Source organism: Azospirillum sp. A29, from assembly GCF_042604625.1.
Classification (GTDB): domain Bacteria; phylum Pseudomonadota; class Alphaproteobacteria; order Azospirillales; family Azospirillaceae; genus Azospirillum; species Azospirillum palustre.
Genome location: NZ_CP170466.1, coordinates 395665 through 453335, shown reverse-complemented (window position 1 = coordinate 453335; position 57671 = coordinate 395665). Strand labels below are relative to the sequence as shown.

Below are 57671 nucleotides of genomic sequence, written 5' to 3'. Positions count from 1 at the left end.
GCGGAAGGCGTCGTGCAGGTAGGGCGACAGCGACTGGCGCATGTTGCGCAGCCATTCGTGGATGATGATCAGCGAACGGGAGGCGACCGGCGGGGTCATGCCCAGCTTCACCAGATCCTCGCGGGTCATCGTCGCCACCTGATCCAGCCGGTGGCCGGTCAGGCGCGCCCAGGCCGGGGCGGTGCAGGGCTGCATGGAGATGACCTGCAGGCCCTCGCGCTCCACCATCTCCGCCTTGCGGCGGGCATACTGGCTGTCCTCCAGTTGGGAGAACGGGCCGGAAAAGCCGTTTTCCACCAGGACGCGCTTGGCCTTCGGGGCGATGGTCGCCACCCGCTCCAGCGTCGTCATGCCGGTGGACAGCGAGGCGAGATCGACGGTCACCGGCACCATGAAGGTCAGCCGTTCGCCTTCGCCGACGTAATAGTCGAAGCCCGACACTTCGGCCCAGTTGAAGAACCACTGCGAGATGTTGCCGCCGAAGTCATACAGACGGCCGCCGCGCTGCAATTCCGGCCCGATCAGGTCCCAGAACTCGTAGAAGCCGTCACCGGACCCCATCATGTTCATGAAGTCCTGGGTGATGCGGCGGTGTTCGACCACGTCCGGGCCGAACAGGCGGGCGAGACGCTCGTTCACCTCGTACTCGACGACCTTCAGCTGCAGGCCTTCCAGCATGGCGGTCGCCATCAGGTGATGGGACAGCAGCGTCTTGCCGACGCCGCCGCGGTCATTGAGGACGAAGATCGTGCCCAGCATGCGATCGCCTTTCCAGTATGCGTTTGTTGAGTCGTCTTGGGTCATCGTGGCAGGCATCGGTGGGAATACAGGAGAGCCGGTGCCCCGCGCAACCGCCGTGGACGTCCGATGGGAAGCCGGCTGCGGTTCCGGCCTGGTCATTGCGGGTTCGGGAGGCGTTTCATCCTCCCCGGTTCCGGTCTCATCCTCTGCCGGCCGATCTTCGGCAACGGCGGTCGCCGGTGCGAGCAGGTCCAGGGCAGGGGAGGCGGGTTGTGAAGATTCCTCGACGGCTTTCGGGGCTGGTTCGCCCTCTTCTGGCGCGGGCTCTTGCGTCAGCGGCTCTTCCGCGACGGCGTTCGCCTGGGCAGCCTCGCCATCAAGCTCGCCATCAAGCCCGGCCGTCTCGGTCAGCAGTTCCACATCGGAGTCGGCAGCCTCCGTCACGGGCTCAACACCGGTGTCGCCCCCGCCGTCCTTCTCGGGGCCGCCCTCATCCGCATCTTCGGCCTCTTCCTTCAAGCCGGCGGACAGGGCGGCTTTATGGACGGCTGCCAGGGTCTCGGCAGGAAGGGCTGCGGCGCCATGGTCGCCGGCGGCCTCGCCACGCCCTTCGTTTCCGACGAGGAAGAAGGCGGAGCGCAGGGTAACGGGCGAGATCGGCTGGTTGTCGCGGGCAGCCACCCCCAGTTTGGCCAGCAGATCGGAGATCTCGGCCCAGGACAGGCCGCGCTCGCGCATCAGCCCGATATCGGCATAGCTTTCGCGCACCGCCTGCATGGCGCTGCGGTTGCCAGCCGGGCGATCGGCAAGGAGCCGTTCAAGTTCCGAGCGGTCGATCGACACCGTATGGGATTCCGGCAAGATGAAATGGCGACGGGGAAGCGCCTGGATGTTGGATCGCAAGGAATCCATTCCCCTGGGGCCGAAAAAATAGTACAAGCGGCCATCACGCGCAAACGGTTTCCAAACGACATCAACGGCGCTAAACAGTCTTGCCCGATCCGGAACCCATCCGTGACGCCGGGCAACTTCGCCGACGCTCCGGCAAATGGCGCCATGACGTTGGCTTTTGGAACCGCCTGTCGGTTGCGCGGGTTGCCATAAGGGTGGACACGGCCGTTTCCGACGGGTCGGACGTCTTCATCGAGCTGGGCTTGGAACCGGGGTAAGGCCAGGATGCCTCACGATTTTGGTTCGTCACGCGACCGGCGATCCGCACCCGTGCCGGGGGCGGGCATCGGCTTTCACGAGTTGCGGCAGGCGTGTGAAATCTCCGCATTGCGCGAGGATCTGGAGCGTCTGGCCCACGAGGCCGGCGCCCTGCGTGATGGCGTGGAGCAGGCCGTGGAGACGGTGCGCGACCGTTTTGCCGCACTGACCGCCGAGGAAATGGCCGACCCGATGGTGCTGGCGCCGTTGCTGCAATTGGCGGTCACCACCCTGCTGGAAATTCGCGAGCAGGCCCGGCAGTTAAACACCCAGACCGGCCCGCTGTCGGATGACGAGCGTCCGTCCTGGCTGGGAGCCGCCGACGCTCCCCGCCTGCGACAGCCTGCCGCAATGGCCTGGGGAGTGCCGAACGACGACGGCATATCCGACGGCTGGGGCGACGATGCGTCAGAGCGGAGCGACGAGCCGCTTCAGGCCGACGGCGCGCCGCCACGTCCGGCCGATTTGCGGGCCCGACCTTCCCGGCCGGCGCTGGCGCCGCCGACTTCGCAAGCTTCTTCCTCTCCCGGTCCCCTGGCACCGGCCCTGCCGCAGGTTGCGGCGGTAAATCCATCCAGCCCAGCCTCTCCGCCATCGGTTCCGGCACCTGCCCGAACCGCCGAAGGGCAGGCGTCCTGGCTTGCCAGCGAACCGGTGCCACCACCGCCGCCATCCCGTGCGGCGACGGTTCGGGGCACCGCCAGCGCTGGCCAAAGGCCCAAGGGTGGGATCGACTGGCTGGGTCGGGCCGGACGCTGACATCGGCAACAACAGGATTTGGACAGGCGTCGGAAGCGCTGCGACTCGCGGCGCCCGCACCCCTCTTGCGCCCGACGCAAACGGTCAGATCCTGAACGATTGAGCTTGCAAATTCGGGGAGGTTCTAGTACAAACGGCGTATCGGTAAATGAAATTTTACCAAGATTTGCCGCATACCGCGCAACAGTTGCAACGTCCGAGGTCGGTCGCATGCTCCGGATCGACGCCATCGCCAAGCAGCATCTGCCCCATCGCACCCGTACGCCAGGGCAGCCGTTGCGCGTCATTCTGGTGGAGCATGACCCCGGCATCGCCGACGCCCTGTCGGTGGTGATGGCGGATCTGGGGCATACCGTCTGCGGCAATGCCCGGACAGAGTGTGAGGCGATCGATCTGGCGCTGCGTGAACGTCCGGATCTGGCAATGACCGATGCGCATCTCGGCGGCGGAGACGGCATCGCGGTGGCGCGCCGGCTGAACCTGGACCACGGACTGCGGTCCATCTTCCTGTCAGGCAACAGCGACCATGGCACCATGGCGCGCATCACTGAAACCTATCCGCTGGGTGTGGTGCACAGGCCCTTCTCGCATGCACAGCTGAAGATCGCCCTGGATCTGGCGGCGCGTCGCCTGCGCTGATCCCAGCGCCGATTGACGGGTTTCCTGCGCTAAGCCGAAGGATTCGGTTTTCCCGCGCCTGTTCCTCTGCTATATTTGTTCATGGAGTGTTCTGGTTCGGAGCGGCAGGGCGAGTGCGCCGGTCCGAACATCACCGGAGCATTTCCGACGGCGGTTGACCGGCGTCGGTCCCTCGTGCTTCGTTGCGCGGGACCGGGGGGATGGTCGCCATTGAACAGCCGGCCCTGCGAATGGGAACCCTCGGCATCTGGGTGCCTCCGCCGGGCATCCTGACGGGTCGGCATGGATGCTGGGACACTCGCGCTTAGGAGCAACGAGCGATGAATGTTTGGACGTTTACGGGACGCCTGGGCGCGGACGGCGAATTGCGCACGACCCAGAGCGGCGAGAAGGTGCTGGGTTTCCGCGTCGCCAACGATGTCGGTTTTGGTGAGCGCAAGACGACTCAATGGGTCGATTGCTCGATCTGGGGCCGCCGCGCCGAGTCGCTCGCTCAGCACCTGACCAAGGGCAAGAGCGTCGTCGTTTCGGGCGAAGTGACCCTGCGCGAGTATGAGAAGCGTGACGGCACCCGCGGCGCCGGCCTGTCGGTGCGCGTGGCCGAAATCGACTTCACCGGCGGCGCCCGTGAAGAGGGTGGCGGCGGCAGCTTCGGCGGCGGTGGCGGCTACGAATCGCGTGGCGGTGGAAGCGGCGGCGGCTATGGCGGCGGCAGCGGTGGTGGTGGCAACTACGGTGGCGGCTCTTCAGGCGGCAACCGTGGCGGCGGTGGCGCTCCGCCCCGTCACGAGGATCTCGACGACGAGATCCCATTCTGACGCAATCTGCCGAAGCGGTGCGTTCCATCGGCCGGATGCCAGTCATCCGGCCGATTTCTTTTTCGGCGTCCGGTAAATCAGCCCGCCAGCATCGCGCGCAGGCGCGGGGCCATATGGTCCAGAAAGGCCCGGACACGGCGTGGCGCACGGTCGCGGCCGGTATAGACGGCGTGGATTTCCTCGGTATCGACCAGCGTATCGTCCAGCACCGCGACCAGCCGCCCCTCACGCAAATCGTTGCGCACGTGGTATTCGGCCAACCGCGCCAGCCCCAGCCCCAGCAGCGCCATATGGCGAACTGTCTCGCCATTGTTGGCCAGGATGCGGGTCGGCACCTCGCGGTCCACCAGCCGTCCGCCGGACTTCAGCGGCCAGACCGCGGCAGCACGGCGGAAATTGAAGCCCAGACAGTCATGGGCCTCCAGATCCGCGGCGGTCATCGGTACGCCTTTGCGGTCCAGATAAGCCGGGGAGGCGACGATCCTCCGCCGGACGACGCCCAACCGTTGGGCCAGCAGCGCCGAATCGCTCAGGGGCCCGGCGCGGAAGGCGACATCGACACGGGCGGCATAGAGGTCCACCACCTCGTCGGTCATCGTCACATCCATCGTGATGCCGGGATGGTCACGCAGGAACTCAGGCAGCAGCGGCAGCAGGCAATGCTGGCCGAACGGCACCGAGGCGTTGGCGCGGATCAGGCCGGTCGGTGCGCGGGCGCCGCCGGCAATCTCCGCATCCAGCGCGTCGAGTTCGCCCAGCAGCGCCTGTGCCCGTTCCCGATACAGCTCTCCCTCGGCGGTCAGGCGCAGCTTCCTGGTGGAGCGTTCGACCAGCCGCACACCCAGCCGTTCCTCCAGCCGACCGACCAGCTTCGCCGTGGATGACGGCGTCATGCCGACATCGCGCCCGGCGGCGCTGAAGCTGCCCTGGACGGCAACCCGCAGGAAAACCCGCATTTCCCAGGCGCGCGGATCGCTCATTCCGGCATCTCCATCCTTACCTTGTCCTTGAATGACAAAATCATGCGAACTGGGCCGGTATTCCCGTTCTTGACCTTATGGCGCACATCGTCTCCGCAGCACAGTACTTCTTGGAATGGAGACTTTGGAAATGCCACTTGCACTGCTGGCGCTGGCGATCAGCGCCTATGCGATCGGGACGACGGAGTTCGTAATCGTCGGCCTGCTCCCCACCGTGGCGAGCGATCTGGACGTCAGCCTGCCGCTGGCCGGCATGGTGGTCAGCGTTTATGCGCTGGGCGTCACGTTCGGCGCGCCGATTCTGACCGCGCTGACCGGCCGGGTGCCGCGCAAGCCGCTGCTGCTCGGACTGATGGGCGTGTTCGTCGCCGGCAACCTGCTGGCCGGCATCAGCCCCAATTACGAGACGCTGCTGGTCGCTCGGGTGCTGAGCGCCTTCGCCCATGGCGTCTTCTTCTCAGTCGGTTCGACCATCGCCGCCGATCTGGTGCCGAAGGACCGGCGCGCCTCCGCCATCGCCATGATGTTCTCCGGCCTGACCATCGCCATCGTCACCGGTGTGCCGCTGGGGACCTGGATCGGCCAGACCTTCGGCTGGCGCGCCACCTTCCTGGCGGTGTCGGCGCTTGGCGTCGTCGGCGGGCTGGGTGTCGCGGCGCTGGTACCGGCACGGCTCAGCCAGCCGCCGGCCGCCGGGCTGGGCACGCAGCTGGGCGTCCTGGCGAAGCCGCGGCTTCTGCTGGCCTTCGCCATCACCGCGCTCGGCTATGGCGGCACCTTCGTCGCCTTCACCTTCCTGGCGCCGATCCTTGAGACGATCACCGGCTTCTCGAACTCGACCGTCAGCCTCGTGCTGGTTCTGTACGGTGCCGCAATCGCGGTCGGCAATGTCGTCGGCGGCCGGCTCGCCAACCGCCGGCCGGTTCGGGCGCTGGCCTGGCTGTTCGCCTTGCAGGCTCTGGTTCTGGTCGTCTTCACCTTCACCGCGGACGCCAAGGTACCGGCATTGGTCACGCTGGCCGGCATGGGGGCGCTGGCCTTCGCCAATGTCCCGGGCCTTCAGCTTTATGTCGTCCAGCTGGCGCAGCGTCACGCGCCGGATGCGGTCGATGTGGCGTCGGCGCTGAACATCGCCGCCTTCAACCTGGGCATCGCGGCGGGCGCCTTCTTCGGTGGGCAGGTTGTTTCCTCCCCGCTCGGTCTCGGCGCCACGCCGTGGGTCGGTGGCCTGTTCGTTCTGGGCGGTCTCGTCCTGACGCTGGCGAGCGGTGCGCTCGACAGGCGGGAGACCGACCGCCGGACGACTGTTCCGGCGGCCTGCTGAACCGGCCTGTCAAACCGGGTCCGCCTCCAGCGTCAGCGTGTCGAGCAGGAAGCTGCCGTCTTCGGTGATGTCGAAATGGGTGCGGACCTCCGCCGCCGCACTGCGCTGAAGCGAGCGGATGGCCTGGACGTGGAGGTCCGGGGTGCGGGTGCGGGCGGTCCACACCGGGAACTCCATGCGCAAACGACGCGGCGTCAGGGACTGGACAGCGAAGCCCGCCCGTGCCAATGCGGCCATCCATTCAGCCGCCGTATAGTTGCGGACATGCGACGGGTCGCGCAGCACCTCGACCACCTGCAGGTGGGTGTCCAGCACGGCGGCGGCCGGTGCGATGCAGTCGATGAAGACCGCAATCCCGCCCGGTGCCAGCACCCGCCGCGCTTCCCGCAGTCCGGCCTCGAAATCGCGCCAATGATGGGCGGTGAAGCGGCAGAGCACGACGTCGAACCGGCCATCCTCGAAGGGCAGCCGTTCGGCGGGCGCCTGCCGGGTGGCGATGTTGGACAAGCCACGTTCCGCGGCGGTGCGGGCGACCACCTCCAGCATCTCCGGCGTCAGGTCGACGGCCACGACCTCCGCCACATGGGGAGCGGCGCGGTAGCTGACGTGGCCGCCGCCGCAGCCCAGATCCAGAACCCGTGCGTTCGACCGGCCACGCAGGATCAGCTCGATCTGGTCCAGGTCGGCACCGCCGGCATGGACGGCACTGGACACATAGGCATCAGCCCGCGGGCCGTAATTCTCGGCGACGACGCCATGGTGAGTCCGGGTCATAGGGGGCTTCCTTGCAGTTGGCTGGCTGATGTGGCGAGCGTCGTGCCATTCGTAACCGGGTACAAGGCAGGTGTTTATCCTGGTATAAGCACTGCCACCATGATCCGCACACCCGCCTCCACCGGTCAGGCCCCCGTCGATCCAACGGCCGACCGACGCCGCTTGCTTGCCTCCTTCCTGCGGCGCCACCGCGAACGGATCGCTCCGGCAGAGGCCGGTGTTCGAACCGGTTCCGCCCGCCGGAGAACGCCCGGGTTGAGGCGGGAGGAACTGGCGCAGCTCTGCGGCATCAGTCCGACCTGGTACACATGGCTGGAGCAGGGCCGCGACGTTTCGGTCTCTCCCGCAGCATTGGCGCGCCTGTCGAATGCGCTGCACCTGACCCCGGCTGAGCGGGCCTATCTGTTCGAACTGACCCGCAAGCGCGACCCGGACATGCCAGCAGCGGGGCAGGCGGACGGCCCCCCGCCATCGCTGCTTGCGGCGCTGGCGGCGATGACCGCGCCAGCCTATCTCCTCGACCGGTGCTGGAGCGCCGTCGGCTGGAATCCCCGGGCGGAGCGGCTTTTTTCCGGTTGGCTTGGCGGCACCGAAACCAATCTGCTGCGCTATGTCTTCCTCGACCCGTCGGCCCGCGATTTCATTCAGGATTGGGAGAATCGTGGCCGCCGGCTGCTGGCGGAGTTTCGTGCCGAAACGGCCCGGCACCCGGACGACCCGACGCTTCGGCAACTGGTCGACGAACTGCGGCAGGCCAGCCCGCTGTTCGCCCGGATGTGGGAGGACCAGGGTGTTCTGGAGCGTGAAGGCGGCCTGCGCCGATTCAATCATCCGCTGGATGGCGCCCTGACGTTGGAGCAGGTAACCCTGCGTCCGGGTGACCGGTCCGCTTTCATCTTGATTATGCTGGTCGAGCCTTCTGCGAACGAGGTCGCAGAGATTCAGGAGTAAGGCTGGCGATCCGGCTGCCCTTCGCCGTTTGGCACCTGATCACTGGCAGTCCGGTAGCGCGGTTCGCAATTTTCTGCCGCAAGCCGTTGCGGAAAAATGCAATTGCGTGCTTTTCGTACCCTGAGGTTGTGCTACTCTGAGGCTGTTTTCGTTCAGCTTGAGCGGTATTAAAAGCGTCATCCAAATAACACGCGTCGAGCTGAAAACGAACGCAACAAAAATCAGGGGAAGGCCTATGGCACGCTTTATTGCGGGTGGTTCGACCGGGGTTAACACCGACAATATCTATATCGCCGATCTTCTGTATGCGCAGATATCCGGTGCAAACAGCACCTACATTTCGGCAAGTTACGGTGGCGGTGCAGTCACCGAGTTCTATGGAAATTTCGCGTACAATTCGACGGGCACCAATGTGGTGGGCGGAACGATTTCCGCCATACGCTCGCTGTCGAATGGCAGGCCGACCTACACCGTCGAAAACCTGTCGGTTCCCGCGACCACCTTCCTCGCGTGGCTGTCCAGTGGCGCAAGCAGCAGCGCACGCTCCTCCATCCTGTCAGGTTCGGACACGATGTTCGGGTCGGATTTCAACGATACGATTCGGGGGTATAACGGAAACGATACGATTCTGGGTGGCGGCGGATCGGACCTTCTGGATGGCGGCTATGGGAACAACGTTATCGACGGTGGTGACGGCGTCGATACCGTCCAACGTGATAGGAGCACCTATTGGAATACCGTCTTCAGCTATGGCGGGTCCGTCTATGTCTATGACTCGAACGGTTACGACCAGCTGATCGGGGTCGAATACATCCGCTTCGAGGATCGTACGGTTGCAACCTCAAGCGTTTCTGCACTGGATCCGCTATCTTATCTGGCGGCGAATCCCGATCTGGCCGCCGCGTTCGGCGGAAACACCGCGCCGGTGTTGAGCCATTATCTGAGCGCCGGCATCCGCGAACGCCGGTCGACGACATTCGATGCCGCGAGCTATCTTGCGGCTAATCCCGATCTGGCCGCCGCGTTCGGTGCGAACACTGTTGCCGCCACCCAGCATTATATCAATGCCGGACGTCTGGAAGGCCGCAGCACCAGCTTCAACGCGATGAGCTACATCGCCGCCAATCCGGATCTCATCCAGGCATTTGGAACGAACACGACCGCTGCGGCGCTTCACTATGCCACCGCAGGACGGCTTGAAGGCCGGTCGACCACGTTCAATGCCTCCGCTTATCTTGCGCGGTATTCGGACCTTCGCGGGATGTACGGCACCAGCGAACTGGGGGCTGCGACGCATTATGTGACGTCGGGGTACCGCGAGGGACGGTCTGCTGCCCCGCTGACGACATCCACCGCCCGTTCCGCGCAGTTTCTGGCATCCGAACAGGCTTCGGCTTCACTGGCGGCCGCTGTTTAAGGAAAGAGTGGCTCGGGACACCCGCAAGGCAACTGCTCCCGAGTCATCTGCCTCCGGTCTCGATGCCCTGGTACAGAATGCATTGCGTTCTGTACCGCGTGGCCGGTGCCGATCTCGGAAAGGGGCGGTCCAGGTCCAGCCGCCAGAAACGCGAAAACCCGCCGAAGGGCGGGTTGGACGTTTGCTGTATCAGCGAATGGAAAGTTGGCTGGGGCGGCAGGATTCGAACCTGCGGATGGCGGTACCAAAAACCGCTGCCTTACCACTTGGCGACGCCCCAACCGGCGCGGCGATCTCTCGTATCGCCGGAAGGAGCGGCACCATAATCGGAAGACCGGCCGAACGCAACAGGCTGTTTTCAGAAAATTTTCTCAGGCTAACGGCCCTCCGCGAGGCTGCTCAGCGGCCCTCCCGGCGCCATGCCATCAGCAACCCACCCAGCACCAGGGCCAGCACCGCACCAACCGGCAGCAGCGGTACGTCGGTCACGCCGGTCACCGTATAGTCGCCGTTTGCGCGCAGGCCGATCCAGCCGGATCCGGACTGGCTGCGGTCGGGCTGGGTCCGGCGCACATCGATGCCGGGATTCGGGCCGCTGTCGGTATCGGTCATCCAATGGATGCCGCCGCCGGTCGCCTCTGCCACCGGCTGCATGCGGTCGCCGGTGGACCTCACGTCAGCCAGTTCCGGCGTGTTCACGGCACCAACCACCGCCAGCGTCGTCCGCTCTCCATCGGAGATGCGGTAGATGCCGGGGGCTGCGGCGGTCACGGTGGCGATGGACCGGCCGGTGCGGTCGTCGGTCAGTTGGAGCGTGCTGGTCCGGTCGGACGGATCGGTGATGGTGACAGAGCGCGGGTCGGGCGTCAGGGACCGGCGTTCGACCGTGATGCGGTTGCCGTCCACATGGGCGCGCAGGTCGTTCTCCTCCAGCTCCGGCTCCTTCATCAGCCAGTGGGCGAGGCGGCGCAGAAGCTCCGCCTGTGGACCGCCGCCTTCGAAGCCGCGGCTCCACAGCCAGATCTGGTCGGAGGCGAGCTGCGCCACCCGGCCCTTGCCGACGCGGTCCAGCACCAGAAGCGGGCGGTTGCCCGCACCCTGCATCACCACGGTGCCGCTGTTGGGCGTCACATCCACCTGATGGAACCAGCGGCCCCAGCTCGGTGCCGCGTCCAGCCGGTCACCGGGCAGCCCGGCGGTCACCGGATGGCGGCGGCCGACATCGGTCACGGTCGGCAGGAACGGGCTGTCAACCGTCTGGCCGCTGGGCGTCGCCGGCAGGATCGACCCCAGCGGCGTGCGGTAAAGCGACAGCGGCCCGGCATAGCCCTGGCCGGAGGTTTCCAGCAGGGCGCCACCCTTGCGGACATAATCGGCGATATTCTCCAGATACATCTGCGGCAGCACGCCACGGCGGCGGTAGCGGTCGAAGATGATCAGGTCGAACTCGTCCAGCTTCACCTCGAACAGTTCGCGGATCGGGAAGGCGATCAGCGACAACTCGCGGATCGGCGTGCCGTCCTGCTTCTCCGGCGGGCGCAGGATGGTGAAATGGACCAGATCCACCGCCGGATCGGCCTTCAGCAGGTTGCGCCACGTGCGCTCGCCAGCATGGGGTTCGCCGGAAACCAGCAGCACGCGCAGCCGGTCGCGCACGCCGTTCACCACCACCGCCGCGCGGTTGTTGGCGAGAGTCAGTTCCTGCTTCGCCGGCTCGACCTCCAGTTCCAGAACATTCTGGCCGCCATGGGTGATCGGCAGGTCGACGCGAACGTCGCGGCCGACCGGCACGCGGATGGTGCTGGGGGCACCGCCGTCCTGGCGCAGGGTCACCGCGGCGTCGGCGGACTGGCGGCCGGGCATGTCGTCGACGCGGATGGTCAATTCGACCGGCTTGCCGACAAGGCCGTAGTTCGGCGCCTGCACGATGGCGATGCGGCGGTCGCCCTCGTCGCGGTCGCCGGTCAGCAGCGTGTGGATCGGGCCGATGTCGGCCAGCTTGCCCGGCACCTGCGGAACGTCATGCACCTGACCGTCGGTGATGAAGACGGCACCGGCCATGCGGCGCCGCGGCACATCGGCCATAGCGCGGTTCAGCGCATCGAACAGATGGGTCTCGTTGATGGTGCCACCGGTCTCGCCGCCCTCGGCGCTGCGGACGACGCGCACCTCCAGATCGTTGAAGCGCTTCAGCCGCTCGGTCAGCTGTTCCGCTGCACGCTCGGTGCGGGCGCGGCGGTCGCCGATCGCCTGGCTCGGCGAATCGTCGATCACCACGATGGCGACATCCTTGATCGGATCGCGCTTTTCTTGGACCAGCGAGGGATTGATCAGCGCCAGGGCCAGCACCGCCACCGCCAGCAGACGCAGCCATGTGCCGCGCGCCCGGCGCGCTGCCGCGATCAGCACCACCAGCAAGGCGAAGCCGAAAAGTGCGCCCAGCACCGGCCATGGCAGCAGGGGCGCCAGCGCCACGGAAAGTCCGGAGAGCAGATCGACGGGCATCACTGGCCGAGCCTTTCCAGGATGGCGGGCACATGGACCTGATCGGCCTTGTAGTTGCCGGTCAGCGCGTACATCACGAGGTTGACGCCGAAGCGATAGGCGATCTCGCGCTGACGCTCGCCGCCGGGGATGACCGCGAACATCGGCTGGCCGTTGCGGCCGACCGCCCAGGCCGAGGCCCAGTCGTTGCCGCCGATGACGACGGAGGACACGCCGTCATTCGCCGGCCCCTCCCGCGCTTCGATCCACAGCTGCCCGCCGGCATAGCGACCGGGGAAGTCGGTCAGCAGGTAGAAGGACTTGCGCAGCACATGATCCTGCGGCACCGGGGCCAGCGGCGGGATGTCCAAGCCCTGCACCAGCTGTTGCAGAACGGCCGGGCCGCCGCCGGGCGCCTGATCGCGGGTGTCGAACAGGATGGTGCCGCCGCTGCGCATATACTCGTTCACCCGCTGGCGCGCCTGATCGGACAGGGCTTTCTGCCGATCCGACACCGGCCAGTAGAGCAGGGGATAGAAGGCCAGCTCGTCCTGTTCGGGATCGACGCCGACCGCTCCGGCCGCTTCGACGGCGGTGCGCAGGCCGAGCACGCTGACCAGCCCCTCAAGCCCGGCGCGGGCGGTGTCGTCGACGCTGCTGTCGCCGGTCTGGACATAGGCGAGGTAGGTCTCCGCCGTCACCTTGACCGCCTTGTCCTGGTCGAGCGCGCGGGCGGGCTGCGGCGCTGAAGACAGCGCGAGTGCCAACAGCAGGCCGGCCGCCGCCCCGCCGGCCCTACGCCGCAGGGCGGGCGGGCGCAGCAGGCCGCGCAGGGCCAGCGCGATCAGCAGGTCGATGGACAGCAGGGCGAGGGCCGCTGCCAGCAGCGACGGCTTCAGCGGAACCTCGCCGCGGCCGCCATAGCCGTCGCGGCCCACGCCGGCCGGCATCGGCGGCAGCGGGTCGATGACGGTGACGGCGGCGGACAGGTTTAGCGCGCGCCGGGCATCATCGGTGCCGTAGAATCCCGGCGGATGGCGCGGTCCGATGACATCGGCGGCAGCATTGCCGGGGATGGGGAAGGCGGTGGGCGGCGGCGGAACCAGCCGGCCGGTGCCGTCCAGCACCTCGACCGGATCGAGCGAGGTGGTGGCGGCCGTTCCCGTCACGCCGCCGCTGAGCGCGACCAGCCGGCGCAGCATGTCGACGAACAGGCCCGACAGCGGCAGGTTCGACCAGTCCGGGCTGGCGGTGGTGTGGACCAGCACGATCCAGCCGTCGCCGCGCTTCTGCGAAGTGACCAGCGGCGTGCCGTCGGCCAGCCTCGCCCAGGTGCGGTCCGCCAGATCCAGCGCGGGCTCGGCGAGCACCTGCCGGTTTACCTGGACATCGGGTGGAATGTTCAGCCCCTCGAAGGGCGATTTCGGTGGGAAGGGCTGGAGCTTTGCCGGCTCCGACCAGGACAATGCGCCGCCAAGCGCGCGGTCGCCGATGCGCAGCCGCTCCGGCACCAGCGTGTCGGCATGCTGGGCCAGACGCGGGCCGGCGAAGCGGACCAGCACGCCGCCCTTCTTCACCCAATCCTCGATGTCCTGAACCTCGGTCCCGGTCAGGGCGCCGATGTCGGACAGGATCAGCACGGCCAGATCGCGCTTCAGCAGATCCAGCGTCTCGCCGCGACGCACCTCGTTGTAGGGCGACAGCGCGCGTTCGAGATAATAGAGATCGGACAGCAGCGGCTGGCTTTCCCCCTCCGCCCGGCCGGACGCGAGACCGACGGGGCGGCGGCGCCAGCGCTCGTCCAGCAGGACGGTGGCGCCGGCGGTGGTATCGCCTTCGACCCGCAGGCTGGCGGCGTCGTTGCGCAGCTCGGTCGGCACGTCCAGCCGCACCTCCCGAACCTTCTGGCCCGGCTCGAAGGTGACGGTCTGGCGGGTCAGCAGCCGGCCGTCGGCGGCGGCGAGGCGGACGGTCACCGGTTCCGGCTTCGACGGGTCGGCGCGGACGACGCGGGCGGTCAGCGCCGTGCCCTCGCTGGAGGGCGGCAGCAGCAGGTGGGGTGGATGCTCGGCGGAATCGTCGAGGACATCGGCGGAGCCCAGCCGCTGCAATCCGGCGGCGAGGGCGGCGGCTTGGCGGTCGCCGACGCCGTCGCTGAGCCACACCGCATGGATCGAGCCGCGCCCGTTGGCCTGTGTCGCCACCGCCTTCAGGGCCTCCAGCGCTGCGGCACGGTCGGTCGGCCAGGGCAGGGGAACCATCGCCTGGGCCAGACGGCGGGCTTCGGGTGCCGGAAGGACAGCGCTTGCATGGATCGGTTGCCCGTCGGCGGCCGGGGCGGTGGGCAGCAGGATAACCGGCCGCTGCTGGCGGTCGGCCTGGGCGATCAGCTCGTCCATCGTGCGCTTGCGGGTCGGCCAGTCGCGCCCGGCCGCCCAGCCATTGTCGACCACCAGCAGCAATGGCCCGCCGCCGGGCAGTGCCGCCCGCGGGTTCAGCAATGGACCGGCCAGGGCCAGGATGATCAGCGCCGCCACGATCAGCCGCAGCAGCAGCAGCCACCACGGCGTCCGGGCCGGCGTCTCCTCCCGCGCGGTCAGGTCGCGCAGCAGGCGGATGGCGGGAAACTGGATCGCACGCGGGGCCGGCGGCGTGACGCGCAGCAGCCACCAGAGGACCGGCAGGGCTGCCAGTGCGGTCAAGACCCAGGGGGCGGCGAAGGCGATCGGTCCGAGACCCAGCATTGGCGCGTCTTCACGAGGGGGAGGGGCGAGAATGGGCAGGCCGGCGCGTCACACCGCCTCCATCGCCATCGCACCCCAGAGGGTGAGCAGCGCGGATTGCGGCGAACGGTCGGTGCGATGAACGGCGAAACTCCAGCCGGCGGTGCGGGCAAGCGCCGCCAGCCCGTCCTGCTGCGCCTTCAGGCGCTCGCGATAGGCGTCGCGGACGGCCTCGACACGGGGGACCAGCAGATTTTGTTCGCCCTCCAGGCCGTGGAAATCGACACGGCCGTCATAGGGCAGCGTTTCTTCGGCCGGATCGAGGATCTGGACCAGATGGCCGCGCAGGCCCCGCCCGGTGAGGCCGGCAACGATGGCGTGGATTTCCGGCAGGGGGGACAGCAGGTCGCCGAACAGAACCGTCTGCGCATGGCGGGGCAGGGGCTCCACACGCGGCAGCGGATCGGGTGCGGCAGCGGCACGCGGGTCGGTCATCAGCCGGGCGATGCGGTCGATGGCGGTCTTGCCGTGGTCGGGACGCACGCCGCTGTTCAGCAGGGCGACCCGCTCGCCGCCGCGAGCCAGCAGCACGGCTGTGGCGAGCGTCAGCAGATCCGCCCGCTCCCGCTTGGTCGACAGCCCGGCGACGGAACGGAAATCCATGGAGGCGGAGCGGTCGCGCCACAGCCAGACGCTCTGCGCCGCCTCCCACTCATTCTCGCGGACATAGACCGGCTGGGTCTTGGCCGACTGGCGCCAGTCGATCATCGACGGGGCGTCGCCCGGCTGGTAGCGGCGGAACTGCCAGAAGGTCTCGCCCAGCCCGACGCGGCGTCGCCCATGCACCCCCTGGGCGACGGTCGCCGCCACCCGTTCCGCAGCGACCAGAAGCGGGGGCAGGGCGGATGCCAGCTCCTCCGCGCGATGCCGCGCCAGCAGGGTGTTCGACAGCTGACCCGGCGGCTGGCCTTTTTGCGGGGAGTTTGGGCTTCGCGGCATTGCGGCTCCGCTTCGAGGGGTCAGGCCAGGGGCGCGCAGAGGCGGTCGATGACGTCGTCCAGCGTCACCCCGTCGGCCCGCGCGGCGAAGTTCAGCGCCATGCGGTGCTTCAGGATCGGCTTGGCCAGCGCAACGACATCGTCCAGCGACGGCGACAGGCGGCCGTCCAGCACCGCACGGGCGCGGGCGGCGAGCATCAGCGACTGGCTGGCGCGCGGGCCGGGGCCCCAGGCGACATGCTGGCGCACCTCCATCAGCTCCGACGTTTCCGGACGGCCACGGCGGACGAGGTCGAGGATGCCGTCCACCACCCCTTCGCCGACCGGAACGCGGCGGACGAGGCGCTGTGCAGTCTGAAGATCGGCGGCGGACAGCACCGTCACCGCCCGTTCATCGGTGGCCCCGGTGGTGGCGATCATCATCCGCCGTTCCGCCTCGCGGTCGGGATAATCGACGTCGATCTGCATCAGGAAGCGGTCGAGCTGGGCTTCCGGCAGCGGATAGGTGCCTTCCTGCTCCAGCGGATTCTGGGTCGCCAGCACGTGGAAGGGCTGGGGCAGGGGATGGTACTGGCCGGCGACCGACACCCGGTGCTCCTGCATCGCCTGGAGCAGGGCCGACTGGGTGCGTGGGCTGGCGCGGTTGATCTCGTCGGCCATCAGCAACTGGCTGAACACCGGGCCGGGCAGGAAGCGGAAGGACCGGCGGCCGTTGTCGCCCTCCTCCAGCACTTCGGAGCCCAGTATGTCGGCGGGCATCAGGTCGGGCGTGCACTGGATTCGCTTTTCGGCGAGGCCCAGCACGGTGCCCAGCGTTTCCACCAGCCGCGTCTTGGCAAGGCCGGGAACGCCGATCAGCAGGACATGACCGCCGGCCAGCAGCGTGACCAGCGTGCGGTCGATCACCTCCTGCTGGCCGAAGATCACGCGGCCGATGCGGTCGCGGACGGAGGCAAGCCGGTCGCCCAGCGCCTCGATCTCTTCCATCAGCCGTTGCGGGTCCTCCGGCACGGGAGGCTGCCCCCTCAGGATGTCCTGTGCGCTCAAGGTCTACTGCTCCCCGATGGTGGGCCGATCGGTGTCACGGTCGCAGGATTCCGCGACGCGAAACACGGGATCCGCATGGTTGGCCCTGTTCCGGCACCTTGTCGACACCCATTTTCCGAATCCCGCCGCCGGATGTGCCGCCGGACGGGTGGTGGCGCCAGGACCATTGGAGTGGACCTAGCGGCCGAGTGTGGCGAAAATGCGCATGTCCGGGGACAAAGCGGTTCCCAATCCTATGAAGGTCGGTAACGCGATGGCGAATGACAAGCGCTCAGATGGACAAACCGTTCCGGAGACGCCGCCGGTTCTGCCGTCCGACCTGCCGTCCGACTTGCCGGTGGCGCTGGGACGGACACCCACGCTGGAGCAGTACGACATCCGCATTGCGCGCGACGGCACCTGGTTCCACAATGGCGATCCCATCCGCCGGATCGAGCTGGCGAAGCTGTTCTCCACCGTCCTGAAGCGCGACGACGACGGCGATTACTGGCTGATCACGCCTGTCGAGCGCGGCCGGATCGTCGTGGACGATGCCCCGTTCGTGGCGGTGGAGATGACCGTGGCAGGCAGCGGGGCCGATCAGGTCCTGTCCTTCCGTACCAACCTCGATCATTGGGTGGAGGCCGGCCCCGAACATCCGATCCGCGTCGCCGTTAACCCTGAAACCGGGGAGCCGGCACCCTACATCGAAATCAGAAGCCGGCTTGAGGCGCTGATCCTGCGGCCCGTGTTCTACGACATGGTGGAGCGCAGCGAGACGCGCCGCACCGAAACCGGCGAGTCCGAGGTGGGTCTATGGAGCAACAAGGTCTTCTTCACGCTGGGCAGGCTGCCTGGCGACTGAGCTTGGAGGAAGTCCGCCGGCGTTTGCCGGCGATGAGCACCGATGCGGCGGTGGAAAGTGCCGTCCGGTCGAACCGGACGGCGCCGAAGCACGCCGCCAAGATCCGGGGCGACCACGACCTCAATCCGGAAATGGGGCCGCCCTCCACCCTGCGCGAGGCGGCGGTGCTGGTTCCGCTGGTCGACCGGCCGGAGGAACTGACGGTCATCTTCACCCAGCGCACCGCGACGCTGAGCGCCCATGCCGGCCAGATCAGTTTTCCCGGCGGGCGGATGGAGCCGGAGGACGGCACTCCGGAGGAAACCGCGCTGCGCGAGACGGCGGAGGAGATCGGGCTGGAGCGCGGCCGGATCGAGATCGTCGGCCGGCTGGACACCTATGTCACGCGCACCGGGTTCCGGGTGACGCCGGTGGTGGGGGTGGTGACGCCGCCCTTTATCCTGACGCCCGACCCGACCGAGGTGGCGGAGGTGTTCGAGGTACCGCTGTCCTTCATCCTCGACCCGTCGAACCCGCAGCGCCACAGCCGCGAGTTCCTGGGCAAGCCGCGCTGGTTCTATGCCTTCCCCTATCCACAGCGTTACATCTGGGGGGCGACCGCCGGCATGCTGGTGAACCTGCGCGACGTGCTGGGTGCCGCCGCCCGCGAAACGGGGGAGGGGGCGGACTGACGGTGCCAAAACCGATGGCCCCGAACCCGACGGCGGTGGAATGGGGACCGGGAATCGGATAGCGTCGCGCGCCATGACCGTTGCCGCACGCCTGTCGCCCCAGCCCTGGATGACCGCTCCCGAAAGCCTCGCGCTGTTCGATGCCCTGGCATCGGGCGGGGCCGACGCGCGATTCGTCGGGGGATGCGTGCGCGATGCGTGGCTCGGCCGGCCGGTGAAGGACATCGACATCGCCACCCATGCGCCGCCCGAGCGGGTCATGGAGCTGCTGGAGGCGGCTGGGATCCGCGTCATCCCGACCGGCCTCGCCCATGGCACCGTCACCGCGCTGTGCGGCGGCAAGCCCTATGAGATCACCACGCTGCGGCGCGACGTGGAGACTTTCGGCCGCCACGCCCGTGTCGAATTCACCGACGACTGGATCGAGGACGCCGCCCGCCGCGACCTGACCATGAATGCGCTGAGCTGCACGCCCGATGGGGCGATGTTCGACCCATTCGGCGGTCTGGCCGACCTCGCCGCCGGACATGTGCGCTTCGTCGGCGAAGCCCGACGGCGGATCGAGGAGGATGTGCTGCGCCTGCTGCGCTTCTTCCGCTTCCACGCCCATTACGGCCGTGGCGAGCCGGATGCCGAGGCGCTGGCCGCCTGCCGCGACCTGGCGCCGCGCCTGCCGACGCTGTCGGGCGAACGGGTGCGAGGGGAACTGTTCCGCCTGCTGACCGCCCCCTGCGCCGCTTCGGTCTGGCGGTTGATGATGGGGCAGGGGATCATGGTCCATCTGCTGCCGGAGGCGATGGACACCGACCGGCTGGAGCGGTTGATCGCGGTGGAACGCGATCTCGGCCTGACGCCCGACCCCACTCGCCGGCTGGCCGCCGTGCTGGACAGCAACCGGCCGGGCGCGCTCAGGGCTGCCGACGCTTTACGCCTGTCCAACCACGAACGGGACCGCCTGCTGGCCCTGGTCGAGCCGCCGGTCGTGGTGGCGCCGGCGGACGACCGCAAGGCGTTGCGTCAGGCGCTGTACCGCGTCGGCGATGCGGAGCTGTTCGGCGACCTGCTGCTGATTGCCGCCGCCATCCATGATGGTCCGCTGGATTTGGGCACGTTGCGCAAGGCCCTGTCGGTTGCCGACGACCTGCCGGACTTGAAGCTGCCGATTGCCGGTCGCGACCTGCTGGAGCTTGGCGTTCCGCGCGGCCCGCTGGTCGGCGGAACGCTGAAGCGCGTCGAGGCTTGGTGGATCGCCGAGGACTTCCAACCGGACCGCGACGCCTGCCTTGAAATGGCGCGTCGCCTTCCCGATCAGGCGTCCGGGCGTTCGGCGTAGCGGCGGCAATGCTCCAGATAGGCCGCTTCGTGACCGACGATCAGGTCGACGATGCTGGACCACAGCCAGGACGGTGCATCCAGGCTCTTGGTCCGGTTGCGCGCCAGTTCGCCGCGCCATGACTTGCGCGTCGCCTCGTCCATCTGGCGGGCATGCGCCTTGCCGACCACGGCGGCCAGATAGAAGGCGACGCGGGTCGCTTCCTCGCGCGTCAGGTGATCGAAGTCGAGCTTGATGTCCTGCGGCAGCAACTCGCGCAGGAAGACGGCGCGGTCGAGCAGGCGGGCAGGGCGCATGCGGTCGCCGAGATAGGGCGAGAGATTCTGCGCGCCGGTCACCACGCGTTCCGCATTGTCGCGCGGCATGCCGTTCTTGGCGGCACGCGGCGCTGCGGCCTGGACCGCCTCCTTGATGTCGATCAGGCTGAGGCCGCCCTCGTCGTAATGACCCTCGCCGACGCCGAGAAGCACCGCGATCCGCAGCCGGCCGAGCGAACTGCAACCCTTCACCCAATAGGCGGCATCCAGCAGCTCGATCCGGTCATTGTCGTCGCGGGAGTGAAGGGCGGTCACCAGACGGCGGACCTGATCCCTGGCGAACAGATCCTCGACGGCGGCGCGCTCCTCGTCCGTCAGCGGCCAGAACCGCTTGCCGAGCGGGATGGTCGGCCGGATGTCCTTGATGCGGTCCCGGGCCAGATGCTTCCAGGTGCGGCCGATGGCCTGACGCATGCCGAGGCGGACGACCGACGGTCTCTTCCGCACCGCGTCGCCGCCCAGTTCGCCGTCGAGGGTCATCATGTAGCCCTCGATCATCCGCTCCAGCATCAGCGCCGTGGTGACGCCGGGCAGGTCCGACCCACGCGCTGCAGTGGCGAGCGACAGGCCGAGCCGGATCAGGTCATGGGCGGGGTTGCCGACGACGGTCTGGTCGACGTCGCGAATCTGGATGCCGATCCGGCCCTTGGCGTTGGCGACCGGCCCGAGGTTGCCGACATGGCAATCGCCGCAGATCCAGACCGGCGGACCATCGGGGACCTTGCCACTGGACTTTTCCAGCCATTCGTAAAATTTCACGGTGCTGCCACGCACATAAGCGTGAGCGGATTCGGCCATCTTGAGATTTCGACGCTGAGACAGGACCGCCTGGCGCTGATCGGGCGGGGTGGGCTGGTTATTCGACGACATCATCCATCCGGATCCGAAGTTGCGAGGCCGGAAATGGGCAACGCATCGGTTCTCCGCCATGCCGCAACCGGTCAACCCACAACGACCCAGCCATGCATGCTTACGAGGCATGTCCTTGGGAACCATCCCACGAAAACCCGATGGAAGACTGACACTTCTATGTTGCGAGGGACTGACATTCCGACTTTGCGCCCACACACAAAAAACACATAAGTTAGGTTATGGAAAATAATGCCGCTACTGTCCGCTCCGGCCTTGCGAATTCGAAAGCAAGAATCGGATAGCCTGAACCTGACCGGTTTCGCGACTTTCAGGCCATTCACCGCATGGGAGAATGGCAATGAAACAGCTGGACGGAAAGATTGCAATCGTCACGGGTGCCAGTTCCGGGATCGGGCGTGAGGCGGCGCTGCTGTTCGCCGAACACGGCGCGCAACTCGTTCTGGTGGCCCGGCGGCGTGACGAACTGGAACGGCTGGCGGACGAGATTCGGAGCAAAGGCAGCGATGCCGTCGCCGTGGCCGGCACTGTCGCGGATGCCGAGGTCGCACGCGCCGCGGTCGAAACCGCCATCCGCCGGTTCGGCGGACTGGACGTCGCCTTCAACAATGCCGGCACCGCCGGCGCGCAGGTTCCGCTTCCCGAAATGACGGAGGAGATGTGGCACGAGGTGATCGATACCAACCTGACCAGTGCCTTCCATGCCGCCAAGCACCAAATTCCGGCGATGCTTTCCCGCGGCGGCGGATCGCTGATCTTCACCTCGACCTTTGTAGGCCACACCGTCGGGTTTCCAGGAATGGCCGCCTATGCCGCCAGCAAGGCCGGATTGATCGGTTTGACGCAGGTGATCGCGGCGGAATACGGACCGCAGGGCATCCGCGCCAACGCCTTGCTGCCGGGCGGGACCGATACGCCAATGGGACGGGCCGTGTCGAACACGCCGGAGGCGCTGGCATTCGTCCAGGGGCTTCACGCCCTGAAACGTCTTGCGACGCCACGGGAGATCGCACAGTCGGCGCTCTATCTGGCGTCGGACGCGTCCAGTTTCACCACCGGAACCGCGCTGCTGGTGGACGGCGGCGTGTCGATCACCCGGACGTGACCACCCGGACATGAACGGGCAGGGTCGCACGCCATTCACCGGCGTCCGGCCCTGCCCTATTCCTCCACCCCTACTCCGCCGCCTGCGGGCGCAGCGGCTGGATCACATCGCCCTTGAGATTCATCGCCTTGGCCAATGCGTCGATGCGGCGCTGGACCGCCTCGCCGGACGGGACGCTGCCGTCGTCGGGCAGGGTCAGCGCAATGCGGCCATCGCCGACCTTCAGGCTCGTGCGCTCCAGCAAGGCCGTGGCGCCGCCCGACAGCGTGTGGGCAAGGCGCAGGGCCAGCCCCAGCACCAACGCCTTCCTGCCCTGCCCTTCGCTCACCAGCGTCCGCACCGGTGCGGTCAGCGGCACGTCGATGGTGCCGGCATATCGGGCGTGGGCGGCAAGCGCGAGGAAGGCGCGCTCGTCATGATCCAGCGCCGGGAAAGGATAGCGCAGCACGCGCAGGTAGGCATGCTCCGCTCGGTAATCGGGATGGTCGGCCCAGCCGACATCGCTCAGCAGGCAGGCGGCATGGCGCAGCCGGATGGCGTTGTCGTCTTCGCCGGCGAAAAGCCCGGCGGTCCAAGACATCAGCAAGGCTGGATCGCCCATTCGCACGAAGCGCCGCGCCCAATCGGCGGCCGACGCCATCAGCGGATCCTCGCGCTGCCCCTCCGGCGAGAGCAGAGAATAGAGATGCCCCTCGCGCAGGCCGTAGGCGGAGAAGACCAGCTTCGACGGCTGGGCAATGCGCAGCAGCCGTTCCAGCACCAGCCCGGCGAGAGGCAGCGTGTCGAGCCGGCGGCGCGATCCCGCCATCTTCTCCAGCGACGAACGGCTCTGCCGGCCGATCAGGCCGGTGAACTCCCGCGCATCGGCGGACGGGATGGTGTAGTGGTGGATGATGTGCAGCGGGTGGCCGGACTGCTCCATATGCAGCTTGGCGATGGCGCGCCAGCTGCCGCCGACCGGGTAGAAGGGCCGCCCCTTCATCGCCGGCAGCCAGGGCAGCGATTCCAGGTGCTGGTCGATCAGCTTGGCCGGGCCGCCCTTGGTCGAGCCGACCTCCATCAGCCGCAGCGGGCCGAGCGGCAGAGTCACCTGCCTGCCGATCACGCCGCGGTCGAGCGGGACCAGTTCCAGACTGCCGCCACCGAGATCGCCGACCAGACCGTCCGCGCCGGGGGTGCCCGACAGCACGCCCATGGCCGACAGCCGCGCCTCCTCCTCGCCACTGATGACGCGGACGCTCAGGCCGGCCCGGCGTCGGATGGCATCGACGAAGGCGGCGCCGTCGCGGGCATCGCGCACGGCGGCGGTGGCGATCACGTCGAGCCGACCGACGCGCATGCCCTGGGCCAGCGTCGCGAATCGTTCCAGCGCCGCTAGCCCCTGGGCGACACCATCTGGGTTCAGCACGCCGGCCTTCTCCACGCCGCGCCCGAGACCGCACAGCACCTTCTCGTTGAACAGGGCAAGCGGCGAGCGGGTCAGCCCATCATAGACGACAAGACGGATGGAGTTCGACCCGATGTCGATCACACCCACCCGGTCTCCAACGCGCTCCCCGGCGGTCGCAACGCCTGAAGCGCCGCCGACCGCCTGCCCCAGCTCGCCGAAATTGGCGGCGGCGCGTTTCTCAATGTTCATACTCTCGCTCCCGTCACCCGCCCTCAGGACACCGTGTGCAGCATCAGCCGCGGCGGCGTGCGCTTATTGCTGAGCGCGCTGCCCCGGCCGGACAGGCTGGGGTTGGTCATGAAGTAATTATGGGCACTGAACGCATCGGGGCCAGCCTTGATGCGATGGTACACGCCATCGGGCCCCAGCTTCCAGGTGCTTGCATCGTCCTTCATGTTGGCGACCATGATCTGGTCGAGCACCTGTTCGTGCACCGTCGGATTCTCGATGGGCACCAGCGTCTCGATGCGGCGGTCCAGATTGCGGGTCATCCAGTCGGCGGAGGAGATGAAGATCTTGGCCTGATTGCTCGGCATGGGATGGCCGTTGCCGAAGCAGATGACGCGGCCATGTTCGAGGAAGCGGCCGACGATGCTGCGCACCCGGATATTCTCAGACAGCCCCTTCACCCCCGGACGCAGACAGCAGATGCCGCGGATGATCATGTCGATCTGAACGCCGGCCTGCGAGGCCTTGTACAGCTTGTCGATGATGACCGGGTCGACCAGGGAGTTCAGCTTCACCCAGATCGACGCCGGACGGCCGGCGACGGCATGGGCGATTTCCGCCTCGATCAGGTCCGACAGCCGCTGGCGCAGCGTGATCGGGGCGATGGCGATCTTCTCCAGCACCTTCGGCGTGGCGTATCCGGTCATGAAGTTGAACATGACCGCGGCGTCGTGGCACAGTGCCGGGTCGCAGGTGAAGAAGGACAGGTCGGTGTAGACCTTCGCGGTGATCGGGTGGTAGTTGCCGGTGCCGAAATGGACGTAGCTGCGCAGCGCCTTCTTCTCGCGCCGCACCACCAGCGATACCTTGGCATGGGTCTTCAGATCGACGAAGCCGTAGACCACCTGGGCGCCGGCGCGTTCCAGATCGCGCGCCCAGCGGATGTTCGCCTCCTCGTCGAAGCGGGCCTTCAGCTCGACCAGAGCCGTGACCGACTTGCCGGCCTCCGCCGCCTCGATCAGCGCGGCGACGATGGGGCTGTCCTTGCTGGTGCGGTAGAGCGTCTGCTTGATCGCGACCACCTGCGGGTCGCGCGCCGCCTGCCGGATGAACTGCACCACCACGTCGAACGACTCGTAGGGATGGTGGACGACGATGTCCTTGTGCCGGATCGCCGCGAAGCAGTCGCCGCCGAAATCGCGGATCCGTTCCGGGAAACGGGCGTTGAAGGGGCGGAAGACCAGATCGGGCCGCTCATCGACGATCAGCAGCTTGGTGTCGGTCAGGCCGATCAGCCCGTCGAGTATGAAGACATCGTCCGACGCGACGTTCAGCTCATGTCGCAGGAACTCACGCAGGTCGGCAGCCATGCCGCTGTCGGTGGCGAGCCGGATGACGCTGCCGCGGCGGCGGCGCTTCAGCGCGCTTTCGAAGGTGCGGACGAGGTCTTCGGCCTCTTCCTCGATTTCGATCTCGCTGTCGCGCAGCACGCGGAAGACGCCGTGCGCCTTGACTTGGAACGGAGGGAACAGGCGGTCGATGAACTGCATCACCACCTTTTCCAGCTGGATGAAGCGGATGTCCGAGCCCGGCAGGCGCAGGAACCGTTCAAGCTGCGTCGGCAGCGGAACCAGCGCGTCGATGTGCCGGCCCTTGACCGGGTCGTGCAGCTGGAGCGCCAGCGAGAAACCGAGATTCGGCAGGAACGGGAAGGGGTGGGCCGGATCGACGGCGATGGGCGTCAGGATCGGGAAGATATCGTCCAGGAACTTGGCTTCCAGCCAATCCAGTTCGCCTTCGCTGAGGTCGGCCGGATCGACGACCGAGATGCCGGCGCCACGCAGTTCACCCTTCAGCGAACGCCACGTGGCCTGCTGGCTCTCCATCAGGGCGGCGATGCGCTGCTTCACCGCAACCAGCTGCTGGGCCGGCGTCAGATTCTCAGGGCTGGGCGTCTTCACGCCGGCGGCCACCTGCCCTTTCAGGCCGGCGACGCGGACCATGTAGAATTCATCGAGGTTGCTGGCGGAGATCGACAGGAAGCGCAGCCGCTCCAGAAGCGGGTGATTCGGGTTGGCCGCCTCGTCCAGGACGCGCTGGTTGAAGGCCAGCCACGAAAGCTCCCGATTGATGAAGCGTTCCGGGGCGTTTGGCTCGATACCGACCGAATCGAGTTCCTGGAGATGCGTCACGTCGACCTCTGAAATCGTGAAATCCCGAACGCCGGCGCTTGGCTTTGAACCATGCCGACGACGGTTATATGGTGGGCAGACAGAGTATCCCATATGCGTTACGGTTTCAGGACTCCCATTTGGTTAAACACTGCGACCTCTTCCCGCCTCGCCAATCCCGCCGCCTGCCCCCTCGCCCCTCCCCTGCCGGCCGATTTCCGCCATGAAGACGCTGTTCCTGCTGCGCCATGCCAAATCTTCCTGGGACGATCCGTCGCTGGGCGACCATGGCCGCCCGTTGAACGCCCGCGGAGAGAAGGCGGCCACCCTGGTCGGCGCCTATCTGGCCAAGCATCACGCGCACATCGACCTCGTACTCTGTTCGACCGCCGTGCGGGCCGTGGAAACGCGCAAGCGGGTGATGACGGCGATGGGGGCGCCCTATCCGCCGGTGGAACATGAACGCGGCCTGTATCTGTGCGGCGCCCACACGCTGCTGGAGCGGCTGCGCGACGCACCCGATTCCGCGACCGGGCTGATGCTGGTGGCGCACAATCCCGACCTGCATGAACTGGCGAACGCCCTGACCGGCAGTGGCGACCATGGCCTCCGCCACGATCTGGCCGACAAGTTCCCGACCGGCGCCTGCGCCGTTCTGGTCTTCGAGACGCTGCATTGGGCCGACCTGGAAATGGGTGCCGGCCGGCTGGCGGATTTTGTGCAGCCGCGTAAACTCTCTTAACCTGCGGCGGCGGTTGGGGTATCCACGGATCCACCTGATACGCTCCAGGCCAGTTCGGCCGCAAGGCCGCGCCCCGGCCGGATTCGGGAGGAAGCCGACCCTTGACCCCCGTCAGCTCACCCACGGCATCGTCCAGCAGCCCGCAGCCCGGACCCGACGCGCAGCCGGCCGCCTCGACGTTCCGCGAGGTGGAGTTGAAGCTGCATGCGGCGACGGCGGATCTGGCGCGGGTGGCGGCGCTGCCGGGGCTGCTGGCGATTGCCGACGGCCCGGCGGCGACCCAAAGGCTGCGCACCGCCTATTTCGACACGCCCAACTTCAAGCTCGCCGCCAACGGGGTGGCGTTGCGCGTGCGGCAGGAGAGTGACCGCTTCGTCCAGACCCTGAAGACGGTCAACAGCGCCAGCCCCGGCGATTCGGCCGCCGTAGCCGTGCGGCGGGAATGGGAGTGGGTCGTCGCCGGCGAGGCGGTCGATGTCGGCGTGCTGACGGATCCCAGCGTCGCCGGGCTGGTGCCGTCAGCGGCGCTCGATGCGCTGGACTGCCTGTTCATCACCGACTTCCGGCGCACCACCCTGCTGCTGCGCCCCGATCCGCTGACCGCGGTCGAACTGGCCGTCGATGACGGCGGCGTCTATGCCGGCGGCAACTCCCTGCCGATCAGCGAAGTGGAACTGGAGCTGAAAGCCGGCAAGGTCGCCAGCCTGTTCGATCTGGCGCTGATGCTGCAATCCGCCATTCCCATGCGCATCGGCACCGAAAGCAAGGCGGAGGCCGGTCTGCGGATGGTCACCGGCAGGGCGCCGGGACCGGTGGATGCCGAACCGCTCGGCCTGTCGCCGCTGACCACGGTCGCGGAGGCCTATCGCCATATCCTGCGTCAGGCGCTGCGCCAGTTCCTAGCCAACGAGTCCTGCGCGCTGGCCGGCGGCGACGTGGAGGGGCTGCACCGCATGCGCGTGGCGCTTCGCCGGCTGCGCACCGCCCATCGCCTCTTCGCTCCGCTGATCGCCGCGCCGGAAGCCGACCGGCTGGTCGAGGAAAGCCGGGGGCTCGCCAAGCGGCTGGGACCGGCGCGCGGCTGGGACGTCCTGATGTCCGGCGTCCTCGCTCCTCTGCTTGCCGATCCGAAGGCGGCCCCGGGCATCGACCGCACGGCATTGGAGCGGCTGGAATCGCTGGCCCGCTCCGCCGGCGCCGGTCCGGCACGCGAAGCGATGGCGGCGATTCTGGCGCCCGGCTGCACCAACACGGTCCTCGGCCTCGCCGCGTGGCTGGAGCATGGCCGCTGGATGTCGGAGGCTGACGGCGACCGGCGGGCCGTGCTGTCGGCGCCGGTCACCACGCTTGCCGGCGGCTGGCTGTCTGCGCGCATGGCGAAGCTCGGCAAGCCGGCGAAAGCGCCGGAGGATGCCAAGGGGCGTGACAAGCTGCGCCGGCGGCTGCGCACGCTGCGCTATACCGCCGACTTCTTCCGGGGACTTTATCCGGAGGCGGCCACCCTGCCCTTCTTCGCGGCGCTGGAACAATTGCAGGCGGCGCTGGATGCCGATCAGGATGCCGTCACCAGCGCCCGCATGCTGGCATCGCTGACCGGCGCCGATCCGAAGACGGTCGGCGCGGTCGCCGCCTGGATCGAGCGCCAATCCGAAAAGCGGCGCAAGGCGCTGCCCGAGCTGTGGAAGCGGTTCCGGGCCGTTCCGCCCTTCTGGTCATGACCGACCCGCGCGGGGCGCCGGTGGCAATACCGCGCCTAGCGCATATATCGTCAGCCGACCGGCGGCCGGGGCCATTTCCTCCGGGCCATTTCCTCCGCCCGCCGAATTTCGTTATGCATCGCGGCGCCTTGCCGCTTTCCATCCGGAAAAGCTTCGGGTAAAAGAACACTCCATGAACAAGTATATCAGCGTCCGCGGCGCGCGGGAACATAACCTGAAGAACGTCGATGTGGATCTGCCGCGCGACGAGCTGATCGTCATCACCGGCCTGTCGGGATCGGGCAAGTCGTCGCTCGCCTTCGACACGATCTATGCGGAGGGGCAGCGGCGCTATGTGGAGAGCCTGTCGGCCTACGCGCGCCAGTTCCTTGAACTGATGCAGAAGCCGGACGTCGATTCCATCGAGGGGCTTTCGCCGGCCATCTCCATCGAACAGAAGACGACCTCCAAGAATCCGCGCTCCACCGTCGGCACGGTGACGGAGATCTACGATTATATGCGCCTGCTCTGGGCGCGCGTCGGCATCCCCTATTCGCCGGCCACCGGCCTGCCCATCGAAAGCCAGACGGTCAGCCAGATGGTCGACCGCATCTTGGGCATGACGGAAGGCACGCGCCTGCTGCTGCTGGCGCCGTTCGTCCGCGGCCGGAAGGGCGAGTACAAGAAGGAAATCCAAGACCTGCGCAAGCGCGGCTTCCAGCGCGTGCGGGTCGACGGCACCATGTACGAGATCGACGAGGTGCCGGCGCTCAACAAGAAGCTGAAGCACGACATCGAGGTGGTGGTCGACCGCATCGTGGTGCGCGAGGGGCTGGGCAACCGTCTGGCCGATTCGCTGGAGACGGCGCTGGGGCTGGCCGACGGCATCGTCTGGGTCGAGAATGCCGAGACGAACGAGCAGACCGTCTTCTCGCAGAAATTCGCCTGCCCGGTCAGCGGCTTCACCATTCCGGAGATCGAGCCGCGGCTGTTCTCCTTCAACAACCCGTTCGGCGCCTGCCCGGCCTGCGACGGGCTGGGCAGCAAGATCTATTTCGACCCGATGCTGGTGGTCCCGGACGAGCGCTTGTCGCTGGCGAAGGGCGCAATCGCGCCGTGGGCCGGTTCGACCTCCAAGTATTACGACCAGACGCTCGAAAGCATCTGCGAGCATTTCGATGCATCGATGACGACGCCCTGGCAGGATCTGCCGGATACGGTGCGCAAGACCATCCTGTTCGGCTCGGACGGGTCTGCCATCACCATGACCTACGACGACGGCCTGCGGCGCTACCAGACCAACAAGGCGTTCGAGGGCATCGTCAATAATCTGGAGCGGCGTTTCCGCGAAACCGACAGCGCCTGGACGCGCGACGAGCTGTCGAAATACCAGTCGTCGCAGCCCTGCGAGGTCTGTAAGGGCGCCCGCCTGAAGCCGGAGGCGCTTGCGGTCAAGATCCGCGGCCGCAACATCTCCGAGGCGGCGGAGCTGTCCATCGCCGGCGCCGGTGCGTGGTTCAGCGAACTGAACGAGCATCTGCGCCCGAAGGACCGCGAGATCGCCTATCGTATCCTCAAGGAGATCAACGAGCGCCTCGGATTCCTCAACGCCGTGGGGCTTGAGTACCTGACGCTCAGCCGTGGGTCGGGCACGCTGTCGGGCGGAGAAAGCCAGCGGATCAGGCTCGCTTCACAGATCGGCTCCGGCCTGACCGGCGTGCTGTATGTTCTGGACGAACCGTCAATCGGCCTGCACCAGCGCGACAACGACCGGCTGCTGGAAACCCTGAAGCGCCTGCGCGACATTGGCAACACCGTCGTCGTGGTCGAGCATGACGAGGATGCGATCCGCAGCGCCGACTATCTGGTCGACATGGGACCCGGCGCCGGCCAGCATGGCGGTTCGGTCATCGCGCAGGGGACGCCGGAGGAGGTTCAGAAGAACCCCGACAGCATCACCGCCCAGTATCTGAACGGCACCCGCTTCGTTCCCGTGCCCGACACCCGCCGGCCCGGCCATCCCGGCCAGTTCCTGGAGGTGCAGGGCGCACGCGCCAACAACCTGCAGAACGTCTCGACCAGAATCCCGCTGGGCACCTTCACCTGCGTGACCGGCGTGTCGGGCGGCGGCAAGTCCACGCTGATCATCGAGACGCTGTATAAAGCGGTCGCGCGCAAGCTGATGGGAGCCCGCGAGCATCCGGCCGAACATGACGCGGTGCTGGGCCTGGAGCATCTGGACAAGGTCATCGACATCGACCAGTCGCCGATCGGCCGCACCCCACGCTCCAATCCGGCGACCTACACCGGCGCCTTCACGCCGATGCGCGACTGGTTCGCCGGCCTGCCGGAGGCGAAGGCGCGCGGTTACGGTCCGGGCCGCTTCTCCTTCAACGTCAAGGGCGGGCGCTGCGAGGCCTGCCAGGGCGACGGCGTCATCAAGATCGAGATGCACTTCCTGCCCGACGTCTATGTCACCTGCGACGTCTGCCACGGCAAGCGCTACAACCGCGAGACGCTGGAAGTCACCTACCGCGACAAGACCATCGCCGACGTGCTGGACATGACGGTCGAGGAGGGCAAGGAGTTCTTCAAGGCGGTTCCCGGCATCCGCGACAAGCTGGACACGCTGGAACGCGTCGGCCTCGGCTACATCCACATCGGGCAGGCGGCGACCACCCTGTCGGGCGGCGAGGCGCAGCGCGTCAAGCTGTCCAAGGAACTGAGCCGTCGCGCCACCGGCCGCACGCTGTACATCCTCGACGAACCGACCACCGGCCTGCATTTCGCCGACGTCGAAAAGCTGATGGAGGTGCTTCACGCGCTGGTCGACCAGGGCAACACGGTGCTGGTGATTGAACACAATCTGGAGGTCATCAAGACGGCCGACTGGATCATCGACCTGGGGCCGGAGGGCGGCACCGGCGGCGGCGAGATCGTCGCCGAAGGCACGCCGGAGGATGTCGCCAAGGTGGAACGCAGCTATACCGGCCGCTATCTCGCCCCCTACCTAAAGGCTAAGCCGGTTGTGCGGAAATCGGCAACCCGAAAGAGGGCGTGAACAAACGCAAGCTGTGCCTTGTTCTTCCCGGTAGAATTCGCACTGCATGGGAGACGAGAGGCATGAGCAAGACGCTTCTGACCGGTATGGGGGCCGCCCTTGGAGCGGCCCTGCTGCTGGCGGCCTGCGGGTCCGACAAATCCACCACCAGCACGACGACCACGACGACCACCACCCCCAGCTACGGCTCGACCACCGTGACGCCGGCCCCGACCGGTTCCACCACCATCGAACGCAGCACGACGACCAAGAGCGAGTGAGCCTCCATTTCGGTTGACGCCCCAGGCTCCATGTTCTGACTGACTCCTGATCGACTTACAGCCGGCCTTTTCCGCGAAGGCCGGCTTTTTCCAATGCCCGCATGCAGTATCGAACTGTGTTAAACTGCGAGCCATGCTGAACCCTGTGCGCCTGCGCGCTCTCGAAACCGTGAAGCGCATCGTATTCGCCCGTTTGGCCGGACATCCTGCCCATGTCTACCTGTTCGGTTCCTGTGCCCGTGGCGACGCCGGGCACTGGAGCGATATCGACGTGGCCATCGACCCGCTGGAACCGCTGCCTCCCAACCTCATCGGGGAAATCGCCGAGGATTTGGAGGAAAGTACCGTTCCGTACTTCGTGGATGTGGTCGATCTCCATGCGGCACGGCCGGAATTGCGGCAGGAAGTCGAACGGGAGGGTGTCGAATGGAGAATATGAATCGGAAGCTCGACACCGCACATCAGGCATTGACGCGGCTTAAGGAAGTGCTCGCCCGGCCAGCCGACGACGTTGTTCGCGACTCCGCCATCCTGCGTTTCACTCTGGCGACGGAAACGGTCTGGAAAGCCGCAAGATCGGTCATTGCCGATCAGATGGGTGCGGAACGTCTGAACTCGGCAAGCCCCAAGGCGATGGTCCGCGAGAGCCAGATCGCAGGCTTCCTGACCGAGGAGCAGACGGAACTCGCCCTCGCGATGATGAACGACCGCAATCTGACGGTTCACACCTACGACGAGGAAAAGGCGGAGGACCTGTTTTCCCGCCTTCCTGCCCACGCCGCGCTCATTGAATCCTGGATCTCGGCGATGCGGAGCGCCATAACCCGCCTCTGATCCGCCTGCTCTTCGCCCGCCTGCATCACACTGTGTTCTGGAAAGCCCAATGACCGACTCCCTTCGCCCCGTCCATGTCATCGGCGGCGGTCTCGCCGGCTCGGAAGCCGCGTGGCAGCTCGCCTCCCGCGGTGTGCCCGTCGTGCTGCACGAGATGCGGCCGGTCCGCAAGACCGAGGCCCATGATACCGACAAGCTGGCGGAATTGGTCTGTTCCAACTCCTTCCGGTCGGACGATGCCGAATACAATGCGGTCGGGCTGCTGCATGAGGAGATGCGGCGTTGTGGCTCGCTGATCCTGCGCTGCGCCGACGCGCACAAGGTGCCGGCCGGCGGTGCGCTCGCCATGGACCGCGACGGTTTCGCAGATGCGGTGACGGAGGCGGTCACCACCCATCCGCTGATCACCATCCAGCGCGAGGAGGTCGCCGGCCTGCCGCCGGAGGAGTGGGACAGCGTCATCGTCGCCACCGGCCCGCTCACCTCCCCCGCCCTGGCCGAGGCGGTGCGCGTCCAGACCGGCGAGGAGTCGCTGGCCTTCTTCGACGCCATCGCCCCCATCGTCTATCTGGAGAGCGTCGACCTGTCGAAGGCGTGGTTCCAGTCGCGCTACGACAAGCCCGGTCCCGGCGGCACCGGCAAGGACTACATCAACTGCGCCTTCGGGAAGGACGAGTACCGCGCCTTCATCGCCGCGCTGATCGAGGGCGAGAAGCTCGACTTCAAGGAGTGGGAGAAGAACACCCCCTACTTCGAAGGCTGCTTGCCGATCGAGGTTATGGCGGAGCGCGGCGTCGACACTCTGCGCTACGGCCCGATGAAGCCGGTCGGCCTGACGAACCCGCACAAGCCGGAACGCCGCCCCTATGCGGTGGTCCAACTGCGCCAGGACAACGCGCTGGGCACGCTGTACAACCTCGTCGGCTTCCAAACCAAGCTGCGCCATGCCGAACAGGCCCGGATCTTCCGCATGATCCCCGGCCTGGAGAATGCCGAGTTCGCCCGGCTGGGCGGCATGCACCGCAACACCTTCCTGAACAGCCCGCGCATCCTGGACGGCGCCCTGCGGCTGAAGTCGCTGCCCCGCCTGCGCTTCGCCGGTCAGGTCACGGGTTGCGAAGGCTATGTGGAGAGCGCGGCCGTCGGCCTGCTCGCCGGCCGCTTCGCCGCCGCGGAGCGTCTGGGGCAGGAGATCAGCGCGCCCCCGGTGACTACGGCGCTCGGTGCCATCCTCGGCCACATCACCGGCGGGGCGGAGGCGGAAACCTACCAGCCGATGAACGTGAATTTCGGCCTGTTCCCGCCGGTGGACGATAAGATCCGCGGCCGCGACCGCAAGCTGGCCTACACCCGCCGGGCGATGGCCGACCTTGACGGCTGGCTGAAGGGCTGACCGGGCGGGTATCTGCGGGTTTCCGCGATGCGCGGGTGTCAGTAGCGCCCGCGCATCGCCGCCCAGCCCAGCCGAAGCTGACGGAACGGATTGGCCAGCAGGACGCGCGGGGCAAACACGTCGTTGCCCTCGCGCGCGATCACGCCCAGGTGCAGGTCGGCCAGCGTCGCCGGCAGCAGCGCCGGGATCGCCGCCTTCGGCATGTCGCGGCGCAGGGCGCGGGCCTCGGCCAGATGCTTGCGTGCCGCATCGGCGATCTCGCCCACCACCAGCCTCAGTTCCGGTGTCGAGCGTCCGGCGAACAGATCCTCAGCTTTGGCGCCGTGGCGCTGCATCAGGTCGTCCGGCAGACGCAGACGGTGCTGACGCGCCAGGAACGGCACTGCGCGCAGGATGCCGGACAGGGCATAGGCGATGCCGACATGGCGCCCGGCCGCCATCGCCGCCGCATCCCGCACGCCCAGAATCTCCAGCGCCAGCTGGACCAGCGGCGCCCCGGTAACCTCGGCGTAGTTGACAAGGCAGGTCAGGTCGGCCGGCGGCGTGTCGTCCAGATCGGCTTCCCGGGCGTCGATCAGACGGTCGAACAGGGACCGGCTCAATGCCAGCCCGTGTGCGGCCTGCGCCAGAGGCTCCATCACCTCATGCCGGGGTACGGGTCCATCCTCATAGACGGCTTCGATCCCGTCGCGCCAGAATTGAAGTCTCATCTGGCCAAGGATCGGTTCACTGACCACTTCGCGCGTTTTCGCGATCTCCAGGTTGAAAGCGTAGAGCGCGAATGTGGCCTCGCGCCTGTCGGCGGGGGTGAACAGACCTGCCAGAAAGTGGTCGTTGTCATATTTCCGAACCTCCCGTCCGCAATAGGACAGGTCGGTCGCAGCCTTCACCATGGGATGCCCGATTGGAAAAAGAGGGGAGGAACGATGGAAGGACGGGCCAAAGCCTGTTGCTACGCCTATATGAAGCACACACGGTCGCACCGCCAGCCCCGACGCGCAGCAGGCAGGGATCCCATGACGGATTTCAACATCGCCCCGACGAAACCCCGCAAGACCGGTCCGGTCGCACGCAAGGACGAATCGGGAGAGAATTTCCCCGTCGCGTCCCGCCTGATACCGAAGCATCTGCGTCCGCATGTGATCGCCTTCTACCGCTTCGTGCGTCTGGCCGACGACATCGCCGACGATGCGGATCTCGAACCGGAGACCAAGCTGGCTTATCTGGAGGCGCTGGAACGGGCGCTGACCTCGGGCCAGGCCAAGCATGCCTACCTGAAGCCGGCCACCGATCTGCGGGAGAGCCTGCAGAAGACCGGCGTCAGCGACCGCCATGCCCGCCAGATCCTGCGCGCCTTCCGCCGCGATTCGGTCGGCGCCCGCTGCCATAGCTGGAGCGACCTGCTTCTCTACTGCCGCTTCTCGGCCAATCCGGTCGGCCGCTATTTGCTGGAGCTGCATGGCGAGGGTGTGGCCGCCGGGCCGGCGTCCGACGCGCTCTGCTCCGCCTTGCAGGTGTTGAACCATCTCCAGGACGCGCGGGAGGACTGGACGCAGCTCGGACGCTGCTACATCCCGCTGGCTTGGTTCGACGAGGCCGGAATCAGCGTGGAGCGCCTTGTCGAGGTCGAGAGCGACGCCCGCATGCGCGCCATCTTCGATCAGGCGCTGGAGCATACCGACCGCCTGCTGGAACGCGCCGCCGCCCTGCCCGGCCTGATCCAGCATCGCGGCCTGCGGATGGAGGCGGCGGTGATCCTCAGCCTCGCCGAATCGCTGTCGCGGCGCCTGAAGTCCCGCGACCCGATGAAGACGCGGGTGACGCTGGGTGCACACCACAAGCTGGCCGCCGTGGCGCGGGGGCTGGCGCGGAGCTTCTCCGCCGCATAAACTCCGGGGCCACACGTCGCGACGTGCACCGTCAGGCACGTCACGACGTGCAATGCCCAGGATGTTACAGATGACCCCTCCGCCGCTGGAGACGGCCCCGCTGGAACCGGTATCCACGACGTCGCCGGACAAAAATGCGCTGGACAGGACGGCGCCCGATACAGCGACCTCCGTCACTGCCAAGTCCGGCAGCACCTTCTATTGGCCGATGCGTCTGCTGCCCGCGTCCAAGCGCGCGGCGATGTTCGCCATCTATGCCTTCTGCCGCCGGATCGACGACATTGCCGACGAACCGGGCGAGCCCGCAGACAAGCGGGCCGCCCTTGACGTCTGGCGCCGCGACATCCGCGACCTTTATGTCGGTGGTGCCCCCGGCGGCCCGCTGACCGCTGCGCTGAAAGGCGCCATCGAGCGCTACGGACTGCCGCGGGCCGAGTTTGAGGCGTTGATCGACGGCATGGCGATGGATGTCGCCGGCGAGGAGGCCGGCGGCATGCAGGCGCCCGATCTCGACACCCTGCGGCTCTATTGCCGTCGCGTCGCCGGTGCCGTCGGCATGCTGGCGATCCGTGTCTTCGATCGTGCCGACCCGGCTACGGAGCGCTTCGCCCTAGCGCTGGGCGAGGCCCTGCAACTGACCAACATCCTGCGCGATCTGGCCGAGGATGCAGAATTGCGCCGGCTGTACCTGCCACGCGAGCTGCTGCGGGCCGCCGACATCGACGCCACCGACCCGGACGAGGTGTTGGCCAACCCTGCTCTGCCCAAAGCCTGCGAGGCGCTGGCCGATCTCGCGGAAGCCCGCTTCGCCGAGGCACGCTCCGCCATCGCCGGGCAGGCGCGCGGATCACTGTGGGCGGCTACCGCCATGATGGTGCTGTACCACCGCCTGCTGAAGCGCCTCCGCGCCGCCGGGTGGCGCGACCTGAAGGCCCGCGTCCGCGTCGGCCGGCGGGAAAGCGCCTGGGTGGCGGTGCGCTGCATGCTCGGCATCCCTCCGGCCGGCTGATGGGCGGCACCGGAACCGTCCATGTCGTCGGTGCCGGGCTCGCCGGGCTTGCCGCCGCCGTCCGGCTGGTGGAAGCTGGGCAACGCGTCGCTCTCTACGACCAGGCTCCGCAGGCCGGCGGACGCTGCCGAAGCTTCCATGACGCGACGCTTGGCCGGCTGATCGATAACGGCAACCATATGGTGCTCAGCGGCAACCGGGCGCTGCTCGACTATGCCCGGCGGACCGGCGGAGCCGATGCGCTGGAGGAACTGCGGCCGGCGACCTTTCCCTTCCTCGATCTGCGCGACGGTGCTGCCTGGACCCTCCGTCCCGGTGGGCTATGGCTGCTCGACCCGGCGCGCCGGGTGCCGGGCAGCCGGCCGCTCGACTATCTCGCCGCCCTGCGCTGCCTGACGGCCAGTCGGAAGCATTCCGTTGCCGACCGCCTCCCCCCCGGTGGAGCGCTGTTCGAACCCCTCTGGCGCCCTCTGGCGGTGTCCGCGCTAAACGGGCCGATGGAGCGCATCTCGGCCCGCCTTTTCGGCGCGGTGCTGCGCGAGACGCTGCTGCGCGGCGAGGCTGCCTGCCGGCCGGTGCTGGCGCCATACGGCCTGTCCGCTGCTTTCGTCGAGCCGGCCCTGGCACGATTGCGGTCGGCCGGTGCGGCGCTGCATCTCGGCGCCCGGGTCGATGGGTTGACCTTCGATCAGGACCGCGTGAGCGGATTTTCCGCCGCCGGCAGCACCGTGACACTTGGCCCGCTCGACAGCATGATCGTCGCTGCACCGGCCTGGGTGGCGGACCGGCTGGTGCCGGGTCTGACTGTGCCGCCACCGGGGCCGGCCATCGTCAATCTGCATTTCCAGCTCGACGGGCCGGTGCAGTTGCCGGGCGGCCTGCCCTTCGTCGGGCTGGTCGGCGGAACCGCGGAATGGCTGTTCGCCCGCGACGACCTGCTGTCGGTCACCGTCAGCGACGCGGATGCGCTGGCCGCTCTGCCGGCCGAGGAGATCGCCGGCCGCCTGTGGGCGGAGATCGCCCCACACCTGCGCCCGGCACCGCGACTCGGGGGCCAGATTCCGCCCGTCCGCGTGGTGAAGGAGCGGCGGGCGACCCCCGACCAGTCTCCCGAATCGGTGATGCGCCGACCGGGGACGCGCACGCGCTGGAGCAACCTGACGCTGGCCGGCGACTGGACGGAAACGGGACTTCCCGCCACCTTGGAGGCCGCCGTGCGCTCGGGAAACCGGGCGGCGGAGGCCACTTTGTCGAATGGAAATAACCCTATACGACGTTCGAGAGTGTTTCCGGCCTTCACAAGCTTCCGTCATCGGCCTATTTGGACGGACGGAGGTGCCGTGCCCGCAAGGCCCGGCCCGGAAGGACAATCAAATAAGAGAGGGTAAATCAAATGGCGTTCGAACTTCCGCCGCTTCCGTATGCGTACGACGCTCTGGCTCCGTATATCTCGTCGGAGACCCTGCACCTGCATCATGACAAGCACCACCAGACCTATGTCACCAACCTGAACAACCTGACCAAGGACACTCCGCTGGCCAATGCCAGCCTGGAGGAGGTCATCAAGGCCTCGGCCGGCGATTCGTCCAAGGTCGGCATCTTCAACAACGCCGCCCAGGTGTGGAACCACACCTTCTTCTGGCAGTGCCTGAAGAAGGACGGCGGCAAGATGCCGGCCGCCCTGGAGCAGCGCATCGTCGCCGACTTCGGCAGCGTCGAGAAGTTCAAGGAAGAGCTGACCCAGGCCGCCCTGACCCAGTTCGGCTCGGGCTGGGCCTGGCTGTACCTGGACGGCGACAAGCTGAAGGTCGGCAAGACCGGCAACGCCGACACCCCGCTGGCGCACGGCCAGAAGCCGCTCTTCACCATCGACGTGTGGGAGCATGCCTATTACGTCGATTTCCAGAACCGCCGCGCCGATTTCGTGAAGGCGGTCATCGACAATCTCGCCAACTGGGACTTCGCCGCCGAGCAGCTGGCTGCGTAACGTTTCCCGTCGAGGTATGAAAAAGCAAAGGCGCCCTTTCGGGCGCCTTTGTCGTTTCCGGTGAGGGGGATTCGGATTTATACCGGCAGCATCGCCGCAGCCACCCGCCGACCTTCGGCCAACAGGACATTGTAGGTCCGGCACACCGCACGGCTGTCCATCAGCTCCACCACGATGCCCTGCTCGCGCAGAGCCAGGCGCAGGGCCTTCGGAATCATCCGCATGGTGCCACCGGTGCCGAGCAGCAGAATCTCCACCTTCGGCTCCGCCGCCAACACCGACCCAAAATCGTCCACCGACAGGGAGGCGACGTCGGTCGCCTCCCACGCCAGGGTGCGGTCGGGCAGGACGATCACCGCGCCGACGTGCCACTGGCCGGAAATGCAGAACTGTCCCGGACCGTAGCCGTCGATGACCTGACGGTCCGACGGGATCATCGGCATGATGTCGGCCATGCTGCCCTCTCCTTCCCCAAACGTCCGGCGTTACGGCGTGGTCGCCGGGGTGTTGCCCGCCGAAGCGGCATCGGGAGAACCGCGCCGCAGGCGATTCTCGCCGAGGAACAGCAAGATGGGGGCGGCAATGAACACCGACGAGCTGGTCGCAAGGATAACGCCGAAGATCAGCACGATGCCGAAGTCCTGCAGCGCCTCGCCGCCAAACAGCGCCAGCGGAATGATCGACAGCAGCGTGCAGACCGAGGTGCCGACGGTGCGGTTCAGCGTCTCGTTGATCGACATGTCGATCAGGTCGCGCAGCGGCATCTTCTTGTAGATGCGCAGATTCTCACGCATGCGGTCATAAACCACGACCTTGTCGTTCACCGAGTAGCCCATGACGGTCAGGATCGCCGCCACGGCCGTCAGGTTGAACTGGATGTCGGTGATGGCATAGAAGCCGACGATCTTGGTGATATCGAGGATCAGCGTCACCACCGCGCCGAAGCCGAACTGCCATTCGAAGCGGAACCAGATGTAGACCAGCATCGCCAGCATGGCGAGGCCGAGCGCCAGCATGCCATTGGCGAACAGCTCGCCGCTGACCGACGCGCCGACGGCTTCGACACGGCGGACCTGGGTGCCGGGGATGGACTGCGCCAGCGTGTTGCGCACCTTGTCGGCTGCGACCTGCTGGGCGGCGTCGTCGCCGGGCTGGCGTTCCAGGCGGATCAGCACGTCCTGCGGCGACCCGAACTCCTGCAACGCCACCTGCCCCATGCCGAGGCCGGACAGCGTATGGCGGAGCGATGCGAAGTCGGCGGCCTGCGGCGTGCGGGCTTCGATGACGATGCCGCCACGGAAGTCGATGCCGTAATTCAGGCCGGGATGGAAGAACAGGACGATGGACGCGATTGACAGGATCGCCGACACGACGAGGCCGGCGATGCGGCCGTTCATGAAGGGGATCTTGGTGTTGTCGGGGACGAGGCGGAGATGGAACATCGGAAGACCTCTCAGACCGGCAACACGGCCGGACGCGTCCGGCGCAGCCACGTCACCATCATCAGGCGCACAAGCACCGTGGCGGTGAACATGGAGATGAGGATGCCGAAGGTGATGGTGACGGCGAAGCCCTTGATGGTGCCGGTGCCGAAGACGAACAGCAGCGCCATCTTGATCGCCGTCGTCAGGTTGCTGTCGACGATGGTGCTGTAGGCGCGGCTGAAGCCGGCCTCCATCGAGGCGAAGACCCCACGGCCTTTCTTCGTCTCCTCGCGGATGCGCTCGTTGATCAGGATGTTGGCATCGACCGCCAGACCCAGCGACAGCAGCACACCGGCGATGCCCGGCAGCGTCAACGTGGCTTGCAGCAGCGACAGCGCCGCGAGCGTCAGCACGAGGTTGATGAACAGCGCCGAGCAGGCGAAGGCGCCGAACAGCCCGTAGCAGGCGATCATATAGATGCAGACCATCACGAAGCCGACGACGACGGCGGTCAGGCCGGCGCGGATGGAATCGGCGCCCAGGTCGGGACCGACGGTCCGCTCCTCGATCACCTTCAGCGGAGCCGGCAGCGCGCCGGCGCGCAGCAGGACGGCAAGGTCGTTGGCGTTGGCGGCGGTGAAGTTGCCGCTGATCTGGCCGCGGCCGCCGGTGATCGGCTCGCGGATGACCGGGGCGCTGATGACCTTGTTGTCGAGCACGATGGCGAAGGGCCGGCCGACATTCTGCTTGGTCACCTCGGCGAACCGGTTGGCACCGGCGGTGTTGAACTCGAAGTTCACCACCCATTCGCCGGTCTGCGGGTTGGTGCCGGCCGACGCGTTCTGCAGCGTGGCGCCGTCGACCTCGACCTTCTTGCGGATGACGTATTTGGACTGGTAACGGTCGCCTTCGGTCGACGGCAGGATCTCCGAACCCGGAGGGGCGCGGCCGGTGGCGGGATCGGCGTTCACGTCGACCAAGCGGAAGGTCATCTTGGCGGTAGTACCGAGCAGCCGCTTGATGCGGTCGGGATCCTCGACGCCGGGCAGCTGGACTAGGATACGGTCGTTGCCCTGGCGGGCGATGGTCGGCTCGTTCACGCCGGTCTCGTCGATGCGGCGGCGCACGATCTCGATCGACTGCTCGATGGCCTGGGTGGCGCGGTCGCGCAGGGCGACCTCGCTCAGCGCCACGGTCACCGTGCCGCCGTTGACGGTCACGTCGAGGTCCGGCTGCCCAGCGCCCAGAGCCGAACGGCCCACCGGGCTGGAGAGCTGGCGCAGGGCCTTCACCGCGTCCTCGGCCTGGGCCGGGTCGCGCAGCTGGACGGTCACGGCGCGCTCGCCGGCGTTCAGCGCCGTGTAGCCGACATTGGCGGTGCGCAGCTGCTGCCGCGCGCCGTCCACCAGACCTTCCACGCGGTCGCGGATGACGGTGGCCATGTCGACTTCAAGCAACAGATGCGATCCGCCGCGCAGGTCGAGACCCAGCGACACCCGGCTGTTGGCGTACCAGGATGGCAGCGCCGCCAGCGTGTCGCGGCCCATGAAGTTGGGCAGCATCAGGATGAACCCGGCGATGCAGGTCGCCAGGATCAGGTAAATCTTCCAGCGCGAAAAATAGAGCATGCGTCACTCGAATCCGATCAGACACCCGGTCCGGGCGACCGGTCCGCCACGCTTTAGCGGCGACCGGCCGGGCCGGACGGGAAGCGCCTTCGGGCCGTCCCGTGGAAGAGGGGCCCGGCTGCGGCTTACTTGCGGCCGAACAGCTTGCCGATCCCGCCGGCGGCGGTGGTGTCGGCCGGCTTGGCCTCGCCATCGACGGTCGGCGCGGCGTCGCCGCCGGACTTGCCGGCCGGCTCGGTCTTGGCGAGCACCAGATTGACGGTCGAGCGCAGGCAGCGCACGCGCACATTCTCCGCGATCTCGACGGTGATCTCGTCGTCGGTGCCGACCTTGGTGACGATGCCGATGATGCCGCCGCCGGTCACGACGCGGTCGCCGCGGCGGATGGCCGACAGCATCGCCTTATGCTCCTTCATCTTCTTCTGCTGCGGACGGATCAGCAGGAAGTAGAAGACGACGAAGATCAGGATCAGCGGCGCGAACTGGACGAGCATGTCACCGCCGCCGCCACCCGGGGCCGCCGTCTGTGCATAAGCCGTCGAAACGAACATCTGGAAGCTCCTTACAGGTTTGGTCTCGGCACTGGATTGGCGTTCCGCCGGGACGCCGCGACTATAGCCGCCCATGACCGGGATGCAATGGTGATGCGCCACAATCCGCGGGCGCACCACAGCTTGTGTGCTTGCCTTGCTGTGTTACGGTGCGAAGGCGTCGGAAAGATGGCTGCGCGGGCACCCACTTTCCATGGAACATCCAGAAAAAATTTCCGGAAAATTATGTCGCACTCAATCAAAAGCCCTGGCGATCAGTCCGGTGCCAATCAGGCGCTCGTCCCCTTGCTGACCCGCATCGCCGAGGCGCTGGAACGTCTCGCTCCGCCGCCGGACCAGCCGCTGGACTTCGGTGCGGCGGACGCCTTCGTCTGGCACCCCGATCCCGACCGTCTGGAAGGGATTCCCGTGGTCAACCGCGTCGACATCATGCTTCTTCAGGGCGTCGAGCGGCAGCGCGAGATCCTGCTGGACAATACCCGCCGCTTCGCCGCCGGCCTGCCGGCCAACAACGCCCTGCTGTGGGGTGCCCGCGGAACCGGCAAAAGCTCGCTGGTCAAGGCCGCCCACGCCGCCATCTGCACGGAGCGGCCGGGCGAACTGGCGCTGGTGGAAATCCACCGCGAGGACATCCCCACCCTGCCCCGCCTGCTGACCCGGCTGAAGGGCGAGGCCCGCCGCTTCATCCTGTTCTGCGACGACCTGTCCTTCGACCATGACGATGCCCATTACAAGTCGCTGAAGGCGGTGCTGGACGGCGGCATCGAAGGGCGGCCGGACAATGTGGTGTTCTACGCCACCTCCAACCGCCGCCACCTGATGCCGCGCGACATGATCGAGAACGAGCGGTCGACCGCCATCAACCCGGCGGAGGCGGTGGAGGAGAAGGTGTCGCTGTCGGACCGCTTCGGTCTGTGGCTGGGCTTCCACAACTGCGACCAGGACACCTATTTCGCGATGATCGATGGCTATGTCCGCCATTTCGGCCTGGAGATCCCGGAAGACCGGCTGCGCGCCGAGGCCGTCGAATGGTCGGTCACGCGCGGAAGCCGGTCGGGCCGGGTGGCTTGGCAGTTCATCCAGGACTTGGCTGGCCGCTTCGGGAAGTCCCTTCGCTGACCTTGCGGTCCATCTGGTCGCTCGGGTCGACGGCCTGGCTGCCTTTGCGCAGCTCGAAATGCAACTGGGGCGAGGACACGCCGCCGGTCTGGCCGACCCGGGCGATCACCTGCCCCCGCTTCACCGAAGCGCCGCGCTCCACCTCGATCTTGTCGAGGTGGGCGTAGGCGGTGATCCAGCCGTCCGAATGCTTCAGCAGCAGCAGGTTGCCGAAGCCGCGCAACTCGTTGCCGGCATAGGCGACCACGCCGTTATCGGCGGCAACCACGGCGGTCCCCTTCGCCGCCGCGATGTTCAGACCGTCATTGTGCAGACCGTCCGGCTTCGGTCCATAGCCGGAAATCAGCTTGCCCTTCACCGGCCACAGGAAGCGGGCGCCGCCACGCGGCGGCGGGGCGCCAACCTCGGCCTTCGGCTCCGGCTTCGGTGGCGCAGCGGCGGCAATCTCCTGCTGCGGAGCGGCGGCAGGCGGAGCGGGTTGTGCGGCTGGTGCCGGAATGGGCGTGGCCGCCGGCTTGCTGCCGGGCGGACGCAGCAGGGTCGGCGCCTGGCCCGGCTGATAGGCGGTATCGCCGGCTGCGGCAGGGGGCGCTACGGCCGGTTCCGGCGCGGCTCCAGGCTTGGACGGCGGCGGCAGCGGCGTTGCGGCGATGCCGCCGGAGGACATGGAGCCGGAGGAGGACGCGCCGGGCGGCGGAAGCTCGGCTGCCTGCACCGACCCGCGGCCGGCGGGCGAACCCTGCGGCGTCAGCGGCACGGCACCGCCGGAGGCGATCCCGGAAGCGACCCCAGAAGCGACCATGGTCCCGCTGCTGTCATTGCTGCCCGGCAGGCGCAGGGGCTGGCCGACCTGTACCGCATAGGGCGGGGTCAGGTTGTTCAGCCGGCTCAGTTCGCTGACGTCGACATTGTGCATCCGGGAGATGCTGTAGAGGCTGTCGCCCTTCTGCACGATATACTGGCGCGAGGTCGGCAGGACCAGCCGCTGCCCGACTTCCAGCCGGTAGGGCGGAGCCAGCTTGTTCGCCTCGATCAGGTCGCGCAGCGGCACATTGTAGCGGCGCGACAGGCTGTAGGCGCTGTCGCCCTTCTGCACGCTGATGGCGCCGCCGGCCGAATCCGGCACCTCGGATACCGTGGTGAAGGGTGCAAGCCCCCCAACCCGGTCGCAGGCGCCGAGCGCCAGGACGGCGGCGGACAGGACCAGGGCGGGCAGGACGCGCTTGGAAAATGCGGGTTTCATGCGGAACGGACCGATTGCGGCGGGTCGGACAGCAGCGGAACGAAACGGACGGGCCACAGGTCCTCCCGGATAAGGCCAGCTTCGGAGCGCCGGAAACGCACGACCCTCTGGTCGCGGTGATCGGTCCCCAACGGAATGACCAAGACACCACCAATGGCGAGTTGATCCGTCAAGTCTTTTGGCGGCTCCGGCCCACCGGCGGCTGTGACCAGTATACGGGCGAAGGGCGCCTGCTCCGGCCAGCCCCGCGTCCCGTCGCCGAGCCGCGTGGTGATGTTGCCGATGTCGAGCACCCTGAACCGCCCCTCGGCTTCACGGAGAAGCGGCTTCAGCCGCTCGATGGTGAAGACCCGGCGGCAGAGCCGCGACAGCACCGCCGCCTGATAGCCGGAGCCGGTTCCGACCTCCAGGACAAGATGTCGCGGGAGCAGGTCCAGCGCCTGGGTCATCAGGCCGACCACCAGCGGCTGGCTGATGGTCTGGCCCTGATCGATCGGCAGCGCCGTGTCCTCCCACGCCCGATCCTGAAAGGCCTCCGGGACAAACAGCTCGCGCGGGATCCGCTCGATGGCCGCCAACACGTGCGTGTCGGTGACGCCGGCCCCGCGAAGGGCCATCAGCAAGCGGATCTTGCGCGGGTTGTATGTCACACGAAGGCCTGCCTCAACGTCTGCAACGTCGGCGTATGGGTGAGGTCGAGATAGACGGGCGTCACCGAAATGCCGCCGTTGAAGACGACATGGATGTCGGTGTCGTCCGCCACGTCGGCTTCGCCGCGCAGTGTGCCGATCCAGATGTAGGGCTTACCGCGCGGGTCGACGCGCTCGAACAGCTCGTCGCCGATCTTGCGCTTGCCGTGGCGCACCACTTGGATGCCGGTCACCTCCGCGGCCGGGCGGGCCGGGAAGTTGACGTTCAGCAGCACGTTCTTCGGCCAGGCCACCGTCACCGCCTTGCGCACCACGTCGGCGCCATGGGCGGCGGCGGCGGACCAGTCGATCGGCTGGCCCGGCTCGTAATGCTGGCTCATGGCGATGGCCGGCACGTTCAGCAGGGTCGCCTCCATCGCCGCGGCGATGGTGCCGGAATAGGTCACGTCCTCGCCGATGTTGGAGCCCTGGTTGACGCCGGACAGAACCAGCGTCGGACGGGCGTCCTTCATCACATGGTTCACCGCCAGCAGCACGCAGTCGGTCGGCGTGCCGTCGACGGTGAAGCGGCGTTCATCCAGCTTGCGCAGGCGCAGCGGCCGGTTGATGGTCAGCGAATGGCTGGCCGCCGACTGCTCCATCTCCGGCGCCACGACCCAGACGTCGTCGGACAGCTCGTGCGCGATGGCTTCCAGGACCTTCAATCCCTGGGCATGGATGCCGTCGTCGTTGGTGACGAGGATCCGGGTCCGGGACAGGTCGAGCGGCAGGTCGAACATCAGATGGAAATCCTCTCCACTCCGCGCATGTAGGGACGGAGCGCTTCAGGAACCAGGATCGAACCGTCGGGCTGCTGGTAATTCTCCAGAACCGCGATCAGGCAGCGCCCGACCGCCACACCCGATCCATTGAGGGTGTGCACGAACTGAGTTTGCTTCTCACCCTTGGCCCGGCAACGGGCCTTCATCCGCCGGGCCTGGAAATCGCCGCAATTGGAAATGCTGGAGATCTCGCGATAGGCGTTCTGGCCCGGCAGCCACACCTCGACGTCATAGGTCTTGCGCGAGGAGAAGCCCATATCCCCGGTGCACAGCACGATGGTGCGGTAAGGCAGGCCCAGCCGCTCCAGGACCGTCTCGGCGCAGCGGGTCATGCGCTGGTGCTCGTCCTCCGACTGTTCCGGCGCGGTGATGGCGACCATCTCCACCTTCCAGAACTGGTGCTGGCGGATCATGCCGCGGGTGTCGCGCCCGGCCGATCCGGCTTCCGCACGGAAGCAGGGGGTCAGCGCGGTGTAGCGCAGCGGCAGTTCTTCCGACGCCACGATCTGGTCGTTGACCAGATTGGTCAGCGGCACCTCGCTGGTCGGGATCAGGTAATGGTCGCTGGAGGTGGTCTTGAACAGATCCTCCTCGAACTTCGGCAGCTGGCCGGTGCCGAACAGGGCGGTGTCGCGCACCATCAGCGGCGGCGCGATCTCGGTGAAGCCATGTTCGCTGGTATGGATGTCTAGCATGAAGTCGGCGAGCGCGCGCTCAAGACGGGCCAGACCGCCCTTCAGTACGGTGAAGCGGGCGCCGGACATGCGGGCCGCCGCCTCGAAGTCCATCAGGCCCAGCGCCTCGCCCAGCTCGTAATGCTGCTTGGGGCTGGCGATGTCGGCCGGCGTGCCCCAGCGGCGAACCTCGACGTTGGCGGTCTCGTCCGGGCCGTCCGGGACGTCGTCGGCCGGGATGTTGGGGATGCCCGCGAGGATGGCGTCGAGTTCGGCGCCGAGCGCGCGTTCTTCCTCCTCCACCTGGGGCAGGCGGTCCTTCAGGGTCGCCATCTCGTCCAGGATCGGCTGGGCGTCGCGGCCTTCGCGCTTGGCAAGGCCGATTTCCTTCGCCGCCTCGTTGCGGCGGGCCTGCATCTCCTGCATCTGGGTCTGCGCGGCGCGTCGGCGGCTGTCGAGGTCGAGCACGGAGGACGACATCGGCGCCAGTCCCCGGCGGCCAAGGCCGCGGTCGAAGGCTTCGGGATTCTCACGGATGGCGCGAAGGTCGTGCATGGCTCGAACAATCAACGAATTGTGTGGGGCACTGGTTATACGGCGCGCCCCCGCCAAGGTCCAGTGCGAGGCCGTAGCGCCGGTCGGTACGGATGGAGTCGGCCATCGTCGGTGCCCCCGATGATGCCGCGCATCGGGTGCTCTGCTCAGGCAGCCGGCTTGGTCAGCACGGCGACGGACTGTCCCAGGGCATGGCCGCCCCAGCGCGGGTCATGGGAATCGACGAAGGCGACCTGCGGACACCCTAGATGTGCAGCCCAGCGTGAGATCGCATTGCGCTCGATGAAAACATTCAGGTGCGGCAGAACCGACTGCCGACGGGCCGCGACCGTGTCGGTAAAGATCGTCCAGTGGTTCGGATCGGCGAATTCCAGAAACGAGAAGATGATGCGACCGCCGGGCTTCGCGGCACGCACGAGGTCCATCAGATACAGAAAGGAATCCTCGTGCCTGAGATGGGTGAAGACGCTGAAGGCGCAGCAGATGTCGGCGAAGGCGTCGGGCACCGGGATGGACAGCCCGTGATTCAAAAGGAATCTGTAGTGCGGCGGAGCCTTCGAGGCTGCGAACCGAAGGAGGTCGTCGACAACGTCCACTCCAAGATATTCGATTTCCCACTTTTGCGAAAGCGCTGTGGACAGACGACCGCTGCCACATCCGAAATCCAGAACGGACATACCGTTCGCCAATCCATACTGCTCCAGCACCTGGCATTCGATATGGCCGAAAATCTCGTAGGCGCCGCCAACCGCCTTGCTCATCGCCACATCGATGGGATCGACGCTCTTCAAAGCCGCAACCAGCTTCTCGTAATCATCGACGAAATATTCTTTTTCCATTATCGGTCTCGACAAAAGGAGAGCAATCGATCGTACTGCGGCTGCCGCAGCCACGGAGTCCGAACCGTTTCCGTTGGACCATAGAACGGAAATCAAATCCTGAAAAGCCGCGAAGCAGCCAAGTATCGGCTGGACTCGATTCCGCACCGGCTATCCCGGTCGGGGCCCGGATGTCGTCGGATTGCGTCCGGAGCATGACGGACAAGACTTTGGGGGCTTGGACAATTTTTCCCTCGGCGCACAATGTCCGCCGGCCGTTTGCATGGCAGCGTGGCGAATCTTCTGAAGCGCAGCAGGGCTTTTTGGCAGTGAGGGATCGTGGCAGTGCAGGATAATGAATCGCCCGCTTACCTGGTGTCGGGCACTCCGGCCTACCGGCGCGCCAGCCGCATCCTGTTCGTCGCCGGCTTTTCCACCTTCGCCACTCTCTATTGTGTCCAGCCGCTGCTGCCCGACTTCGTGCGCGAGTTCGGTGTAACGCCTGCGGAATCGAGCCTGTCGCTGTCGTTGACCACCGGCATCCTGGCGGTGGCGCTGCTGGTGGCCGGCGCCATTTCCGACGGGATCGGCCGGAAGCCGGTGATGGTCGCGGCATTGCTCGGCGCCGGCATACTCGGGATCGTCGGCGCGCTGATTCCGGGCTGGCATGGCTTCCTGGCGGTGCGGGCGCTGGAAGGTCTGGCGCTGAGCGGCCTGCCCGCTGTGGCGATGGCCTACGTTTCCGAAGAGGTCGATCCGAAATCGGCCGGCGTCGCCATGGGACTCTATATCGGCGGGACGGCCATCGGCGGCATGTCGGGCCGGGTGCTGACCGCCGTCCTCACCGATCTCGGCAGCTGGCGGCTAGCGGTCGGGATGGTCGGTGCGCTGGCGGTTGCAGCCGCCGTCACGGTCTGGTTCGCCCTGCCGCCGTCGCGGCACTTCGTCCGCCGCGCCGCCGGGCTGCCGGCCCTGGTGCGGGCTTGGCGCGGACTTCTGACCGATCCGGCTCTGCTCGGGCTCTTCTCGCTCGGCTTCCTGCTGATGGGCGGTTTCGTCACCGTCTTCAACTATATCGGTTTCCGGCTGAGCGAGCCGCCATTCGAACTGCGCCCGGCCATCGTCGGCGCGGTGTTCCTGGTCTACAGCTTCGGCGTCGTCAGTTCCCCGCTGTTCGGCGGCTGGTCTGGCCGATTCGGGTCGAACCGCACGCTGGCGGCGGCGGTGGCCCTGATGGTGGCCGGGCTGGCGCTGATGGAGATCGACAACTTGTTCGTCATCGCCTTCGGCATCGCCCTGTTCACCTTCGCCTTTTTTGGCGCCCATTCCATCGTGTCGGCCTGGATCGGCCGCCGCGCCGCGATGGCGCGCGGCCAAGCCTCCTCCATCTATCTGTTTTGCTATTATCTGGGCTCGACGCTCGCCGGGACGCTCGGCGGGCTGTTCTGGCACGGCTATGGCTGGACCGGTGTGGCCGCCTTCGTCGGTCTTCTGCTGACAGTCGCGGTGGGGGTGACGGTCGGCCTGCAACGCAGCCGCTGACGGTCGAGCTGCGGTACAGCCGCCGATGCGCGGCGAACGGTCGCGGCTGCGATTCGGCTTATTGCGCTGCGCCGGACGGCGCTTCACGTTGTGCGTGTCCATTCGGCGGGAGTGCGCGCGGTGAGCGATCTGACCGTATATCTGGAGAGCGATGCCCGCCGGCCGGAACTCCGCACCTCCGATGCGGCTCTGATAGCGGCTCATCTCGCCCATGCCGGTATTCTCTACGAGCGCTGGAACGCCGATACGCCCCTCCCCGCCGATAGCGATGCGGATGCCGTGCTGCACGCCTATGCTGTCCCCATCGAGCGGCTGAAGCAGGCGCGCCGTTTCCTCACAGCGGATGTCGTCCGCGTCACCCCGCAGACGGACGGCATCGCCGCCCTGCGTGCCAAATTCCTGGACGAACACATCCATGACGAGGACGAGGCGCGATTCTTCGTCGAGGGTGCCGGCGCCTTCTATATCCACCTGAAGACCCGCGTCTTCCGCGTGGTGTGCGAGGCCGGCGACCTGCTGAGCATTCCCGCCGGCACGCCGCACTGGTTCGACATGGGGCCGAAGCCGCGCTTCACCACCATCCGGTTCTTCGGCCGCCCCGATGGCTGGGTGGCCACCCCGACCGGCGACGCCATCGCCGCGCGCTTCCCGCCCTTCGAACCGGAAGCTGCGCAGGCGGCCTGAATCCGCCCCATTCCCGCCTCAAAAAATTCACTTGAATCACGGGCGGAAAAGCGTAAATCAATCGGCACGACGCACCCGCACGTGCCTATGGCCCTCTGTGGTTATGCTACGACGTACCGCGTCCTTTTTGGCAGAACCGACCATTCCAGTGGGTCGGTCCCGAGAGGGAGGTCAGTATGTACGCTGCCCACGGTGGGGCTGTGAGACGGTAGCCCTTTAGCCGGTAAACGACGCGCTGTTGCCTGGAGCTTCACAGCCCGGGGCCGCTGCTCGCACCGGCTTTTTCCGTCTCCCCCCCTTCCCAAATTCGATTGATCGCCGATTCCGCTGCGCCACCCGCGCCCAGTCCTGTGCTGGCCGGCTCGTGACGCGGCCAGGGATCGCTGTCTGCTCACCGGACCGGCCTGCGCGCCGCCGTCCGGGGATAGGAGTGCGCCATGGGTTTCCTGCGTTCCCGTTCCGCCGTCACCCCGCTGCGCCGCGTCGGCCTGAACGACAGCAGCGCCGTTTCCCTGTCCACCGGCCGCCGCTCCACCGTGGCGCAGGCCGTCGCCCTGCACCGTCCAGAAGAGCCGATGCACTGCATCCGTCCCGGCGTGCTGGCCGACACCGCCGACAGCTTCCTGAAGGCATTCGCCGGTGCGACCGATGCGGTCGCCCGTGGCGGCGACGTGCTCTATGCCGTGAAGTGCAACCCCGAGCCGGCGGTACTGCGCGCCCTGTGGGCCGGCGGCGTGCGCCATTTCGACGTCGCTTCCCCCGGTGAGATCCGCCTGATCCGTCAGATGTTCCCGGACGCCGTCCTGCATTACATGCACCCGGTCAAGGGCCGGCAGGCGATCCGCAACGCCTATCACCAGTATGGCGTCCGCGACTTCGTCCTCGACAGCCGGGAAGAGCTGGACAAGATCCTGGAGGAGACGGACGGCGCCGCCGACCTCGGCCTCGTCGTGCGGCTGTCGCTGCCGAAGGGCAACGCCGTCTATGACCTGTCCGGCAAGTTCGGCGCCGCCATCACCGATGCGGTGGAACTGCTGCGCGCCGTCCGCGCGGCGGCGGCGAAGGTCGGGCTGTCCTTCCATGTCGGCTCGCAGATGCTCGACCCGTCGGCCTATGAGCGCGCCATCGCGCTGGCCGGCTATGTCATCGCCGAGAGCGGCGTCGACCTCGACGTCCTGGACGTCGGCGGCGGCTTCCCGGTGTCCTATCCGGGCGTCACCCCGCCGCCGCTCGGCGACTTCATGGCCGCCATCGCCCGCGGCGTCGCCGCCATCGACCTGCCGGCGCAGTGCCGCCTGTGGTGCGAGCCCGGCCGCGCGCTGGTCGCCCCCGGCGTCTCGCTGGTCGTTCAGGTGGTGAAGCGGCGCGGCAGCGAGCTGTTCATCAATGACGGCGTCTATGGCGCTCTGTCGGACGCCGGCGTGCCCGGCTTCCGCTTCCCGGCACGGCTGATCCGCCCGTTCGAGGCGATGACCGATGCCGGGGATGAGGCCTTCAGCTTCTACGGCCCGACCTGCGACAGCGCCGACAAGATGGCCGGCCCCTTCCACCTGCCGGCCGACGTGAAGGCCGGGGACTGGATCGAGCTGGGGCAGCTCGGCGCCTATGGCTCCTGCCTGCGCACCGCCTTCAACGGCTTCGACCAGGCGCGCGTCGTCGAGGTGTCGGACGCCCCCCTGCTCGCCACTCCCGGTTACCAGCTTCGCTCCTGCGCTGCCTGAACACGAAGCCGGTTTCTGTGGATAAAGCGTAAAGACATCCGTAACATTCAGTCGCCCGGCGCGTCCCGTTTCCGCTTCTCCGAAGTGGGCGGGAGCGCCGGCTTATGTCGTCGGCCTAAACTACCTCGGGGAGACAAAAAATCATGGCCCTGGACACGAAGCTCTGCACGTTCACAGGCCGCATGGTCATCGTTGGATTCGGTTCGATTGGCCAGGGTGTCTTGCCGCTGCTTCTCCGTCACATCGACGGACTTACGGCCGACCGAATCACCATCGTCACCGCCGAGGAGCGCGGGCGCGAGGAAGCGGAGCTTTACGGCGTCGCCTTCCACAACAACCCGCTCGACAACGACAATTTCTTCCAGGTTCTGAAGCCGCTGATCGACAAGGGCGATTTCCTGGTCAACCTGTCGGTCGACGTCTCGTCGCTTGCGTTGATCGAGTTCTGCCAGCGGGTCGGCGCCTTCTACACCGACACCTGCACCGAACCGTGGGCGGGTGGCTACACCGATTCCAGCCTGTCGCCGTCGCTGCGCTCCAACTATGCGTTGCGCGAATCGGCGCTGGCGCTGCGCAGCCGTTACAAGGGCGGCCCGACCGCGTTGATCACCCATGGGGCGAATCCGGGTCTGGTGTCGCATTTCGTCAAGCAGGCGCTGCTGAACATCGCCGCCGACACCGGCGTGGAAACCGATGTCCCGACCGACCGCGACGGCTGGGGCCGGCTGGCGCAGAGGCTTGGCATCAAGACCATCCATGTGGCCGAGCGCGACACCCAGGTGTCGAACCAGCCCAAGCAGATCGGCGAATTCGTCAACACCTGGTCGATCGACGGCTTCGTCAGCGAAGGCTGCCAGCCGGCCGAGCTGGGCTGGGGCACGCACGAGAAGGACTTGCCGCCCGACGGCCGCCGGCACGAATTCGGCTGCGACGCCGCCATCTACCTGATGCGCCCCGGCGCGGCGACCCGCGTGCGCACCTGGACCCCGCTGGAGGGGCCGTTCCACGGCTTCCTCATCACCCACAGCGAGGCGATCTCGATCTCCGACTATTTCACGGTGCGCGACGGCGACCGCGTCGTCTACCGGCCGACCTGCCACTATGCCTATCACCCCTGCGACGATGGGGTGATGTCGCTGCACGAGCTGGCCGGCAAGAATTACAACATGCAGGCCGAGCAGCGGCTGATGATGCATGAGATCACCGGCGGCATGGACGAGCTGGGGGTCCTGCTGATGGGCCATCCCAAAGGCGCCTACTGGTACGGCTCGCGGCTGGACATCGACACGGCGCGCTCGCTGGCGCCCTACAACAACGCGACCTCGATGCAGGTGACCTCCACCGTTCTCGGCGGCATCGTCTGGACGCTGGAGAACCCGAATCGGGGGTTGGTGGAACCGGACGAGGTCGACTTCCGCCGGGTGCTGGACATCGCCACCCCCTATCTCGGCGAGGTGGTCGGTGCCTATGGCGACTGGACTCCGCTGCAGGACCGCAATGTCCTGTTCCCGGAAGACATCGACGAGGACGATCCCTGGCAGTTCAAGAACTTCCGGGTGAATTGAGAGACGTTGGATGAAGCACCGCAGCCCCCAAAGCCGGTTCCGGCGCGGCGGCTGCGGCAGCGCTGCCACAGGGGGGACGGCGACACGGTGACATTGCCCGCGGAAGGGTCTTGAAACCGTTGACTTGGGCTTTCGCTTCCCCCAATCGTTCCGACATGCCCAAGCACGTCTCCCGGCGCGCCCGCGCCAAAGCTCCGACCGTCGCCAACCCCATCCTGCGCTCCGGCATCGTCGGGCTGATGGTGGCGTGTGGGGTCGCCGCCGTGGATCTGGCCCTTCCGGATTCGGCCCATGCCCAGACGCCGGCCAAGCAGGCGCTGACTCCAAAGCCGACTCCCAAGCCGGCCGACGGACCGCTTCCGGGCAGCAAGCCCGCCGCTCCGGCCGCCCAGGCCGGCGCGACCGGCACCGAATCGAAACAGGACCCCGTCCTGCTGACGGCCGATCAGGTCACCTTCGACGAGGTGAACAGCGTCGTCACCGCCAGCGGCAATGTCGAGCTGGCCCAGGGCAAGCGCAGCGTCCACGCCGACAAGATCACCTACAACCAGAAGACCAAGGTCGTCACCGCCACGGGCAAGATCCGGCTGGTGGAGCCGTCGGGCGACATCGTCTTCGCCGATTACGCCGAGCTGACCGACGATCTGAAGGACGTGTTCATTGAGAACATCCGCGTCCTGATGACCGACAACGGCCGCATGGCCGGCAATGAGGGCGAGCGGCGCGAGGGCCGTCTGACGCGCGTCAGCCGCGGCGTCTACAGCCCTTGCGACCTGTGCAAGGAAGACCCGACCCGTCCGCCGCTGTGGCAGATCCGCGCCGTGCGCATTGTTCACGACAACGAGGAGCATGAAGTCCGCTATCGCGACGCGACGATGGAGATCTTCGGCATCCCGGTCGCCTACACGCCCTATCTGTCGCACCCCGATCCGTCCGTGGACCGTAAAAGCGGGTTCCTGACGCCGTCCTTCGGCAACAACTCCAATCTCGGCGCGATCCTCAAGACCCACTATTACTGGGACATCGCGCCGGACCAAGACGCCACCTTCGACCTGCATTACTACTCGCAGCAGGGGCCGCTGCTGGGTGGCCAGTACCGCAAGCGGTTCGAGAGCGGCCGGCTGGAACTGGAAGGCGCCATCACCCGCGGCGACGTGGCCAACACCACCATCGTGCCGAAGGAAACGCGCACCCGTGGCTATGTCGCGGCGCGCGGCCTGTTCGACATCGACGAGACGTGGCGCGCCGGCTTCGACATCAAGCGGGCCAGCGACCCGACCTTCCTGCGGCGCTATTACGATTTCCGCGAGGATTACCTGACCAGCAAGGCCTTCGTCGAAGGCTTCCACGGCCGGAACTATGCGGCGATCACCGGCTACAGCTTCCAGGACATGCGGTACGGGAATCCGATTCCGGAGCCCGTCACCCTGCCCTATGCGCAGTACAACGCGCTGGGCGAGCCGGGCAGCCTGCTGGGTGGCCGCTGGTCGTTCGACACGAGCCTGCTGGCGGTGTCGCGCTTCCGGAACGCCGGCCCCGACACCCAGCGCGTCATGGTCCAGCCGGGGTGGGAGCGCAACATCGTCTCCAATGCCGGCTTCGTGACGACCCTGTCGGGCAGCGTGCTGGTCGCCGGCTACAAGGCGCAGCAGTTCAACTACAACGACCCGACGGTCCGCGGCGACGACAACATCAGCCGCTTCCGCTTCTTCCCGCAGGGACAGGCCACCGTCCGCTATCCATTCGTCCGCTACGGCGAAAGCTCGTCCCAGCTGATCGAGCCCATCGGCCAGCTGACCTTCGCGCCGAAGCTGCCGAACGGCCGCCTCTTCCCGAACGAAGACAGCCTGGACGTCGAGTTCGACGATGTGAACCTGCTTCAGCCCAACCGTTTCACCGGCATCGACCGGCTGGACGACGGCATGCGCTTCACCTACGGCATGCGCGGAGCGATCTACGGCTACACCCAGGGATCGGCCAGCCTGTTCCTGGGCCAGAGCATTCGCCTGAGCGACAGCAGCGCCGGTTTCTCCGGCGATTCGGGCCTGGAGGAGCGGGTTTCCGATTATGTCGGCCGCCTGGATCTGCAGCCCGCCGACTGGCTGGACGTCAATTATGGCTTCCGCGTCGATCACGAGACCTTCCGTCCGCGCCGTCACTCGCTGAACGCCTCGGCCGGCGTGCCCCTGCTGCGTCTGTCGACCTCCTACACCTATGTCGACCAGACGACCTCCCGCAACGCGGTCACCCGCAACCGGGTGGAGCAGGCGAACTTCGGCGTTTCCTCGCAGTTCACCGATCGCTGGAACATCGGCATCGCCCACACCCAGGCGATGGAACCGCAGCCGGGTCCGCGTTCCAGCCTTGCCGTGCTGACCTATGGCGACGAATGCCTGCTGTTCCAGACCATCGCCCGGCGCGACTACACGATCAGCACCACCGGCGAGAAGGATGGCAACACCATCTTCTTCCGTCTGGTATTCAAGAATGTCGGCGAGTTCAAGAGCCCGGGCATCAACGCCAGCTTCCTGGGCGGCGGGTCGGCCAACCAGTAATAGCGTTTCCTTGGGATAAAGACGGCACAAACCAACGGCCAGGGGGTTGCATCCCCTGGCCGTTGCCATTAGCCATTAAGGTCCGACGAGACAGCCCGCCACGACCGAAATCATGACCCTGGGACGTTACGACTACGAAAGACGGTACCGCAAACGCATGCGGGCCGGCGCGATCAAGTTCATGCTGCTGGCGGCACTCGTGCTAGGGGTCGGGCTTTTCTCCTACCAGATGGGAATCGAGCAGCTGAAAGGCCGCGACGTGACCCTGCGCGAGGAGATCGCCACGCTGTCGCGCCAGAAGGCGGAGCTGGAGCTGCTGGCCAGTCAGATGCAGCATGCCGCCCGCACCGCCGAGGCACGCGCGGCTGAACTGGAAGGCCGCCTTCAGCGCGAGGTGCCGACCGGCGATCTCGCCAAGCTGAGCCAGCTGGTGGGTGAGCGGCTGAAAAGCGGGCTGGACGCCAACCGCCTCGCCTTCGTCATCTCGCAGGCCCAGGTTCCGCGCAACTGCCAACCGACCGACACCAAGCGCTTCACGCTGAGCACCCCGCTGCTGAAGGGCGGCGCACGCGGCGTCACCTTCGGCAACGGAACCGTCACGGTCACCGGCGAGGGTCAATCGGCGCACAACCCGCAAGGCAACGCCGAAAGCTGGTTCGATCCGGGCCAGCCGGTGACCATCCGCATCACCGGCATGGGCGGCAAGGGCACCACGGTCAGCGGCGTTCTGCCTCTGCACCAGTCGCTGGTGGTCGACAACAGCGAATACCGCTTCACCATCGCCGCGGCCCAGCGCTCCTTCGTCGAGGTGACCGCCGACCGCTGCGCCTATCCCTGAGGCGGAACGGCGAATCCGCGCGGCGGCTCTCCCGCCGCGTGGATGTCCCACATGGTCGTGAAAGCCGATTCGATGGAACGGGCGAACCGGTCGGTATCGAACAGGGGAGCGGTGGCGCAGGCCCGCTCCAGCCGCAGCTTCAAAGCGGCCAGTTCGGCAGGCCGCGCCGCCAGCCGCTGCGCCGTCGCCTCATAGGCATCCCAATCCGCCACCGCCAGTTCGGGCAAACCGACCGCACGCAGCAGGCTGGCGGCAACCCGCCCGGCAAAGGACCGGCCGGGGACGGTCAGCACCGGCAGCCCGGCCCACAGCGCATCGCTCGCCGTGGTGTGGGCGCCGACCGGGGCTGAATCGAGAAACAGGTCGGCCAGCCGGTGGCGCGCCAGATGCGCCGGTCCCAGCAGGCGCGGGGCGAAGATCAGGCGTTCCGGCGCGACGCCGCGCTCCGCAGCAGCCCCCCGCAGGTTGGCGGCGACCTCGGCCGGCCCGTCGAGCAGCCAGAGGACCGATCCCTGCACGCGATGCAGAATCCGGCACCAGCGACCGAACAGGTCCGGCCCGATCTTGAAGGACGCGTTGAAGGCGCAGAAGACGAATCCGTCGGCCGGCAGCCCGCAG

Annotated in this window: 50 protein-coding genes and 1 tRNA gene (2 of these 51 only partly in view); 29 read left to right on the top strand and 22 right to left on the bottom strand. The window is 67.1% G+C overall.

Annotated elements, in window-relative coordinates; all coding sequences use genetic code 11:
- Positions 1–759: the 5' portion of a hypothetical protein gene (locus tag ABNQ38_RS16925; protein WP_377809411.1), read on the bottom strand. 30 nt of this gene lie to the left of the window's left edge; 759 of the gene's 789 nt are visible here — the first part of the coding sequence; it begins with the start codon at positions 757–759; the stop codon falls past the left edge of the window.
- A gap of 309 nt (positions 760–1068) precedes the next feature.
- Between ABNQ38_RS16925 and ABNQ38_RS16920 the strand changes: the two genes are divergently transcribed.
- The 4 genes from ABNQ38_RS16920 (at position 1069) to ABNQ38_RS16905 (ending at position 4166) form a co-directional block, all read left to right on the top strand.
- Positions 1069–1845, top strand: coding sequence for a hypothetical protein (locus tag ABNQ38_RS16920; RefSeq protein ID WP_377809410.1), 777 nt, complete (start codon positions 1069–1071; stop codon positions 1843–1845).
- A 72-nt stretch (positions 1846–1917) separates the two neighbouring features.
- A complete protein-coding gene (locus ABNQ38_RS16915; RefSeq protein ID WP_377809409.1) occupies positions 1918–2709 on the top strand; it encodes a hypothetical protein in 792 nt (263 codons plus the stop codon).
- A 210-nt stretch (positions 2710–2919) separates the two neighbouring features.
- Complete coding sequence (locus tag ABNQ38_RS16910) at positions 2920–3348, top strand: response regulator (protein WP_377809408.1); 429 nt, start codon at positions 2920–2922, stop codon at positions 3346–3348.
- 320 nt (positions 3349–3668) lie between these two features.
- A complete protein-coding gene (locus ABNQ38_RS16905; RefSeq protein WP_377809407.1) occupies positions 3669–4166 on the top strand; it encodes a single-stranded DNA-binding protein in 498 nt (165 codons plus the stop codon).
- A 77-nt stretch (positions 4167–4243) separates the two neighbouring features.
- Here ABNQ38_RS16905 and ABNQ38_RS16900 read toward each other — a convergent pair whose 3' ends face one another.
- Positions 4244–5146, bottom strand: a complete 903-nt coding sequence (locus ABNQ38_RS16900; RefSeq protein WP_377809406.1) for a LysR family transcriptional regulator — start codon at positions 5144–5146, stop codon at positions 4244–4246.
- A gap of 130 nt (positions 5147–5276) precedes the next feature.
- Between ABNQ38_RS16900 and ABNQ38_RS16895 the strand changes: the two genes are divergently transcribed.
- Positions 5277–6470, top strand: coding sequence for an MFS transporter (locus ABNQ38_RS16895; protein WP_377809405.1), 1194 nt, complete (start codon positions 5277–5279; stop codon positions 6468–6470).
- 9 nt (positions 6471–6479) lie between these two features.
- Here ABNQ38_RS16895 and ABNQ38_RS16890 read toward each other — a convergent pair whose 3' ends face one another.
- Positions 6480–7244, bottom strand: coding sequence for a class I SAM-dependent methyltransferase (locus tag ABNQ38_RS16890; RefSeq protein WP_377809404.1), 765 nt, complete (start codon positions 7242–7244; stop codon positions 6480–6482).
- A 30-nt stretch (positions 7245–7274) separates the two neighbouring features.
- Here ABNQ38_RS16890 and ABNQ38_RS16885 point away from each other — a divergent pair, with 30 nt between their 5' ends.
- Positions 7275–8195, top strand: a complete 921-nt coding sequence (locus ABNQ38_RS16885) for a helix-turn-helix transcriptional regulator (protein ID WP_377809403.1) — start codon at positions 7275–7277, stop codon at positions 8193–8195.
- A gap of 235 nt (positions 8196–8430) precedes the next feature.
- Positions 8431–9612: a hypothetical protein gene (locus ABNQ38_RS16880; RefSeq protein ID WP_377809402.1), complete on the top strand. Its 1182-nt coding sequence runs from the start codon at positions 8431–8433 to the stop codon at positions 9610–9612.
- Positions 9613–9817: 205 nt separating this feature from the next.
- On the opposite strand, the gene ABNQ38_RS16875 is transcribed toward ABNQ38_RS16880, so the two are convergent.
- The 5 genes from ABNQ38_RS16875 to ABNQ38_RS16855 all read right to left on the bottom strand — a co-directional run bounded on the left by ABNQ38_RS16875 (position 9818) and on the right by ABNQ38_RS16855 (position 16864).
- Positions 9818–9892, bottom strand: a tRNA-Gln gene (locus ABNQ38_RS16875).
- 119 nt (positions 9893–10011) lie between these two features.
- Positions 10012–12117, bottom strand: coding sequence for a hypothetical protein (locus tag ABNQ38_RS16870; RefSeq protein WP_377809401.1), 2106 nt, complete (start codon positions 12115–12117; stop codon positions 10012–10014).
- Positions 12117–14840 carry a DUF4159 domain-containing protein gene (locus ABNQ38_RS16865; protein ID WP_377809400.1) on the bottom strand — a complete coding sequence of 908 codons (2724 nt, stop codon included), beginning with the start codon at positions 14838–14840 and terminating at the stop codon, positions 12117–12119. The genes ABNQ38_RS16870 and ABNQ38_RS16865 overlap by 1 nt, the downstream gene beginning before the upstream one ends.
- Positions 14841–14888: 48 nt before the next feature.
- A complete protein-coding gene (locus ABNQ38_RS16860; protein ID WP_377809399.1) occupies positions 14889–15818 on the bottom strand; it encodes a DUF58 domain-containing protein in 930 nt (309 codons plus the stop codon).
- A 20-nt stretch (positions 15819–15838) separates the two neighbouring features.
- Complete coding sequence (locus ABNQ38_RS16855) at positions 15839–16864, bottom strand: AAA family ATPase (protein WP_377809398.1); 1026 nt, start codon at positions 16862–16864, stop codon at positions 15839–15841.
- 253 nt (positions 16865–17117) lie between these two features.
- On the opposite strand from ABNQ38_RS16855, the gene ABNQ38_RS16850 reads away from it, so the two are divergent.
- The 3 genes from ABNQ38_RS16850 (at position 17118) to ABNQ38_RS16840 (ending at position 19712) form a co-directional block, all read left to right on the top strand.
- Entirely contained in the window at positions 17118–17708 is a 591-nt protein-coding gene (locus tag ABNQ38_RS16850; protein WP_377809397.1) for a DUF1285 domain-containing protein, read from the top strand.
- A gap of 32 nt (positions 17709–17740) precedes the next feature.
- Positions 17741–18379, top strand: a complete 639-nt coding sequence (locus tag ABNQ38_RS16845) for a CoA pyrophosphatase (RefSeq protein ID WP_377809396.1) — start codon at positions 17741–17743, stop codon at positions 18377–18379.
- 73 nt (positions 18380–18452) lie between these two features.
- The gene (locus ABNQ38_RS16840) at positions 18453–19712 is read left to right on the top strand and encodes a CCA tRNA nucleotidyltransferase (protein ID WP_377809395.1); all 1260 of its coding nucleotides are present in this window, start codon (positions 18453–18455) and stop codon (positions 19710–19712) included.
- Here ABNQ38_RS16840 and ABNQ38_RS16835 read toward each other — a convergent pair.
- Positions 19688–20827 carry a DUF2252 family protein gene (locus ABNQ38_RS16835; RefSeq protein ID WP_377809394.1) on the bottom strand — a complete coding sequence of 380 codons (1140 nt, stop codon included), beginning with the start codon at positions 20825–20827 and terminating at the stop codon, positions 19688–19690. The two genes, ABNQ38_RS16840 and ABNQ38_RS16835, sit on opposite strands and share 25 nt — an antisense overlap.
- Positions 20828–21239: 412 nt before the next feature.
- Here ABNQ38_RS16835 and ABNQ38_RS16830 point away from each other — a divergent pair, with 412 nt between their 5' ends.
- Entirely contained in the window at positions 21240–22004 is a 765-nt protein-coding gene (locus ABNQ38_RS16830) for an SDR family oxidoreductase (RefSeq protein ID WP_377809393.1), read from the top strand.
- Positions 22005–22074: 70 nt separating this feature from the next.
- Here the strand turns inward: ABNQ38_RS16830 and ABNQ38_RS16825 are convergent, their stop codons facing one another.
- Positions 22075–23643, bottom strand: coding sequence for a Ppx/GppA family phosphatase (locus ABNQ38_RS16825; protein WP_377809392.1), 1569 nt, complete (start codon positions 23641–23643; stop codon positions 22075–22077).
- A gap of 23 nt (positions 23644–23666) precedes the next feature.
- Positions 23667–25814 (bottom strand): RNA degradosome polyphosphate kinase, encoded by a 2148-nt coding sequence (locus ABNQ38_RS16820; protein ID WP_109050081.1) that lies wholly within the window; start codon positions 25812–25814, stop codon positions 23667–23669.
- A gap of 202 nt (positions 25815–26016) precedes the next feature.
- Here ABNQ38_RS16820 and ABNQ38_RS16815 point away from each other — a divergent pair, with 202 nt between their 5' ends.
- The 7 genes from ABNQ38_RS16815 (at position 26017) to trmFO (ending at position 33780) form a co-directional block, all read left to right on the top strand.
- Entirely contained in the window at positions 26017–26535 is a 519-nt protein-coding gene (locus ABNQ38_RS16815) for a SixA phosphatase family protein (protein WP_377809391.1), read from the top strand.
- A gap of 101 nt (positions 26536–26636) precedes the next feature.
- Positions 26637–28253: a CHAD domain-containing protein gene (locus tag ABNQ38_RS16810; RefSeq protein WP_377809390.1), complete on the top strand. Its 1617-nt coding sequence runs from the start codon at positions 26637–26639 to the stop codon at positions 28251–28253.
- A 172-nt stretch (positions 28254–28425) separates the two neighbouring features.
- A complete protein-coding gene (gene uvrA / locus ABNQ38_RS16805) occupies positions 28426–31293 on the top strand; it encodes an excinuclease ABC subunit UvrA (protein WP_377809389.1) in 2868 nt (955 codons plus the stop codon).
- A 62-nt stretch (positions 31294–31355) separates the two neighbouring features.
- Positions 31356–31553, top strand: a complete 198-nt coding sequence (locus tag ABNQ38_RS16800) for a hypothetical protein (RefSeq protein ID WP_377809388.1) — start codon at positions 31356–31358, stop codon at positions 31551–31553.
- 133 nt (positions 31554–31686) lie between these two features.
- Positions 31687–31992 carry a nucleotidyltransferase family protein gene (locus tag ABNQ38_RS16795; RefSeq protein WP_377809387.1) on the top strand — a complete coding sequence of 102 codons (306 nt, stop codon included), beginning with the start codon at positions 31687–31689 and terminating at the stop codon, positions 31990–31992.
- Positions 31980–32387 (top strand): nucleotidyltransferase substrate binding protein, encoded by a 408-nt coding sequence (locus ABNQ38_RS16790; protein ID WP_377809386.1) that lies wholly within the window; start codon positions 31980–31982, stop codon positions 32385–32387. Before ABNQ38_RS16795 ends, ABNQ38_RS16790 begins: the two co-directional genes overlap by 13 nt.
- Positions 32388–32436: 49 nt before the next feature.
- Complete coding sequence (gene trmFO, locus ABNQ38_RS16785) at positions 32437–33780, top strand: methylenetetrahydrofolate--tRNA-(uracil(54)-C(5))-methyltransferase (FADH(2)-oxidizing) TrmFO (RefSeq protein ID WP_377809385.1); 1344 nt, start codon at positions 32437–32439, stop codon at positions 33778–33780.
- 38 nt (positions 33781–33818) lie between these two features.
- Here the strand turns inward: trmFO and ABNQ38_RS16780 are convergent, their stop codons facing one another.
- On the bottom strand, positions 33819–34673 hold the full coding sequence (locus ABNQ38_RS16780) for a phytoene/squalene synthase family protein (RefSeq protein ID WP_377809384.1): 855 nt from the start codon (positions 34671–34673) through the stop codon (positions 33819–33821).
- A 123-nt stretch (positions 34674–34796) separates the two neighbouring features.
- Here ABNQ38_RS16780 and ABNQ38_RS16775 point away from each other — a divergent pair, with 123 nt between their 5' ends.
- From ABNQ38_RS16775 to ABNQ38_RS16760, 4 genes are all read left to right on the top strand, one after another.
- Positions 34797–35669, top strand: coding sequence for a squalene/phytoene synthase family protein (locus ABNQ38_RS16775; protein ID WP_109050087.1), 873 nt, complete (start codon positions 34797–34799; stop codon positions 35667–35669).
- 70 nt (positions 35670–35739) lie between these two features.
- On the top strand, positions 35740–36678 hold the full coding sequence (gene hpnD, locus ABNQ38_RS16770; RefSeq protein ID WP_377809383.1) for a presqualene diphosphate synthase HpnD: 939 nt from the start codon (positions 35740–35742) through the stop codon (positions 36676–36678).
- Positions 36678–38066 carry a hydroxysqualene dehydroxylase HpnE gene (hpnE, locus tag ABNQ38_RS16765; protein ID WP_377809382.1) on the top strand — a complete coding sequence of 463 codons (1389 nt, stop codon included), beginning with the start codon at positions 36678–36680 and terminating at the stop codon, positions 38064–38066. Before hpnD ends, hpnE begins: the two co-directional genes overlap by 1 nt.
- A 5-nt stretch (positions 38067–38071) precedes the next feature.
- Positions 38072–38665, top strand: coding sequence for a superoxide dismutase (locus tag ABNQ38_RS16760; protein ID WP_174469938.1), 594 nt, complete (start codon positions 38072–38074; stop codon positions 38663–38665).
- Between the two features lie 77 nt (positions 38666–38742).
- On the opposite strand, the gene ABNQ38_RS16755 is transcribed toward ABNQ38_RS16760, so the two are convergent.
- From ABNQ38_RS16755 to yajC, 4 genes are all read right to left on the bottom strand, one after another.
- The gene (locus tag ABNQ38_RS16755; protein WP_377809381.1) at positions 38743–39120 is read right to left on the bottom strand and encodes an Mth938-like domain-containing protein; all 378 of its coding nucleotides are present in this window, start codon (positions 39118–39120) and stop codon (positions 38743–38745) included.
- 30 nt (positions 39121–39150) lie between these two features.
- Positions 39151–40107 carry a protein translocase subunit SecF gene (gene secF, locus ABNQ38_RS16750; RefSeq protein ID WP_109446224.1) on the bottom strand — a complete coding sequence of 319 codons (957 nt, stop codon included), beginning with the start codon at positions 40105–40107 and terminating at the stop codon, positions 39151–39153.
- Positions 40108–40118: 11 nt separating this feature from the next.
- A complete protein-coding gene (gene secD, locus ABNQ38_RS16745) occupies positions 40119–41717 on the bottom strand; it encodes a protein translocase subunit SecD (protein ID WP_377809380.1) in 1599 nt (532 codons plus the stop codon).
- A 125-nt stretch (positions 41718–41842) separates the two neighbouring features.
- Positions 41843–42268 carry a preprotein translocase subunit YajC gene (yajC, locus tag ABNQ38_RS16740; protein ID WP_377809379.1) on the bottom strand — a complete coding sequence of 142 codons (426 nt, stop codon included), beginning with the start codon at positions 42266–42268 and terminating at the stop codon, positions 41843–41845.
- A gap of 225 nt (positions 42269–42493) precedes the next feature.
- Here yajC and ABNQ38_RS16735 point away from each other — a divergent pair, with 225 nt between their 5' ends.
- Positions 42494–43387, top strand: coding sequence for an ATP-binding protein (locus tag ABNQ38_RS16735; RefSeq protein ID WP_377809378.1), 894 nt, complete (start codon positions 42494–42496; stop codon positions 43385–43387).
- Here ABNQ38_RS16735 and ABNQ38_RS16730 read toward each other — a convergent pair.
- The 5 genes from ABNQ38_RS16730 to ABNQ38_RS16710 all read right to left on the bottom strand — a co-directional run bounded on the left by ABNQ38_RS16730 (position 43344) and on the right by ABNQ38_RS16710 (position 48169).
- Positions 43344–44630, bottom strand: a complete 1287-nt coding sequence (locus tag ABNQ38_RS16730; RefSeq protein WP_377809377.1) for a peptidoglycan DD-metalloendopeptidase family protein — start codon at positions 44628–44630, stop codon at positions 43344–43346. The two genes, ABNQ38_RS16735 and ABNQ38_RS16730, sit on opposite strands and share 44 nt — an antisense overlap.
- Positions 44627–45280 carry a protein-L-isoaspartate(D-aspartate) O-methyltransferase gene (locus tag ABNQ38_RS16725; protein WP_377809376.1) on the bottom strand — a complete coding sequence of 218 codons (654 nt, stop codon included), beginning with the start codon at positions 45278–45280 and terminating at the stop codon, positions 44627–44629. Before ABNQ38_RS16725 ends, ABNQ38_RS16730 begins: the two co-directional genes overlap by 4 nt.
- On the bottom strand, positions 45277–46059 hold the full coding sequence (gene surE, locus ABNQ38_RS16720) for a 5'/3'-nucleotidase SurE (RefSeq protein ID WP_098739824.1): 783 nt from the start codon (positions 46057–46059) through the stop codon (positions 45277–45279). The genes ABNQ38_RS16725 and surE overlap by 4 nt, the downstream gene beginning before the upstream one ends.
- Positions 46059–47330: a serine--tRNA ligase gene (serS, locus tag ABNQ38_RS16715; protein WP_377809375.1), complete on the bottom strand. Its 1272-nt coding sequence runs from the start codon at positions 47328–47330 to the stop codon at positions 46059–46061. Before serS ends, surE begins: the two co-directional genes overlap by 1 nt.
- Before the next feature lie 146 nt (positions 47331–47476).
- Positions 47477–48169 (bottom strand): class I SAM-dependent methyltransferase, encoded by a 693-nt coding sequence (locus ABNQ38_RS16710; protein ID WP_377809374.1) that lies wholly within the window; start codon positions 48167–48169, stop codon positions 47477–47479.
- Between the two features lie 324 nt (positions 48170–48493).
- Here ABNQ38_RS16710 and ABNQ38_RS16705 point away from each other — a divergent pair, with 324 nt between their 5' ends.
- From ABNQ38_RS16705 to ABNQ38_RS16680, 6 genes are all read left to right on the top strand, one after another.
- Entirely contained in the window at positions 48494–49690 is a 1197-nt protein-coding gene (locus ABNQ38_RS16705) for an MFS transporter (protein WP_377809373.1), read from the top strand.
- A gap of 120 nt (positions 49691–49810) precedes the next feature.
- A complete protein-coding gene (locus ABNQ38_RS16700) occupies positions 49811–50374 on the top strand; it encodes an acireductone dioxygenase (protein WP_377809372.1) in 564 nt (187 codons plus the stop codon).
- A 437-nt stretch (positions 50375–50811) separates the two neighbouring features.
- A complete protein-coding gene (locus tag ABNQ38_RS16695; protein ID WP_377809371.1) occupies positions 50812–52095 on the top strand; it encodes a type III PLP-dependent enzyme in 1284 nt (427 codons plus the stop codon).
- A 143-nt stretch (positions 52096–52238) separates the two neighbouring features.
- Positions 52239–53660, top strand: coding sequence for a homospermidine synthase (locus ABNQ38_RS16690; RefSeq protein ID WP_377809370.1), 1422 nt, complete (start codon positions 52239–52241; stop codon positions 53658–53660).
- Positions 53661–53815: 155 nt separating this feature from the next.
- On the top strand, positions 53816–56215 hold the full coding sequence (locus ABNQ38_RS16685) for an LPS-assembly protein LptD (RefSeq protein ID WP_377809369.1): 2400 nt from the start codon (positions 53816–53818) through the stop codon (positions 56213–56215).
- Positions 56216–56327: 112 nt separating this feature from the next.
- Positions 56328–57053 carry a hypothetical protein gene (locus tag ABNQ38_RS16680; protein ID WP_109051560.1) on the top strand — a complete coding sequence of 242 codons (726 nt, stop codon included), beginning with the start codon at positions 56328–56330 and terminating at the stop codon, positions 57051–57053.
- On the opposite strand, the gene ABNQ38_RS16675 is transcribed toward ABNQ38_RS16680, so the two are convergent.
- Positions 57044–57671 carry the end of a tetratricopeptide repeat protein gene (locus tag ABNQ38_RS16675; RefSeq protein WP_377809368.1) on the bottom strand. 1436 nt of this gene lie beyond the right edge of the window, so the window shows 628 of its 2064 coding nt (coding positions 1437–2064); its start codon lies beyond the right edge, outside the window; its stop codon occupies positions 57044–57046. The genes ABNQ38_RS16680 and ABNQ38_RS16675 overlap by 10 nt on opposite strands.

Coding starts and splice junctions, on each gene's coding strand:
- ABNQ38_RS16680 (WP_109051560.1), top strand. CDS start 56,328: ATGACCCTGGGACGTTACGACTACGAAAGACGGTACCGCAAACGCATG.
- ABNQ38_RS16780 (WP_377809384.1), bottom strand. CDS start 34,673: ATGGTGAAGGCTGCGACCGACCTGTCCTATTGCGGACGGGAGGTTCGG.
- ABNQ38_RS16710 (WP_377809374.1), bottom strand. CDS start 48,169: ATGGAAAAAGAATATTTCGTCGATGATTACGAGAAGCTGGTTGCGGCT.
- hpnD (WP_377809383.1), top strand. CDS start 35,740: ATGACCCCTCCGCCGCTGGAGACGGCCCCGCTGGAACCGGTATCCACG.
- ABNQ38_RS16825 (WP_377809392.1), bottom strand. CDS start 23,643: ATGAACATTGAGAAACGCGCCGCCGCCAATTTCGGCGAGCTGGGGCAG.
- ABNQ38_RS16775 (WP_109050087.1), top strand. CDS start 34,797: ATGACGGATTTCAACATCGCCCCGACGAAACCCCGCAAGACCGGTCCG.
- hpnE (WP_377809382.1), top strand. CDS start 36,678: ATGGGCGGCACCGGAACCGTCCATGTCGTCGGTGCCGGGCTCGCCGGG.
- ABNQ38_RS16695 (WP_377809371.1), top strand. CDS start 50,812: ATGGGTTTCCTGCGTTCCCGTTCCGCCGTCACCCCGCTGCGCCGCGTC.
- surE (WP_098739824.1), bottom strand. CDS start 46,059: ATGTTCGACCTGCCGCTCGACCTGTCCCGGACCCGGATCCTCGTCACC.
- serS (WP_377809375.1), bottom strand. CDS start 47,330: ATGCACGACCTTCGCGCCATCCGTGAGAATCCCGAAGCCTTCGACCGC.
- ABNQ38_RS16880 (WP_377809402.1), top strand. CDS start 8,431: ATGGCACGCTTTATTGCGGGTGGTTCGACCGGGGTTAACACCGACAAT.
- ABNQ38_RS16815 (WP_377809391.1), top strand. CDS start 26,017: ATGAAGACGCTGTTCCTGCTGCGCCATGCCAAATCTTCCTGGGACGAT.
- ABNQ38_RS16900 (WP_377809406.1), bottom strand. CDS start 5,146: ATGAGCGATCCGCGCGCCTGGGAAATGCGGGTTTTCCTGCGGGTTGCC.
- ABNQ38_RS16845 (WP_377809396.1), top strand. CDS start 17,741: ATGAGCACCGATGCGGCGGTGGAAAGTGCCGTCCGGTCGAACCGGACG.
- ABNQ38_RS16835 (WP_377809394.1), bottom strand. CDS start 20,827: ATGGCCGAATCCGCTCACGCTTATGTGCGTGGCAGCACCGTGAAATTT.
- ABNQ38_RS16850 (WP_377809397.1), top strand. CDS start 17,118: ATGGCGAATGACAAGCGCTCAGATGGACAAACCGTTCCGGAGACGCCG.
- uvrA (WP_377809389.1), top strand. CDS start 28,426: ATGAACAAGTATATCAGCGTCCGCGGCGCGCGGGAACATAACCTGAAG.
- ABNQ38_RS16795 (WP_377809387.1), top strand. CDS start 31,687: ATGCTGAACCCTGTGCGCCTGCGCGCTCTCGAAACCGTGAAGCGCATC.
- ABNQ38_RS16755 (WP_377809381.1), bottom strand. CDS start 39,120: ATGGCCGACATCATGCCGATGATCCCGTCGGACCGTCAGGTCATCGAC.
- ABNQ38_RS16910 (WP_377809408.1), top strand. CDS start 2,920: ATGCTCCGGATCGACGCCATCGCCAAGCAGCATCTGCCCCATCGCACC.
- ABNQ38_RS16865 (WP_377809400.1), bottom strand. CDS start 14,840: ATGCTGGGTCTCGGACCGATCGCCTTCGCCGCCCCCTGGGTCTTGACC.
- ABNQ38_RS16915 (WP_377809409.1), top strand. CDS start 1,918: ATGCCTCACGATTTTGGTTCGTCACGCGACCGGCGATCCGCACCCGTG.
- ABNQ38_RS16800 (WP_377809388.1), top strand. CDS start 31,356: ATGAGCAAGACGCTTCTGACCGGTATGGGGGCCGCCCTTGGAGCGGCC.
- ABNQ38_RS16860 (WP_377809399.1), bottom strand. CDS start 15,818: ATGCCGCGAAGCCCAAACTCCCCGCAAAAAGGCCAGCCGCCGGGTCAG.
- ABNQ38_RS16905 (WP_377809407.1), top strand. CDS start 3,669: ATGAATGTTTGGACGTTTACGGGACGCCTGGGCGCGGACGGCGAATTG.
- ABNQ38_RS16690 (WP_377809370.1), top strand. CDS start 52,239: ATGGCCCTGGACACGAAGCTCTGCACGTTCACAGGCCGCATGGTCATC.
- ABNQ38_RS16730 (WP_377809377.1), bottom strand. CDS start 44,630: ATGAAACCCGCATTTTCCAAGCGCGTCCTGCCCGCCCTGGTCCTGTCC.
- ABNQ38_RS16890 (WP_377809404.1), bottom strand. CDS start 7,244: ATGACCCGGACTCACCATGGCGTCGTCGCCGAGAATTACGGCCCGCGG.
- yajC (WP_377809379.1), bottom strand. CDS start 42,268: ATGTTCGTTTCGACGGCTTATGCACAGACGGCGGCCCCGGGTGGCGGC.
- secF (WP_109446224.1), bottom strand. CDS start 40,107: ATGTTCCATCTCCGCCTCGTCCCCGACAACACCAAGATCCCCTTCATG.
- ABNQ38_RS16840 (WP_377809395.1), top strand. CDS start 18,453: ATGACCGTTGCCGCACGCCTGTCGCCCCAGCCCTGGATGACCGCTCCC.
- trmFO (WP_377809385.1), top strand. CDS start 32,437: ATGACCGACTCCCTTCGCCCCGTCCATGTCATCGGCGGCGGTCTCGCC.
- ABNQ38_RS16760 (WP_174469938.1), top strand. CDS start 38,072: ATGGCGTTCGAACTTCCGCCGCTTCCGTATGCGTACGACGCTCTGGCT.
- ABNQ38_RS16735 (WP_377809378.1), top strand. CDS start 42,494: ATGTCGCACTCAATCAAAAGCCCTGGCGATCAGTCCGGTGCCAATCAG.
- ABNQ38_RS16790 (WP_377809386.1), top strand. CDS start 31,980: ATGGAGAATATGAATCGGAAGCTCGACACCGCACATCAGGCATTGACG.
- ABNQ38_RS16895 (WP_377809405.1), top strand. CDS start 5,277: ATGCCACTTGCACTGCTGGCGCTGGCGATCAGCGCCTATGCGATCGGG.
- secD (WP_377809380.1), bottom strand. CDS start 41,717: ATGCTCTATTTTTCGCGCTGGAAGATTTACCTGATCCTGGCGACCTGC.
- ABNQ38_RS16830 (WP_377809393.1), top strand. CDS start 21,240: ATGAAACAGCTGGACGGAAAGATTGCAATCGTCACGGGTGCCAGTTCC.
- ABNQ38_RS16685 (WP_377809369.1), top strand. CDS start 53,816: ATGCCCAAGCACGTCTCCCGGCGCGCCCGCGCCAAAGCTCCGACCGTC.
- ABNQ38_RS16870 (WP_377809401.1), bottom strand. CDS start 12,117: ATGCCCGTCGATCTGCTCTCCGGACTTTCCGTGGCGCTGGCGCCCCTG.